We start from the raw sequence: 42978 nt of genomic DNA, 5'->3' as shown, positions 1-42978 counted from the left end.
CCAAAACGACCTCGACACCGTCGCGATCCAACTCAACGGCCGCCCCCGACAGACCCTCGGATGGGACACTCCCGCCGAAGCCCTTGATCGACTACTACTTGCACCGACCCCATGAAACCGCCCCGTGGCAGATGACGCAAACCTCTTGATCGCGCGACCCGGACGGGGCGGTCTGCGGTGATCAAGAGGTTTGCGTCAATTCCAGGCGGCGGGGTGACGCAAACCTCTTGATCAACCCGAGCAGGTGCGGGACGTGGGCGCGGGGTGCGGGGATGGGGCGGGGGTGGGGGCGGGTCAGGTGTGGAGGGTCCAGGTGCCGGCGCGGGGGACGGTGACCAGGGTCCAGAGGCCGTCGGGGGTGACGGTGGCACCGGGTGAGACGGTCAGCCAGCGGGAGTGACGGACCCGGACCGGCACCTGGCCGGCGGCGGTGGTCCGGAACGTCAGCGTGGCAGCGTCCTGCCCGACCAGCACCCCGGGCGCGGCGACCAGGGGCGTCGGGTCGGTCACCGCGTACAACCGCCAGTGCCGGTCCGACCAGACCTCGGTCAGGTACGGCAACCCCGCCCCGACCAGTTCCGCCTCGGCCCGGCCCACCCAGGACAGCGGCGCGTCGGCGACGGCGACGTACTGCACGGCGTACTCGTCCAGCCAGGCCCGGTAGCTGTCGGCGGTCAACGGCACACCGGTGCCACCGGCCCCCGGCACGGTGGTGAAGAACAGCGGGTTACGCCCGATGTCGACCTGGCGCAGCCAGCCCCGGGCCAGCGGCACCTCGCCGAGCTGCGCGGCCTCCCAGTAGTTACGGGTCGGCGGCACCTCCACCCGCCCGGTGAGCCCGCGCCGGCCCAGCTCGGCGGCGAGCGGGGCGAAGTAGCTCCGGTCGGCGGTCGGATCGTCGGCGCTGCGGACGTCGGCGGCGACCACCGGCGGCAACCACCAGCACACCACCGCCAGCAGCACGGCCAACGCCGCACCGCCGATCCGGGTGACGGTACGGGGTGCCGCCGAAAGCCGCGCGGTGAGCCGGGCGGGTGGCCGGGCGGCGGCGGCCAGCACCGGCAGCGCGAACATCGTCACCAGGCGGGTCGCGTTCAGCCCGACCGGGGTGTGCACCAACGCCGCCGCCAGCACCCCGCCCGCCGACAGCAACGCCCCCACCCGCACCGGCCGGTACGCCACCACCGCCGCCACCAGCAGGCTGACCGTGACCGACCGCAGGGTGTCGGAGCCGCTGATGTTCATCCAGCCGCCCTCGCCGAACAGCAGCCCGGTGACCCCCAGCGGCACCGCCGCCGCGACCCCGAGCAGCAGGCCGTCGGCCCATCGGCGGGTGACCAGCAGCGCCACCCCGGCCAGGCCGACGAACAGACCCGCCACCGGGCTGCTCGCCGACGCCAGCGCCGCGCCGGCCACCGCCAGGACCGGCCGGCCCCAGCGCCCGCCCCGTGCCCAGCGCCCATCCCGGCCGCCCGCCCCGCCCCGGCTGGCTGGCGCGGAACTCGGCCCGTCCGGGCCGCGCCGGTCGGCCGGCAGGGTCAGGGCGAGCAGGGCGGCCAGCCCGAACGCCACCCCGAGGGCGTAGGTGACCCGGCCGGAGACCAGGTTGCCGGTGATCGTCAGCACCCCGACCAGGCTGCCGAGCAGCGGCCGGGGCACCCGGGTACGCACCAGCAGGGCGGCGAACGCGGCGGCCGAGCCGACCAGCGCCAACGCCCCGGTCAGGCGCACCCCGAGGATCGCCATCAGCGGCGGCGAGACCAGGCTGTAGCCGAGCGGCGTGATGCCGGCGTACCAGCGCAGGTCGACCAGGGCCCAGCCGTGCCCGGCGAAGAAGTCGGCGCGGGCCACCTGGGCCGACAGGTCCGACCCGAGCGGGGGCAACGCCAGCCACACCCCGGCGAGCACCGCGGCGACCACGGTGGCCGACCCCACCACCCTGCTGCCCCGCATGCCCACCTCCGGTCCGCGCCCACGCTACTGGCAGCATGACGGACGTGCCTCACCACCTGTCCCGCTGGCTCGGTCTGTCCGGTTCGGTGCTGCTCGCCATCGCCGCGTACCTCGGGGGCGCGCTGCCGGGGTCGGAGCTGCGACCCACCCCGGTCAGCATCTGGCAGAGCCGGCACGGGCCACTGATCATCGTCCTCTGGCTGGTCGGCACCGGGCTGCTGGCCTGGGCGTGGTGGACCCTGCGCGACCGGGTGCCGTCGACCCGGTGGGCGCTTGTCACCGCCGGGCTGTGGGTGCTGCCGCTGCTGGTCGCGCCACCGCTGGCCAGCCGCGACGTGTACGCGTACTCCTGCCAGGGCGCGAGTTACGCGGCCGGGATCAACCCGTACGAGCAGGGGGTGTCGGCGCTGCCCTGCCCGTGGATCGACACCATCTCCTACATCTGGCGGGACACCCCCGCCCCGTACGGGCCGCTGTTCGTGATGATCGCCGGGGCGGTGGTACGGCTCACCGGCAGCCTCGACCCGGACACCGCGCTGACCGTCAACATCGCCCTGTTCCGGCTGCTCGCCGTGGCCGGGGTGGCGCTGACCGCCGCCTGCCTGCCGACGCTGGCCCGGCGCTGCGGCGTACCGGTGCCCCGGGCGCTGTGGCTGGCGCTGGCCTCGCCGCTGGTCGGCGTACACCTGGTCTCGGGGGCGCACAACGACGCGCTGATGATCGGCATGCTGGTCGCCGGCCTGGCCGTGGTGGCGGCCAACCCGGGCCGGCGCTGGCCGCTGCTGGCCGGCGGGGTGCTGCTCGGGCTGGCCGGCGCGGTGAAGGTGACCGCGCTGGTGGTGGTGCCGTTCGCGGTGCTGGCCGCGCTGGTCGGGCCGTACCGGATCAGGGCGCTGCTGCGCGACGGCCTGCCGGTCGCCGGCGGCGCGCTGGTCGCGGTGGCCGGCGCGACCCTGGCGGCGGGCCTGGACTTCGGGTGGATCGCCGGCCTGGAACAGGGCGGCCTGGTGATCGCCTGGACCTCGCCGCCGACCGCCGTCGGGCAGACCGCCGGCTACGTGGCGGCACTGTTCGGCGCGGACGTCGACGCGCTGCCGGTGACCCGGACGATCGGCATGCTGGTGCTGGCGGTGCTGCTGGTCTGGCTGTGGTGGCGGGCCCGCACCCGTGACCCGCTGTGGCACGCCGGCCTGGCGCTGGCCGCGACGGTGGCCCTCGCGCCGCTGTTCCACCCCTGGTACTGGCTGTGGCCGATGGCCGTGCTCGCCGCGACGACCCACCTGTCGACCCGGTGGTTCGCGCTGGTGGCGTTGGTCTCGTCGTTCCTGGTGCTGCCGGACGGCACCGGGCTGCCCCGGTTCACCAAGATGCCCGGCGCCCCGCTGATGACGCTGTTGGTGATCGTGGTGGCCGTGCGGTTGGTACGGTCGGCTCGGGCGGGACGGCGACCCGCCACCGTGGATTCGCCCGCCGACTGAGGAGAGGTGGCCGGTGACCGAGGCCGGCGCACCAACCGGGCGGGCCCGCGCGGCGCGCCACCTCGGGCTGACCGGGGCGGTGCTGCTCGCCGTGGCCGGCTGGCTGGGCGGGGTGCTGCCCGAGGTACCGCCGACCGGCCCGTGGCGCGGGCCGCACGGCCCGGCCGCCGTGAGCTGCTGGCTGGTCGGCACGGCGCTGATGGTGGGCGCCTGGTGGGCGTTGCGTGCCGGTGCCCCGTCGACCGAGTGGGCGTACCGCACCGCCGGGCTGTGGTCGCTGCCGCTGCTGCTCACCCCGCCCCTGGCCAGCCGGGACGTCTACTCGTACGCCTGCCAGGGCTGGTCGTACGCGGCCGGGCACGACCCGTACCGGGTGGGGGTGGCGGCGGCCGGCTGCCCGTGGGTGGACGCGGTCGCGCCGATCTGGCGGGACACCCCGGCCCCGTACGGCCCGGTCTTCGTGCTGCTGGCCGCCCTGGCTGCCGCCGCCGGCGGTTCCCTGCTCGGCACCCTGGTGGTGCTGCGCCTGTACGCGGTGGCCGGGGTGCTGCTGGCGGCGCTCTGCCTGCCCGGCCTGGCCCGTGCCGCCGGGGTGCCCACCCGCCGGGCGGTGTGGCTGGGGCTGGCCTCGCCGCTGGTCGGGGTGCATCTGGTGGCCGGCGCGCACAACGACGCGGTGCTGCTCGGCCTGCTCGCGCTGGGTCTGCTGGTGCTGGTGCGCGCGCCCGGCCGGACCCGGGGGCTGCTCGTCGCCGGGGTGCTGCTCGGGCTGGCGGTGGCGGTGAAGGCGACCGCGCTGGTGGTGCTGCCGTTCGCGGCGTTGACGGCGGTGCACGGCCGCTACACCCTGCGGGCCCTGCTGCGCGACGGCGGCCGGCTCGCCGGGGCGGTCCTGGTCACCCTGGCGGCGGTCTCGGCGCTGTCCGGGTTGGGGCTGGGCTGGGTGGCCGGGCTGGCCCGCAGCGGGGACTCGCAGCAGTGGACGTCACCGCCGACGGCGGTCGGCTTCGTCGTCGACTACGTCGGTGAGCTGGCCGGTCGGCGGCCGGACGCGGTGCCGGTGACGAGGGCGGTGGGCCTGCTGGCGCTGGTGGTGCTGCTCGCGGTGCTGTGGTGGCGGGCGTGGACGGCGCTGCGCCGGCTCAACGACGTCCGGCAGCGGGTGCACCGGCTGGCGGCGGCCCGACCCCGGGTCACCCTGGGCGCGGCGGGTGTGGCGCTGGCCGCGACGGTGCTGCTCGCCCCGGTCCTGCACCCGTGGTACGTGACCTGGCCGCTGCTACTGCTCGCGGTGTCGGCGACCCGGACCACCTGGTTCGTGGTGCCCGCGGCGGTGGCGGCCTTCCTCACCCTGCCCGACGGCACCACTGTCGCCCGCTACACCAAGGCGCCCGGCGCGATCGTGATGACCGCGCTGCTGGTGGTGCTGCTGGTCGGTGTGGTGCGGAGCCGGCGCAACGGAACGGGCCGGCCCCGCGGAAGCGGAGCCGGCCCGGCCGGTGGAACGTGACCGTCGAGGGCGGACCTCAGCAGTCGAAGTACATCGCGAACTCGTGCGGGGTCGGGCGCAGGCGCACCGGGTCGACCTCGTTGGCCCGCTTCCACCCGATCCAGGTGGAGATCAGGTCGGGGGTGAACACGCCACCGTCGAGCAGGTAGTCGTGGTCGGCCTCCAGGGCGTCGAGCACCTCCGGCAGCGAGCCCGGCACCTGCTTGACGTCGCCCCACTCCTCCGGCGGGAGGTCGTAGAGGTCCTTGTCGATCGGGGCCGGCGGCTCCATCTTGCTCTTGATGCCGTCCAGGCCGGCCATCATCATGGCCGAGAACGCGAGGTACGGGTTGCTGGACGGGTCCGGCACCCGGAACTCGACCCGCTTGGCCTTGGCGTTGCTGCCGGTGACCGGGATGCGGGTGCAGGCGGAGCGGTTGCGCTGCGAGTAGACCAGGTTGACCGGGGCCTCGTAGCCGGGCACCAGCCGGCGGTACGAGTTGACCGTCGGGTTGGTGAACGCCAGCAGCGACGGGGCGTGGTGCAGCAGGCCACCGATGTACCAGCGGGCGGTGTCCGACAGGCCGGCGTAGCCGGTCTCGTCGTAGAACAGCGGCTCGCCGTTGAGCCAGAGGCTCTGGTGGGTGTGCATGCCGGAGCCGTTGTCGCCGAAGAGCGGCTTGGGCATGAAGGTGGCCGTCTTGCCGTTGGCCCAGGCCTCGTTCTTCACGATGTACTTGAAGAGCTGGAGCTGGTCGCCGGCGTGCAGCAGGGTGGAGAACTTGTAGTTGATCTCCGACTGACCGGCGGTGCCGACCTCGTGGTGCGAACGCTCCACGGTGAAGCCGCCGTCGACCAGCCGACGCACGATCGAGTCGCGCAGGTCGGCGTAGTGGTCCACCGGCGGCACCGGGAAGTAGCCGCCCTTGTACGCGGTCTTGTAGCCGCGGTTGCCGCCGGCCTCCTCACGCCCCGTGTTCCACGCGCCCTCGACCGAGTCGATGTAGTAGAACGACTGGTGTGCCGAGGTCTCGTGGCGGATCGAGTCGAAGATGTAGAACTCCGCCTCGGCACCGAAGTACGCGGTGTCGGCGATGCCGCTGGCGGCGAGGTAGGCCTCGGCCTTCTTGGCCACGTTGCGCGGGTCCCGGGAGTAGGCCTCACGGGTGAACGGGTCGTGGATGAAGAAGTTGAGCGCGAGGGTCTTCTGCGCGCGGAACGGGTCGATGAAGGCGGTCGCGACGTCCGGGAGCAGGAGCATGTCCGACTCGTGGATCGCCTGGAAACCGCGGATCGACGAACCGTCGAACGCGAGACCGTCGGTGAAGACGCTGTCGTCGAAGGACTCCACCGGCAGGTTGAAGTGCTGCATCACGCCGGGCAGGTCACAAAAACGTACGTCGACGAACTTTACGTCCTCGTTCTTGAGGTATCGCAGGAGTTCCTCGGGATTGGCAAACACACGTCCTCCTGGCACGTCCACTCCGGTGGCTGGGCTCTGGCGACGCTATGACCGCGGGGTTGCTCGCCCGTGTCTCCAATGTTTCTGCCGTGTTACGCCGCTCGCGGAGCGTCATCTGCGCCGCTCAGTACCCGCCGGGTTGTCCGTTCGGACGATACCGGCTGAAGCACTGTATCGCTTTTCGGGGTGATAAGACCGAATTTGCACAGACTGCGGGAACGCCCCCGGAGTCCACCTGCTGGTCCGCCCCGAGCCGCCCCAGGGGCCCGCGGTGGGCTGAGGGGCGGCCCCGGGACGGTGCTGACTACCCTGGACCACCGTGACGAGTCCGCCCGCCGCGGCACCGGTGCCGCCCGCCACCGACCCCACCTTCGACCCGCCGGGCCTCGGCCGACGGTTCGGCGCCCTGGTGATCGACTGGGTGCTCTGCCTGCTGGTGTCGAACTTCTTCGCCGACCCGGTCCGCGACGGCTGGGCCCCGGTGGTGGTGCTCATCGTCGAGTACGGCTTCTTCCTCGGCCTCTTCGCCCAGACCCCCGGCATGTGGATCACCCGGCTGCGCTGCCTCGACTGGTCCGACGGCGGGCGGCTCGGGATACCCCGGGCGCTCCTGCGTGGCCTGCTCCTGGCTCTGGTGGTACCGCCCCTGATCATGGACGCCCAGCGTCGCGGCCTGCACGACCGGCTCACCGGGGCGGTCGTCGCCGACGCCCCCCGCCCCGCCCGCTGACTCCGGCTCACCCGCCGGCCCCGGCCTGCCCGCCGACCCCGGACACGCCGCGAGCCGGGCCCGACGGACGGGCCCGGCTCGCGGAGGCGTACCAGAGGGGGTCAGCGGCCCCGGGTCTGGCGGAACGCGCGGCCCGGCGGCCGCATGTTCTTGGGAATCGCGCCCTTGGGCATCTGCGGGCGGGCGGTGAGCGCCTTGAGCCGCTTGTCGAGGGAGTTGACGTCCTTGCCGTTGAGGGTGCGCGGCAGCCGCATCAGGGTCATCCGCAGCTTGCGGATCGGCAGCTCACCTTCGCCCTGGCCGATCACGTAGTCGTGCAGCGGTGCCGAGCCGATCACCTTGGCCAGCCGGCGCTTCTCCTGGCCCAGCAGGCCCCGGACCCGCTGCGGGTGCCCCTCGGCCAGCAGGATCACGCCGGGCCGGCCGATCACCAGGTGCACCATGTCCATCTGGGTGGTGGAGCTGACCGCCGGGGTGACCCGCCAGTCACCACGCATGCTCTCCATGATCTGCGCCGCCGCGCCGGGCTGCCCCTCGGCCGCGTTCATCATCGCCTTGTTGGACCGCAGGTTGAGCACGATCAGCAGGGCGAGCAGGGCGAACAGGATGCCGATCGGCAACCAGAGCCAGCCCCAGAGGATCACCGCGACCACGGTCAGCGCGAGCGGGATCAGCACCGCCCCGGCGGCCAGTGGCGCGAACCACCTGTCCTGCTTGGCGGTGAACTTGAACACCATCCCGATCTGCTTCAGCCGTTGGCCGAACGAGACCTTCTCCTGGGGCTTTGCCATGCCGCCGAGTCTAGTGGTCGCCGCCAGGACGGAGGATCCCCGGCCGGTGGTCGGCCGGGGTCCGTCCATGACGGTGGTCAGCCGGTGGGTGAACGGTCCCCGACCGGCGCGGTACGGGGGCGGGGCACCACCGGGGCGGCGCGGCCGGTGCCGGCCTCGCCGCGACCGGCGTGGGCGCCGCTGTCGGTGCCGCCCTCCTCGTGGTAGTCCTCCTCGACGTTGACCGCCCAGACGTCGTGGTCGGTGCCGTCGAGGATGTTCTCCGCGGCGAGCATCGCGGTGAGCATCGAGTGGTCCTGGTTGTTGTACCGGTGCATGCCGTTGCGACCCACCGGGTGCACGTTCGGCACCGCCTCGGCCAGCCAGCGGCGGATCACCTCGACGGCCTCGGCGTACCCCTCGTCGTAGACCGGGTACGCCTTCGGCATCCGCACCACGTACCCGGTGGTGACCGAGCCGGGGCGGACCAGGCCGAGCCGCTCCAGCTCGGCGGTGCCGAAGGCGACCAGCTCCGGGTCGGGGGTCGACCACAGCTCGTCGCCCTCGTTGACGAAGTACTCAAGGCCCAGGCAGGTGCCGCCGGCCCGGACCATCTCCGGTGACCAGGCGCCGTAGTTCTGGATCCGCCCGACCTGCACCCCGGGGGTGTGCACGTAGATCCAGTTGTCGGGGAAACCGGCCTCGGCCGGCACCACCAGCGCCACGGTCAGGAAGTCCCGGTGCCGCAGCGCGTCGGCGGCCTCGCGTACCTCGGCCGGGGCGGGCGGGTCCATCGCCCGGACCAGGGCCGAGATCGGCATGCTGGAGACCACGTGGTCGGCTGCGATCCGCCGCTCACCGGAGGGGCCGTCGACGGTCACGGCGACCGCCCGACCCTCCTCGCGGTGCACGGTGCGTACCGCCGTCTCCAGCTCCACCGTCCCGCCGCCCTTGACCACCAGTTCGGCGCAGCGTTCCCACATCATCCCCGGGCCGAGCCGGGGGTAGCGGAACTCCTCGATCAGGCTGGTCACCTCGGTGCCGCCGCGCTGGGGCAGCAGCGCGCCCCGGATCGCCGCGCCGAGGGAGAGGTTGCGGATGCGCTGGGCCGCCCAGTCCGCCTGCAGCTCCGTCGCGGGGATGCCCCAGACCTTCTCGGTGTACGTCTTGAAGAACATCCGGTACAGCCGGGCCCCGAACCGGGCCGACACCCAGCCCTCGAAGTGGCTCTGGTCGGCCGGCGGACGCACCCGCGCCCACAGGTACGAACCGACGCACCGGCACGCCTCCCACACGCCGAGGTTGCGCAGCGCGTTGCCGGCCCGCAGCGGGTAGTCGAAGAGCCGGCCCTGGTAGTGGATGCGGCTCATCCGGGGGCGCAGCAGGAAGTCGTCGTCGGAGAGCAGCTCGTGCCAGAACGCCTCGACCCGGGACACCTTGGTGAAGAACCGGTGCCCGCCGATGTCGAAGCGCCAGCCTTCCCGCTCCACGGTGCGGCTGATCCCGCCCACCACGTCGTCGGCCTCCACCACGTCGACCGGGGCGTGTCGCCGGGTCAACTCGTACGCGGCTGTGAGGCCGGCAGGGCCGGCGCCGATGACAACCGTGTGCGGCTGCGCCATCAAAGACACCACCATCGATGAGTTGCGGGTCAGGGCTGGCGGAATCTAACACGATCCCGCCGTGCCCGGACAGCGTCGCCGAATCGACGCCGAGCTGCGGCCGGACACCTCTTGCGGGTGCGGCCGAGGTCTGGGAAGATCGACACACTCGAATGCCCGGCGGTCGTCGCCGTGGCCGGTGGGTTTCCGCAGGCGTGCCCGGTGGCGTCCCGGGGTCAGCCGACGGTGACCGAGGCGTCCCGGCGGGCCGTCAACGCCTGCTGGTAGAGCCGCCCCGCCCGGTACGACGACCGCACCAGCGGCCCGCTCATCACCCCGGCGAAGCCGATCTCCTCGGCCTCCTCGCGCAGCTCGACGAACTCCTCCGGCTTGACCCAGCGGGTCACCGGGTGGTGCCGGGGGGTGGGGCGCAGGTACTGGGTGATGGTGATCAGCTCGCAGCCGGCCTCATGCAGGTCGCGCAGCGCCTGGGAGACCTCGGCCCGCTCCTCGCCCATGCCCAGGATCAGGTTGCTCTTGGTGACCAGCCCGGCGGCGCGGGCCTGCCGGATCACGTCGAGCGAACGCTCGTAGCGGAACGCCGGACGGATCCGCTTGAAGATCCGGGGCACCGTCTCGACGTTGTGCGCGAGCACCTCGGGCCGGGCGCCGAACACCTCGGCGAGCTGCTCGGGGACGGCGTTGAAGTCGGGGATCAGCAGCTCGACGCCGCAGCCGGAGCGCAGCGCGTGGATCTGCCGGACCGTCTCGGCGTAGAGCCAGGCGCCGCCGTCGGGCAGGTCGTCACGGGCCACGCCGGTGATGGTGGCGTAGCGCAGGCCCATCGTGGCCACCGACTCGGCCACCCGACGCGGCTCGTCGGCGTCGAACTCGGCCGGCTTGCCGGTGTCGATCTGGCAGAAGTCGCAGCGCCTGGTGCACTGGTCGCCACCGATGAGGAAGGTGGCCTCCCGGTCCTCCCAGCACTCGTAGATGTTGGGACAGCCGGCCTCCTGGCAGACGGTGTGCAACCCCTCGCGGGAGACCAGCCCGCGCAGCTCGGTGTACTCCGGCCCCATCTTGGCCTTGACCTTGATCCACGGCGGTTTGCGCTCGATCGGCGTCTCGGCGTTGCGCGCCTCGATCCGCAGCATCCGTCGCCCCTCGGGGGCGACCGTCGCGGAGCGCGCTGCCTGCTGGGTCGTCGGCGCGGAGTGCTCGATCGTCACAAAACCGAGCCTACGCCCGACGGCGGCGATCGATGCACGTCGGGCGACCGGCGTCACGTCACGGGTCTTGTGACACCGGCCACCCGGCGGCCGGAAAAGCCCGTTACAGCCCGGTGGGACGGGTGCTAGCGTGCCGGCAGAGCTGTGACGGAGCCGAGTAACGCCCCGATCCGCCAGTGCAGAGAGCCGCCGGTCGCTGGAAGGCGGTCTGACGCCGGGGCGCGAAGACCCTCCCGAGCCGCGGGAAGAACAGCGCGTCCGCGCGCCCAGTAGAGCCCGCCCGGCTGGCCCCGGTGAAAAGGCGACGAATGAGGCTCCCGCCACGGCGGGGGCGAAGGTGTGGTGGCACCGCGAGGTTCCCGCTCGCCCACACCTCCCGGGGATCGCGTTGCGATTGATCGAGGAGGTAACCGCCGTGCAACGCATCCTTTCCGCCCACCTGTCCACCCGCACCGGCACGACCGTGCGGATCGCCGGCTGGGTGCACCGCCGCCGACTGCTCAAGTCGGTGGCCTTCCTGATCGTCCGGGACGCCACCGGCCTGACCCAGGTGGTGGTCACCGACCCGGACGTGCGGGCCGCCGTGACGGCGCTGCCCGAGGAGACGGTGGTCGAGGTGGTCGGCACGGTCACCGCCAACGGCACCGCGCCCGCCGGGGTCGAGCTGACCCACCCGACCATACGACCGCTCGGCCCGCCCGCCGTGCCGCCCCCGTTCGACCTCTACCGGCCGACGCTCACCGCGACCCTGCCCACCCAGCTCGACCACGCGCCGGTGGCGCTGCGGCACCCGACCCGCGCGGCGGCCCTGCGGATCGCGGCGGCGGCGGTGGCCGGCTTCCGGGTCACCCTGGACGCCCGCGACTTCGTGGAGGTCCACACCCCGAAGGTGGTCGCCACGTCCACCGAGAGCGGGGCGAACGTCTTCGCCCTCGACTGGTTCGGCCGGCCCGCCTACCTGGCCCAGTCGCCGCAGTTCTACAAGCAGCTGATGGTGGGCGTCTTCGAACGGGTCTACGAGGTGGGGCCGGTGTTCCGGGCCGAACCGCACGACACCGTCCGGCACCTGGCCCAGTACACCTCGCTCGACGTCGAGTTGGGCTTCGTCGACGACCACCGGGACGTGATGGCGGTGCTGCGGGACACCCTCGCCGGGATGCTCGCCGAGGTGGCCCGGCGGGCCGGCGGCGCGGTGGCGGCCCTGGGGCTGACCCTGCCCGACGTGCCGGTCGAGATCCCGGCCGTGCACTTCACCGAGGCGCTGCGGATCGCCGGCGCACCCGCCGACGAACCCGACCTGGCCCCCGCCCACGAACGGGCGCTGGGGGAGTGGGCCCGCGCCACCCACGGGTCGGACTTCCTCTTCGTCACCGGGTACCCGATGGCGAAGCGGCCCTTCTACACCCACCCCGACCCGGCCCGGCCCGCGTACTCGAACGGTTTCGACCTGCTCTTCCGGGGTCTGGAGCTGGTCACCGGCGGGCAGCGGCTGCACCGCCACGCCGACTACCTGGCGGCCCTCGCGGCGCGCGGCGAGCCGGTCGAGCCGTACGCCGGGTACGTGGACGCGTTCCGGCACGGGATGCCGCCGCACGGCGGCTTCGCGATCGGCCTGGAGCGGTTCGTGGCCCGACTGGTCGGCGCGGCAAACGTCCGGGAGGTGACCGCCTTCCCGCGCGACCTGCACCGGCTGACCCCCTGAGCTGCGGTGCGCTACCCGGTGGCCCATCGGTGCCGGCCTTGCGGTGCCGGCCTTGCGGTGCCGGCCTTGCGGTGCCGGCCTTGCGGTGGCGGCCCTTGCCGGGGTCGCCCGCATGTCGGTCGACGCTGCCGCCTCGGGTGGGTCGAGCACCCTGGGTGACGAATCGGGCTGAGGCCGCCCGCGATCACCCTGGGTGATCGATTTTCGGGGGTACCGGCGCTGCCCTGCGTCCGAAATTCGCACTCATCCCGCTGAGCAGGATTTTTGCCCTCATCTCCAGCTGCCCCACCTACCTGCCCCTCCACGCTTTGCTCTGCTGCCACCGACGCGACGGTTACCTTCCGCGCTCGGTGCGCCCAGGGCAGCAGAGCAAAGCGTGTGGAGAAGGGTGGGCGGCAGAGGGAGGTTGGTGACGCTGCGTAGTGAAGGTGGGTTGTGGGTGCGGTCGCGCACTGTTGCGCTGGCCGGTTCAGACCCAAGCTGATGCTTGCCCGGGATGCGGTTGGACCGGCCACCGCCAGTCGCGCCGGGGGTGCCGGGTGGTGGCGGCCGCGCGGGGCGGCTGCTGCTGCGCCGGGCCGGGAGGGGAACGGGCGTGGGGACGGGCAGCCGCGTGGCGGATGCCGCCCCCGGTTGCTGTGACGGCTCGACGTGGCAGCGGGGTCAGGCCGCGCCGAGCAGATCCCAGCGGTTGCCGGCGATGTCCCGGAACACCGCCACCCGGCCGTACGGTTCGGTGCGCGGTGGCCTCACGAACTCCACGCCGGCGTCGACCAGCCGCCGGTGGACGGCGTCGAAGTCGTCCACCTGGAGGAAGAACCCGACCCGGCCGGCCACCTGGTCACCGACCACCGCCTCCTGCCGCTCACCGTCGGCGCGGGCCAGCAGGATGCCGGTCTGCCCGCCGGGCGGGCGGACCACCACCCACCGCTTCGGGCGGCCGTCGTTGGTCAGCGACGGCGCGTCCTCGACCAGCTCGAAGCCGAGAATCCCGGTGAAGAACGCGATGGCCGGGTCGTAGTCGGCGACGACGAGGGTGACGAGGTCGATCCGCACCGGCTCAGCCGAGCAGGGTGGGCAGGTGCCGTTCCACCACGGGCAGCACCTCGGCCACCGTCACGGGGCGGCCCAGCTCGGCGGTGAGCGAGGTGGTGCCGGCGTCGGCGATGCCGCACGGCACGATCCGGTCGTAGTACGACAGGTCGCAGTCGCAGTTGATGGCGAAGCCGTGCTGGGTGACGCCCCGGGCGACCCGGATGCCGATGGCGGCCACCTTGCGGGCCGGACCCCGGTCGTCGTCGGGCACCCAGACGCCGCTGCGTCCCTCGACCCGGCCGGCGGTCAGCCCGAACTCGGCGCAGACGTCGATCAGTAGCTGCTCGGTGCGGCGGACGTAGGCGACCACGTCGACCGGGTCGGGCAGCCGGACGATCGGGTAGCCGACGAGCTGCCCCGGACCGTGCCAGGTGATCTTGCCGCCCCGGTCCACGTCGACGACGGGGGTGCCGTCCATCGGCCGGTCCCAGGGCTCGGTGCGCTTGCCGGCGGTGTAGACGCTCGGGTGTTCCAGCAGCAGCACGGTGTCGCCGCGCTGGCCGGCCACCACCGCCTCGTGCAGCCGCCGTTGCTCGTCCCATGCGGCCGAGTAGTCGACCACACCCGCCCGGACGGCGGTCACCCCGGAAGTCGTCACGCTCACCCTGCCACCCTAGCCCCGCCGGTCTCCGCCGTGCCCCGTGAGCCTCGTCGCGCCACCCTGCGTGACCCGCGCAGGCGGCGGACCCCTCAGGTGGTGGACCCGTCAGGTGGTGGGGACCGTCCAGAGCCACACGTCGTCCACCCGGCGGGGCTCGCCGAGCAGGGCGGTGGCGGTGCGGCGCAGGGCGTCCTCGTCGAGGTCGTACTTGGCGCCGTGCACCTCGTCGGGCAGGACGACCGCCTCGACCCCCCAGTACCGCAGGTCCGCCCGGGACAGGCGGATGCTGCCCTCGGTGACGATCGGCACCAGCCCGGTCCGCCCGGCCTGGTCCATCAGCGTGTCGAAGGTGCGCGGCGGCGGCCCGATCCGACCCCGCCCGTCCGGGCCGCCGGGGCCGAGGAAGAAGCCGGCGGGCAACCGGAACTCGCCCTGCCGGTGGGACAGGGCGTACGCCTGCCAGCGCTGCCCGTCGGGGGTCACGTCCAGGGTCAGCGGGATCGGGGTGAGCACGCCGCCCGGTGAGACGTACTCCCGCCAGGTGCCGGCGGTGACGAACTCCGGCACCGGCGGGCGGACGCTGGTCAGCAGCGGGGTGGGCAGCAGCGGCAGCAGCGCCGCCGCGAAACCCACCCCCCACACCCAGGCGGCCGTGCGGCCCGGCGGTGTCGCCCGCAACCGGTCGATCGTGTACGCCAGCAGCACCCCGATCACCGGGGCCACCACCAGGGCCAGCCGGGACGGCAGGGCGGCGTTGACCACCGGCAGGTTGTCCAGCACCCCGAAGGGCAGCAGTTGGCCGGTGCGCTGACCGTTCCACTTCGCCAGCGGCCCCCAGGACAGCACCGCGAACACCACGGCGGTCACCCCGAGCGCGGTCAGCGTGGCCTGCCGGCCCGGACCGGCCCGACGCCACAGCCACCCGAAGCAGACCACGGTGAGCAGCAGCAGCGGCACCCCGAAGAAGCTGTTCTCCTCGGTCGGGTTGGGCGCCAGCGTGGTGTCCCAGCCCAGCGCCCCGGCCAGCGACCGGCTCGGGTACGCCCCGAACGCGGCGATGTCCTCGGCGTGAATGACCGGGTCGAAGCCGGTGCCGTGGAACCGTTGCGGCCCGGCGAAGTGCAACCACAGCGGGTACGCCAGCAGCACCCCGGCGACCAGCGCGGTCACCCCCAGCCCGCGTAGGAAGTCCGGCAGCGCGGCGCGGGCCTGCGCCCGGCGGGCCGGGTGCACCGCCCAGACGGCGAGGAAGACGGCGACCGCCAGGGCGGTGAAGAACAACCCCTCGGCGGCGATCGAGAAGGCCACCGCGACCAGCACCCCGAGCACCAGCCCGCCCCGCAGCCAGCGCCCCGGCCGGCGCAGCGCGAACACCCCGGCCACCAGCAGCGGCACCAGCCAGCCGGCGGTCCAGTTCAGGTGGGCGTTGGCGTGCGCGACCATGCCGGGGGAGAAGGCCACGAACAGCGCCCCGACGCCCGCCGCGAGCCGACTGGCGACCAGGTGCCGGGAGAGCAGCCAGTACCAGGCCAGCGCGGTGGCGGCGAGGTTGAGGGTGAGGATCACCAGGAACGTCGCCGGCGGCCCGATCAGGTACGTCAACGGCGCGAAGACCACCGCGTACACGGTGATCGAGGTGTTGACGGCGAGATTCACCCCGTCCGGCACGTTGAGCAGGTGGGTGAAGAGCGGGTTCTCCCCGTGCGTGACGGCGTGCCCGCCGAAGGCGAGCAGCCACTCGAAGAGCGCCTGGTCGCTGGAGTTCACGGTGATCGCCCGCTGGTTCGGGTCGCGCCACAGCCCGCTGGTCACCCAGACCGCCAGCGCCACCGCGACGACCAGCACGGTCAGGTCGGCCCGCCGACCCCGGGCGGCGTCCGGGGCGGCGGTGGGCGGCGGGTCGGCGGCCAGGGTCGGGGAAGTCGGCACGGAGCGGACGTTACCAACCGGAACTGGACCGACCGGTCGGACCCGCGACCCCGGCCACTCCCGGTTCGACCGGGCCGCCGCGCCGGCCCACCCGCAGCGCCGCCCGGGTCGGTCGTCGGCCGGCGGGCCGCCCGGGTCAGTCGTGCAGGGCGGCGTGCAGCGCGGCGGGCAGCTCGGGGTGGGTCCAGGGGAAACCGGCCCGGGTGAGCACGGCGGGCAGGACCCTCGCGCTGGTCAGCGCCTCCTGGGCGAAGCCGCCCAGGGCGACCTTCAGGGCGACCGCGGGGATCGGGACGATCGCCGGCCGGTGTAGTTGGCGGGCGAACTCCCGGGTGAACTCGGCGTTGGTGACCGGGTTCGGGCCGACCACGTTGACCGCGCCGGCGACCTCCCCGGCGGTCAGCAGGAACACCGTCGCGTCTAGCCAGTCCCGCAGCGAGATCCACGGCAGCCACTGCCGCCCGCTGCCGAGCCGGCCGGCGATGCCCAGCTTGAACGGCAGCAGCTGCGGCTTGAGCAGCCCTCCGTCGCGGTGCAGCGGCAGGCCCGTCCGCAGCCGTACCACCCGGACCCCGGCGTCCTCGGCGGGTCGGGTCGCCGCCTCCCAGACCCGGCACACGTCGGCGAGGAACCCCTCACCCGCCGGGGCGTCCTCCTCGACCACCCGGTCGCCGGTGTTGCCGTACCAGCCGACCGCGGAGGAGTTGAGCAGCACCGGGGGCCGGTCCGCCGCCGGCATCCCGGCGATCGTGACGGCCAGCGTGGTGGTGGTGTCCACCCGGCTGGACCGGATCACCCGGCGGTAGTCGTCGGTCCACCGCTTGTCGCCCACCCCGGCCCCGGCCAGGTTGACCACCGCGTCGACCCCGGCCACCACGGCCGGGTCGAGCTGCCCGGCGGTCGGGTCCCACCGCTGCTCGTCGGGGGTACGCGGCGACCGCCGGACCAGCCGGGTGATCTGGTGCCCGTCGTCGGTGAGGCGGTCGACCAGCCGGGTGCCGAGGAAGCCGGACACGCCGGCCATCAGGATCCGCATACCCCTATCTTCGGGCACGCGCTCCCGATCGGATGCGCCGACCACCAACCCCCACCCAACCCCACCCAACCCAACCCAACCCCCCCGACGTCCACCCCCGGCCGGCTCGTTCCGGTGATCAAGAGGTTCGCGTCAAGTTGAAGATCAATCTTGACGCGAACCTCTTGATCAACTGACTCGAACCTCTTGATCACCGGGGACGGGGCGGCGACCCGCCGAGGTGGGGCGGGGGAGTCGGGGGCGAGTGGTCGGGCGGGAGGATCGGGGCTCGCGGTGGCGGGGACCTACCGGGTGGTCGCGTTGCCGGCCGGGGTCGGGCGCAGGTCGGTCAGGAGGCGCTCCACCTCGGCGAACGCGTCCGCCGGGAGCGGGCCGAGGGTGAGGGCGGCGAAGTTCTCCCGGGCCTGCGCGACCGTCCGGCACCCGGGGATCGGCAGCGTCCGGGGGCTGCGGGCCAGCAGCCAGCCCAGCGCCCCCTGGGTGAGGGTGCGGCCGTCCGCGGTCAACGCCGCCCGGATCGCCGCCACCCGGGCCGACCACTCGGGGGTGGGCCGGCCGTCGCGGAACCAGACCAGCCACTCCGGCGCCCGGCCCCGCACGTCGTCCCCGCCCAGCGTGCGGGTGGCCCCGGTGAGCAGGCCCATCGCCAGTGGCCCCCGGTTGAGGCTGGCCAGGTCGAAGGCGTCGCAGACGGCGAGCACTTCCGGGTTGTCGTTCAGCACCGACTCGTCGTGTTCGACGGCGACGCAGTGCGGCCCCGCCCCGGCGAGCGCCCGCGCCGAGTCCGGGTTGTCGGTGCTCCAGCCGTACCCCCGGATCTTGCCCTGGGTGACCAGACCCTCCAGGGTGTCGACCAGGTCGAGCGCGGCGGACGCCGGCAGGTCGTTGAGGTGCAGCAGGTAGAGGTCGACGTGGTCGGTGCCGAGCCGGCGCAGCGATCCCTCCAGGCTGGCCACCGCGTACGCCGGGCTGGCGTCCACGCCCAGCGCCCGCCGGGTCGCCTCGTCGCTGCGGTTGCCGAACTTGGTGACGATCACCGCCCGGTCCCGCCGGCCGGCGAGCGCCCGGCCGAGCACCCGCTCGCTGTGCCCTGCCCCGTAGTTGCTGGCCGTGTCGAAGAGGGTGACGCCCAGGTCGAGGGCCTGGTGGATGGTGGCGACCGACTCGTCGTCGTCCACCTCACCCCAGCCGTACGGCTGACCGTCGTCGCCCCACAGCGGGCCGCCGATCGCCCAGCACCCCATGCCGATCGCGCCGACCTCGATTCCACTGCGGCCCAGAGTCCGTGTCGTCGTCATGCCGACCAGTTTTCAACCTGGAGTGCGCTCCAGGTCAAGCGGTAACATCCGGCCCATGTACCCGCCCTCGGAGGCCGCCCGGCGCAGCGGGTTCAGCCTCGACACCCTGCGCTACTACGAGAAGATCGGCCTGCTCAGCGGCGTCGGCCGCACCTCGGGTGGCCGTCGGGTGTTCACCGACGACGACCTGAGCTGGCTGGTGATCTTCCGCTGCCTGCGCGACACCGGCATGCCGATCGCCGAGATGTGCCGCTACGCCGAGCTGTCCCGCGAGGGGGAACACACCGTCGCCGCCCGGCAGGAGCTGCTGGAGCAGCACGCCGCCCGGGTCGAGGAACAGTTGACCCTGCTGCAGCGCCAGTACGCCCACCTGCGCGAGAAGATCCGCTTCTACCAGGGCCTCACCGGGGCGACCCCCACCCCCTGAGCGCCCGGCCGGCCGGTCACGGTCGGGTGGACCCCGACCCGTCCGGAGCGGGTGGGGCACCGGGCAGCCGGGCCAGCACCGGGACGAGCGGTTCGAGGGCGTCCCGGCGTACCACGAAGCGGGTGACACCCCAGCGACGCCGGTGGGCCGCGACCGCCGCGACGATCTCGTCCACCGTGCCGATCAGCACGAACGGGGTGGCCAGCAGTTCGGTGACGGTCAGACCGATCCGTTCGGCCTGCTCGGCGGCGGCGGCCCCGGCGTCGTCGGTGACCACGACCGTCTGCACCAGCGCCTCCAGCGCGGGCGGGGTGTCCCGGCCGGCCGCCCCGGCGGCCACGTGCGCGAGCTGCGCCTCGATCTGGTCGATCCGCCAACGCGCCTCGTGCCGGTGGCCGTCGGCGAGGGTACGCCCGAAACCGGTCAACCCGACCACGTCGGCGTGCGCGCCGGCCCAACGCAGCAGCGTCGAGTTGGCGGTGCCCATGGTCAACGGGATGCGGTCCTGCACCGGCCGGGGCGAGGTCAGCCGGGCCTCCCGCGCCACCAGGTCGGGGGAGTCGACCGTCACCGGGGAGCCGTCGAGCAGGGCGCGGACCGCCTCGGCGACGGCCACGCAGCGGCGTACCCGACCGGCGACGTCGGGGCGTACCCGGCCGACGGCGGCCCACTCGGCGGGGGTGTGGCCGGCGCCGACACCGAGCCGGGCCCGTCCACCGGAGACCAGGTCGAGGGTGGCCACGTCGGCGGCGAGCAGGATCGGTTCCCGCACCCCCAGATTCGACACGTACGAGCCGAGCCCGATCGTGCCGGTCACCGACGCGGCGGCGGCGAGCGCGACGAACGGGGACGTCACGTCGCCCGGGTGGTCGGCGGCGAGCAGGGCGTCGAAGCCGACCGACTCCGCCCGGCGGGCGAGGTCGACCCAGCCCGCCGCGTCGGTCGGGGTGGCCTGGAGCGAGAAGACGGTCACCGGCCCAGCTTCGCCGTCGCGGGTCGTCCCGGCCATCCCGCAGGCCCGGATTCTGCCAACCGGAGAATCGCCCGCCGCCCTCGCCTCGGGGTCCGCCGGGGCCGGCGCGCAACCGTCGGCGCGGGGGCGTGGAATCCGGCGGCCCGGCTCACCAGTCCGGTGGTGGGGTCACCCCGAGCAGTGCCGTGGTGTCGCCGGCCCGCTGGCCGAGCGCGTCGAGGGCGGCGGTGAGGGTGCGTTCCTCGTAGCGGAAGTGCGAGGCGAGGATCGCGGACAGGCCCTCCAGCTCGACGCGTACCCGGTCGACGGCCGCGGGGTCGTCCGTCGGTGGAGCGGTGACCAGCGCCTCGATCCGGCGGACGATCCAGTCGACCATGCGGTGGTCCCGGCTGAGCTTGTCGAGCACCGGCCGCAGCTCGGGCGCCTCGTCGGCGAGCACCCGGAACGCACCGGCGTCCTCGCCGGTGTGGTGCCGGGTGAGCGCCGAGCAGAAGCTGAGGCAGTGGGTACGCAGACCGCGTAAACGTTCCGCGCCGGGTGACCCGTCGGGACCGGCGGCGAGGCCGGCCCGGAGCTGGTCGAGCTCGTCGAGCAGCCAGAGATGGATCTCTACCAGTTGGTGGCCGAGCGCGGTCAGGCGGTCGGCGGAGGTGGAATCGGGGTGCACAGGTGTCCCTGCTGTCCGGCGCCGCCGTGCCCTCGGCGGTCTGTGTGCCGGGTACACCGCGACGCTGACGACGATTCTACGGCCCCCCCGGCGTCGGCGCGGCCCACACCTGACGGGCCGGGTGCGGCCCGTCGTCAGGGTCGGCGCAGCCCTGCCATGAGCAGGTCGAGCAGGCGGCCGGCGAGGTCCCGTTGCTCCGGCCCCTGCGCCGCAAGCGACATCCCGCCCAGCCCGGCCAGCACGTCCCCCGGGTCGACGTCCGGGCGGATCGTGCCGGCGGCGACACCGGCCGCGAGCAGCCGGGTCAGCGCGGCGACCAGCAGGTCCCGGCTCTGCGCGTACGGGTTGGTGCCGGCGGCGATCACCAGGCGCAGGGCGTCGGCCATGCCCTGCTTGGTGGCGAGGTAGTCGACGAAGCGGTCCATCCAGGCCCGGGTCGCCTCGGCGGGCGGTAGGCGGGTCAGCAGCTCGTCGGCGGCGTCGCAGAGTTTGGCCAGCTCGTTGCGGTAGGCGGCCTCCACCAGCGCCTCCCGGGTGGGGAAGTGCCGGTAGAGGGTGCCGATGCCGACCCCGGCCTCCCGGGCGATCGACTCCAGGGTCACCTCCGGCCCCTGCCGGGAGAACGCCCGGACGGCGGTGTCGAGCAGTCGCTGACGGTTGCGCAGCGCGTCGGCGCGCAGCGGCCGGGCACCGGGCTGCGGCGCGCCGCCGCTCGGGCCGGTCTGCCCCGTGTGATGGCTCGGTCGGGTCTGCGGCGTGTCACGGCTCGGCCGGGTCTGCGGCGCGTCGCCGCCGGGGCTGGTGGGCGGCACGTCGCCTCCTGACATCGGGTGCGGTGGGATCACCGCACGGGTGCGTGCCGGCGGCCGTCGGCCGCCCCGTTGCGGGGTGACGACGGCGACCCGGACCGGACCGGCCCGGCGACCGGTTGGCAACCGGAGGAACCTCCGGTTAGTCTCGGAGACCGTAACGGAGGGCCCTCCACTTCTCATCGTACCGGCCGGGCCGCCCGGCCCGCGCCGCACCGACAAGGACGGATCATGACCACCGACACACCGGTCCACACCCCCTTCGACGCCCGCACCACCGCCCTGGAGGTGGTCCGCGACGTCGACCTCACCGGTCGACGCGCCGTGGTCACCGGCGGCGCCTCGGGCATCGGCGTGGAGACCGCCCGCGCCCTCGCCGCCGCCGGAGCCGACGTCACCCTGGCCGTACGCGACCTCGACGCCGGTCGGCGCGCCGCGACGGACATCACCGACAGCACCGGCAACGACCGGCTGCTGGTCGCCCCGCTCGACCTCGCCGACCGGGCGTCGGTGGCCGCCTTCGTGGCCACCTGGGACGGGCCGCTGCACCTGCTGGTGAACAACGCCGGCATCATGGCCTCGCCCGAACGGCGTACCCCCGAGGGCTGGGAGTTGCAGTTCGCCACCAACCACCTCGGGCACTTCGCCCTCGCCACCGGGCTGCACCGCGCCCTCGCCGCCGCCGAGGGGGCCCGCGTCGTCGCGGTCAGCTCCGCGGCGCACCTGCGCTCCCCGGTGGTCTTCGACGACATCCACTTCCGGCAGCGCCCGTACGACCCGTGGGAAGCGTACGGGCAGTCGAAGACCGCGAACGTGCTGTTCGCCGTCGAGGCGACCCGGCGCTGGGCCGACGACGGCATCGTCAGCAACGCGCTGATGCCCGGCGCGATCCACACCAACCTCCAGCGGTACGTCAGCGCCGAGGAACTGGAGCGGATGCGGGCCGCCAGCGGGGGCGGCGCGGCCACCTGGAAGACCGTCGAGCAGGGTGCCGCCACCTCGGTGCTGGTCGCCACCTCGCCGCTGCTCGACGGGATCGGCGGCCGGTACTTCGAGGACTGCCAGCAGGCCGCCCCGAACCAGCCCGGCACCCGCACCGGCGTCGCCGCGTACGCCCTCGACCCGGCCGCCGCCGAGCGGCTCTGGACGGTCTCCGAGCAGACCCTGCGCGGCTGAGCCGCCGGGAGGTGCCGTGCCGGCGTGCCCGGCGATCCCGTGACGACGAAGGGCGCCCCGGTCGACCGACCGGGGCGCCCTCGCGCAGGCGGGTGTTACAGGCCCAGCTCGGCCTCGAAGTTGCCGCCCTCCAGCCGCTCCTTGACCGCGACCAGGAACCGGGCCGCGTCGGCGCCGTCGATCAGCCGGTGGTCGTAGGACAGGGCCAGGTAGACCATCGACCGGACCGCGATGACCTCGCCCAGGTCCGGGTCGTTGACGACGACGGGACGCTTCACCACGGCACCCGTGCCGAGCATCGCCGACTGGGGCGACGGCACGATCGGGGTGTCGAACAGCGCGCCCCGGCTGCCGGTGTTGGTCAGCGTGAAGGTCGCCCCGGCGATCTCGTCCGGGCTGATCTTGTTGGTCCGGGTGCGCTCGGCCAGGTCGGCGACGCGCTTGGCGATGCCGCCCAGGTTGAGGTCACCGGCGTTGTGGATGACCGGCGTCAGCAGGCCCCGCTCGGTGTCCACCGCGATGCCGAGGTTCTCGGCGTCCGGGTAGGTGATGGTGCCCGCGTCGAGGTCCATCCGGGCGTTCACGATCGGGTACGTCTGCAGGGCCTCGATGGCGGCCAGCGCGAAGAACGGCAGGAACGACAGCTTCACGCCGTGCCGCTGCTGGAACGAGTCCTTCGCCTGCGCCCGCAGCTTGGCGATCCGGGTGACGTCCACCTCGATCACCGTGGTGAGCTGCGCCATCTCGTGCAGCGACTCCTGCAGGCGGTTGGCGATGGCCTTGCGGATGCGGGTCAGCTTCTCGGTGGTGCCCCGCTTGCCGCTCGGCTGCGGCTTCGCCGCCGATGCGGCCGGGGTCGCCGCGGCGGCCGGCTGCGCGGCGGGGGCCGGAGCCGCCTTGGCCGCCTTCGCCTTCTCCGCCGCCTCCAGCACGTCCTGCTTGCGGATCCGGCCACCCACGCCGGTGCCGTTGACCGACGCCAGGTCGACACCGTGCTCGCCGGCCAGCTTGCGGACCAGCGGGGTCACGTAACCGGGGGCGTCGCCGCCACCCTGGGCGGGCGCGGCCGGTGCCGCCGGGGCGGCCGGCTGGGCGGCCCGCTCGGCCTGCACCGGCTGGGCCGCCGACTCGGCCTCGGCGGCCGGCTCGCTGTAGCCCGCGCCCGGCGTCGGCTCGGTGACCTGCGGCTCCGGCTTCGCCTCGGCCTTGGGCTGCTCCGCCTTCGGGGCCTGCGCCTTCGGGGCCGGCTCCGGCTCCGGCTTCGACTCGGCCGGGGCCGCGCCCGCCGCGCCGATGATCGCCAGGTCTGCGCCGACGGCGGCGGTCTCGTCCTCGGGGACCTTGATCTCCAGGACGGTGCCGGCGACGGGCGACGGGATCTCGGTGTCGACCTTGTCGGTGGAGACCTCCAGCAGCGGCTCGTCGACCTCGACGGTCTCGCCGACCTGCTTGAGCCAGCGGGTGACCGTACCCTCGGTGACGCTCTCGCCCAGGGCCGGCATCTTCACCGGGGTGCCCTCGCCCGACGACGCCGGGGCGGCCTGCGCCGCCGGCTGCTCCCGGGCCGGCTCGTCCTGCTCCGGCTCCGGGCCGGTGCCCTCGGCGGCGGCCGTCGGCTCGGGGGCCGGCGCGGCCTGCTCCTGCCCGTCGGCCTCACCGTCGGCCTGCGGGGCGTCCCCGCCGGCCGACTCGCCCTCACCCGAGATGACGGCCAGCTCGCTGCCCACCTCGGCGGTCTCGTCCTCGCCGACCACGATCCGGCTCAGCACCCCCGCGGCGGGGGAGGGGATCTCGGTGTCGACCTTGTCGGTGGAGACCTCCAGCAGCGGCTCGTCGACCTCGACGGTCTCGCCCTCCTGCTTGAGCCAGCGGGTGACGGTGCCCTCGGTGACGCTCTCGCCGAGCCGAGGCATGGTGACCGATACCGGCATGTTCTGAAACTCCTTCGTGGCCTGGTGCGATCCTCGCCCGCTTGCCGCCGGCGTCGCGGAATGAGTGTGGGTCAGGCGTGCGCGTGCAGCGGCTTGCCGGCCAGGGCCAGGTGCGCCTCGCCCAGCGCCTCGTTCTGGGTCGGGTGGGCGTGCACGAGCTGCGCCACCTCCGCCGGGTAGGCCTCCCAGTTGTAGATGAGCTGCGCCTCGCCGATCAGCTCACCGACCCGGGCACCGACCATGTGGACGCCGACCACCGGGCCGTCCTCGACCCGGACCAGCTTCACGAAACCGGCGGTCTTGAGGATCTGGCTCTTGCCGTTGCCGCCGAGGTTGTAGTTGTAGACCTTGACCTTGTCGCCGTACTGCTCCTTGGCCTTCGCCTCGGTCAGGCCCACCGACGCGAGCTCCGGGTCGGAGTAGGTGACGCGCGGGATGCCGGCCTCGTCGATCACGGCCGGGTTCAGGCCGGCGATCTCCTCGGCGACGAAGATGCCCTGGGCGAAACCCCGGTGGGCGAGCTGGAGGCCGGGCACGATGTCGCCGACCGCGTAGACGTTGGGTACGCCGGTGCGCAGCCGCTCGTCGGTCAGCACGTACCCCCGGTCGAGCTTGACGCCCTGCTCGGCGTAGCCGAGGTCGGCGGTGTTCGGGCCCCGGCCGACGGCGACCAGCAGCAGCTCGGCTTCGACGGTCTCGCCGCCGGCGATGGTCAGCTTGACGCCCTTCTCGGTCTTCTCGACCTTCTCGAACGGCTTGCCGACCTTGAAGTTGATCTTCCGCTTGCGGAACGCCCGCTCCAGCGCCTTCGACGACTCCTCGTCCTCGGCGGCCACCAGCCGGGGCAGCGCCTCGACGATGGTGACGTCCACCCCGAAGGACTTCCACACGCTGGCGAACTCGACGCCGATCACGCCGCCACCCAGCACGATCACCGACGCCGGCACCCGGTCCAGGGTCAGCGCGTGGTCGCTGGTGATGATCCGCTCGCCGTCGACCTCCAGGCCAGGCAGGCTCTTCGCGTACGAGCCGGAGGCCAGGATCACGTTGCGGCCGGTGTACCGCTTGCCGTCGACCTCGACGACGTTCGGGCCGACCAGCCGGCCGTGGCCCTCGACGACGGTGATCGCCTTGTTGCCCTTGATCATCCCCTGGAGGCCCTTGTAGAGGCGGGCGATCACCCCGTCCTTGTACGAGTTGACCCCGGCCATGTCGATGCCGACCAGCTCGGCCTTGACGCCGAACTGCGCCGACTCGCGGGTCTGGTCGGCGATCTCCGCCGCGTGCAGCAGCGCCTTGGTCGGGATGCAGCCGTTGTGCAGGCAGGTGCCGCCGAGCTTGCCCTTCTCGATCAGCGCGACGGAGAGGTCAAGCTGGGCGGCACGCAGCGCCGCCGCGTAGCCGCCGCTGCCACCTCCGAGAATGACGATGTCGAAGGTTGCGTCGTTCGGCTCGCTCACGTCCAACTCCCTGGTCGCTTCGCTGCATCGGGGGGTCACGGTGGGGCGCCACGGGCAGACCCCACCTCGGTCATCTTGTCACTAGCGCGTCCGCAGCGCGTACCGAGGTGCCCAACGACACGTCCCCGACACGTACTCTTGGCACCGGTTCCCGACGACGGACGGGGGAGAGGAGTGCCCGGTGGCGCTGTTCCGGCGACGCAAACCGCCGACCCCGGCCAACCGTGACCGGCCGGCCGACCGGGCCGACCTGGATCACCTGGCCAACTTCGCCCGCACCCGCCGGGGGGTCGAGGCGTTCGTCGAACCCCGGACCACGATGACCGACACCACCGTCATCATGATCGCCGACGACGGCGAGTGGACCCGGCGACGCATCGACGGCCCGGACGCCGCCCGTCGTTTCGCCCATGCCCTGGGCATCCCGATCTACGACGTCCGGTTGATGGGCTACCCGCAGCGGATGCGCGACTACAACGAACGCCGCAAGCGCCGCCCCGAGCGGTACTGACGGCGACCCCGGGCCCGACGACCCGGGAAACACGGACGGGACGCCCGCAGGCGTCCCGTCGTCGTGTCGCGAATCCGTCAGCCGTTGGCGGCGACGTCCTCGACCAGCTGCACCAGGGTACGCACCGGCACGCCCGTGCCGCCCTTGGTCCAGTAGCCGGTCGGCTCCCCCGAGTGGTAGCCGGGACCGGCGATGTCGATGTGCGCCCAGGCCACGTCGTCGGTGACGAACTCGCGCAGGAACACCCCGCCCTGCAACATGTGGCCGGCCCGGTCCATGCCCGCGTTGACCTGCGAGATGTCCGCGACGTCGGAATCCATGCCCTTGCGGACGTCGTCCGGCAGCGGCATCGGCCAGGCCGGCTCGCCGACCGTGTCACCGGCCACCTTCACCCGCTCGCACAGCTCGGGGGTGCCCATCACCCCGGAGATCCGCTTGCCCAGCGCGATCACCTGCCCGCCGGTGAGGGTGGACGTCTCGAACAGGTAGTCGGTGCCGTCGGCGCAGGCGCGGGCCATCGCGTCGCCGAGGATCATCCGGCCCTCGGCGTCGGTGTTGAGCACCTCGACCCGCTTGCCGTTGAACATGGTGACCACGTCACCCGGCCGGTAGCTGGTGCCCGACGGCATGTTCTCCGCCATCGGCAGGTAACCGGTCACCGCCACGGCCGGCTTGAGCGCCGCGATCGCCAGCATCGCCGCGCCGACCGCCGCCGCGCCGGCCATGTCGGACTTCATCTCCCACATGCCCTGTGCCGGCTTGATCGAGATGCCGCCGGTGTCGAAGGTGATGCCCTTGCCGACCAGCGCCACCCGCTTGCCGTTCGTCTGGCCCTGGGGGGTCCAGGTCAGCTTGACCAGCCGCGGCGGGGCCTCCGAGCCCTGCCCGACGGCGGTGATCCCGCCGTACCCGCCGGCCCGCAGCTGCTCCTCGTCGAGCACCTCGACGTCGAGCCCGGCGGCCCGGGCGGCGGTGGCGACGGCCTCGGCGAAGGCCGGCGGACGCAGCTCGTTCGGCGCGGTGTTGACCCAGTCGCGGCTGGTACGCACCGCGCCGGCCACGGCGGTGGCCCGGTCGACCTCGGCCCGCGCGGTCGCGTCGGCGGCGTCCGGCACGGCGATCAGCACCTCGGCCACCGGCTCCCGCCGGGACGGCTGCGGCTTGGTCTTGTAACCGGCGAACCGGTAGCCGCCGAGCAGCGCCCCCTCGGCCACCGCGCGCAGCGCGGCCGGGGCGTCGGCGTCGTCGGGCAGCGGCAGGCTCAGCGCCACCCGGGGTGCCCCGGCCAGCGCCCGGACCGCCGCGCCGGCGGCCCGGCGCAGGGTCTCCGGGGCGGGGGCGGCACCGGTCGGCTCCGGACCCAACCCGACCGCCACGACCAGCGGGGCGGTGACCGTGCCCAGCGTGGCCACCTTGATCACCTCACCGGGGCCACCGGTCGCGCCGAGCAGGGTCAGCGTCGCGGTCAGCTTGCCGTCGAAGGCGGCGGCGATGCTCTCCGCGCCGTCGGCGAGCAGCAGGGTGCCGGCGGGACCGCTCGTGGCGTCCGGGCCGGTGGTCTGGCTGTGCACGCCGATCACGATCGCGTCGACCGCGAGCTCGGCGGGGTCGGTGTCGACCAGGCTGAGGGTGGTGCTGGACGATGTCACTGAAGCTACTCCGGGCGGGCCGGGCCGGCCGCGGCGTCGCGTACCGGCGGTGATGGTCTCCGGCGGCAACCTACCCGCCGGAGCGCGGGTGCGTCCCGCCGAAGTGCCGACGGGTCCCGCCGATGCTAACCAGCGGGACACCCGGCGGTAAGTTGCCACCCATGACGGACGTGACCTCCGACGCCGCCGCGACCCGGCTGCGCCGTTCCCCGCTGCACGCGCGACACACCGCGCTCGGTGCCAAGTTCGCCCCCTTCGGGGGCTGGGAGATGCCCCTGGAGTACGCGGGCGGCGGCGTGCTCAGGGAACACGCGGCGGTCCGCACGGCGGTCGGGGTCTTCGACGTCTCGCACCTGGGCAAGGCGCGGGTCACCGGCCCCGGCGCCGCCCGGTTCGTCAACTCCTGCCTGACCAACGACCTGGACCGGATCGGGGCGGGCCGGGCGCAGTACACGCTGTGCTGCGACGACGCCACCGGCGGGGTGGTCGACGACATCATCGCCTACCGGTACGCCGACGACCACGTCTTCCTCATCCCCAACGCGGCGAACACCGCCGAGGTGGTCCGCCGGCTGCGCGCCGCCGCCCCGGCCGACGTCGAGGTCAGCGACGAGCACGACCGGTACGCCGTGCTGGCCGTGCAGGGCCCCCGCTCGGCCGAACTGCTCGACGCGTTGGACCTGCCCACCGGGCACGAGTACATGAGCTTCTCCCCGGCGACGCTGGCCGGGGCCGAACTGACCGTCTGCCGTACCGGCTACACCGGTGAGCTGGGCTACGAGCTGGTGGTGCCGGCCGACCACGCCGTCGCCGTCTGGGACGCGTTGTTCGCCGCCGGGGAGCGGGTCGAGCTGCGGGCCTGCGGGCTGGGCGCCCGGGACACCCTGCGCACCGAGATGGGCTACCCGCTGCACGGGCAGGACCTCTCCCTGGACATCACCCCCGTGCAGGGGCGCTCCGGCTGGGCCGTGGGCTGGGACAAGCCGGCCTTCTGGGGCCGCGACGCCCTGCGCGCCGAGAAGGCCGCCGGCCCCCGCCGGACGCTGCGCGGCCTGGAGGCCGTCGACCGGGCCATCCCACGTGCCGGAATGACCGTGTACGCCGGTGACGCCCCGGTCGGCACGGTCACCAGCGGCACCTTCAGCCCCACCCGCAAGCAGGGCATCGCCCTCGCCCTGCTGGACACCACCCCGAAACTCGCCGACGGCGACCTCGTCGAGGTCGACATCCGGGGCCGCCGCGCCCAGATGCGGGTCACCCGTCCCCCCTTCGTCACCCCCTCCGTCCGCTGACCCCACCCCCGTCGCCCCGGCCCGGCCCTCCGGTTCGCCCCGGCTTGGTTCGCCCGGGTGATCAAGAAGTTTGCGTCATCCCGCCCCTGGATTTCTGACGCAAACCTCTTGATCACCGGGGTGGGTGAGTGCCCCGGGGTGGGTGAGTGCCCGGGGGTGGGGGAGTGCCCGGGAGTGCCCGAGGGCGGGGTCAGTGGGTGGGGTGGGGGCGTTCGCCGGCGTCGAGGACGGCCTGGGTCCAGCCGCCCTCGATGACACCGGTGCCGTCCAGGACCGCCCAGTCGACGACCTCGGTGACCGCCACCACGACCGGGGAACCGATCCGCACGCTGGGGTCGGTGTTGGCGTCGCTGGCGCTGGCCCCGACGATCCGCTCCGGGGCGTCCCACGAGCTGACCCCGGCCCACACGTACTCGGGGCCGTCGTCGCCGGGCAGGCCGTACTTGACCACCAGTTGCGCCTCCGGCGGCAGCCCGTCGGCGAGGAACCGGGCCCGGATGTCGTCCAGCCCGGCGCGGGCGGTGGCGACGGCCCGGCTCATCGCGTCGCCGGACCGGGCGTACCGGACGTCCGGCTCGATGCCGGAGAACAGGGTCGCGCAGGCCGCCGCGAAGTAGCGGCCGTCCGGGCCGGGATGACCGGGCGGCGGGCGCAGGCTCAGGAACGAGTCGGCGTCCGGGTCGGTCGCCGGGTCCAGCTCCAACCGCAACAGCACCGGGGCCGTCGCGCCGTGCTGCTCCGGATTGCCGTACGCCACCGCGATGTCGTGCCCGGTCACCGTGGCCAGCACCGGTAGCTGCACGAACGCCGGCACCTCCTCGCCGGCCAGCCCGTCGGTCCAGTCCCGCAGCAGCCGGCGGGCGGCACCGGTCAGCACCGCGCCCCAGGCCCGGGTGAGATGGTCGGGCACCCCCTGGGTCTGCAACTCCAGCAGCCCGAAGCGGCGCAGCCCCTTGGTGGTGAACCACAGCCCCTCGGTGTCCGAGGAGTACGGCACGAGCACCCAGTCGACCAGCCGGATGCGGCCCTGCGCGTCCGGCAGCGACTTCAACGCCGTCGCCGGGTCGAGGAACTGCAACCCGAACACGTCCACCACGTCACCGCCGACGGACTCGGCCACCGCGGCGGCCACCGCGCGGGCCGCCCACTCGTGCGCCGGTGGCCAACCCGGCCGGTACTCGGCCTGCACCACCACCAGGTGACTGGCGGCGGCGAGCCGGCTCAGCTGGGCCTCGGTCGCGCCGAACGCGGTGAGCAGGTCCGGCGGCAGTTGCGGGAACTCGTCGATCGACCGGGTGTCCACCGACATCAGCGGACTGTCCAGCATCTGCGTGGCCAGGCCGTACACCGGGTCGGCGAGGCGGCCGGCGAGACCCCGTACCGCCGTTTTCGGGCTCACCGGTGGCAACCCCGCCACCGGTACCAGGTAGGTCGCGCTGAGCGACTCCGGGACCGGTACGGGCAGGAAGTCGTCCGTGATGAGCAAGTCGTCCCCCGGAAGGCCGTGCCGGTGCTGTCGGGGCAAACGCTACCCGGCGCGCCGCGTCGTCCTCAGCCGGACAGCACCAAGCCCAGGTAGACCAGCGTGGTCACCACCTCCACGACGGCCCCCAGCACGTCGCCGGTGATGCCGCCGAGCCGGCGTACCAGATGGCGCAGCAGGCCGGTGGCGACGGCGAGCGCGGCGAGCACGGCCAGCGGCCCCTGCCACGGCCGGCCCGGCACGGCCGGCACCGCCACCAGCGCGACGGCGACCGCGCCGACGACCGGCGCGACCGGCGCGACCGTCCCGGCGACCAGCGCGCCCAGCCCGTCGGGGCGGGCGGCCGGCACCCCCCGGCGGCAGGCCAGGGTCACCCCGAGCCGGCCGGCGGCGGTACCGGCCAGCACCGCCGCGAGCACCGCCGGCCAGGACCGTCCGGCCAGCTCGGCCAGCGTCGCGGTCTGCAGCAGCAGGACGACCACCAGCGCGACCACGCCGAACGGGCCGACGTCCGGCTTCTTCATGATCTCCAGTGCGGCCGTGCCCCGCCGGTAGGAACCCAGCGCGTCCACGGTGTCGGCCAGCCCGTCCAGGTGCAGCCCCCGGGTGAGCAGGGCCGCCGCCGCGACGGTCACCCCGGCGGCCACCAGGGGCGGGGCGAGCGCGGCCAGACCGAGCAGCAGCGCGCCCAGCACCACCCCGAGCAGCAGCCCGACCAGGGGAGCGAGCGCCATCGCGGTACCCGCCGTCGCCCGGTCGATCCGGCCGGCCCGGACCGGGACGGTGGTGAGGGTGGTCAGCGCCAGCCGGAGCCCGTCGCCGCGCCCCGACTCAGCCGGCACGCCGGCCGGACGGGTCGGGCTCCGGCCCGGTGTCGGTGGGTGCGGTGGTGGTCGGCCCCGGACCGGCCGGCGTCGGCTCGGCGAACTCCGGGATGACGTCGGGCTGCGCCGCCTCGTCCCCGGCGGCCCCCGGCGCTGAGGGTTCCGGCGCGGCGGGCTCCGGCTCGGCGTCGGGGGTGGTCGCGGCGGCACCGGTGGCCTCGTCGTCGGGGCCGCCGTGGTGCGGGTGCACCGGCAGCGACCCGGCCAGCGCCAGCACCGAGCGCAGCAGCGGCAGGGCGGCCAGCGCGTTCGCCCCCTCGCCCAGGTCGAGCCGCAGGTCCAGCAGCGGGGTGAGGCCGAGCACGTCGGCGGCGAGCCGCACCGCCGGGTGACCGCCGTGGTCGACCAGCAGGCACCAGTGCCGGGCCTGACCGGCCAGATCCCGGGCGACCATGCCGGCGGCCAGCCCGACCGGCCCGTCGAGCAGCACCGGCACCCGGCGGGCGGTCGCCCCGAGCAGCACGCCGCAGGCCACCGCCACGTCACCGCCGCCCAGCTCGGCCAGGATGTCCTTGGCGTCGCGGGGGGAGCGGCGGGTGCGGTGCAGCGCGTCGCGGACCGTCGCGCACCGCACCATCCAGGCCGCGTCGTCGATCTCGCCGTCGGCGGTGTGCACCCGGCCGAGCACCGTCGGGGCCTCCGCGCCGGCCGTCGCGACCAGCACCGCCGCGGCGGCGGCCTCCGCGCCCGCGCCGCACGCCCCCAGCACCAGCAGCCGTACGCCCGCCTCGGCGGCCTCCTCGGCCAACCGCCAGCCGTAGCGCAGCGCCGACTCGACGGTGTCGGCGTCCAGCGCCGGCCCGTGCTCGATCGGCGCGGCCGGCGGGGCGTCCACCACCTGCAGGCCGGCCCCGTTCTCGGCGGCCAGCCGGGCCAGCGCCCCCCGGCCGGCGCGGGCCTGCCGGGCCAGCCGGGTCGACTCCCCGACCGGTGCCCCGGCCGCCACGCCACCGGCGTGGTCGCCGTGCAGCAGCAGCACCCGGACGTCCGTCCACGGCGTCGGGGTGGAGGTGCCCTGGGTGGCGGCGGCGAACTCGACCACCCGTTCCAGCACACCCAGCCCGGCCCCCGGCAGGTCCAGGGTGCCGAGGCGCTGCACCGCCTGCGGGCCGGCGTACTCGTCGGGCATCGGCAGTTCCATGCCGGGCTGGATGACCAGCCCGGTGGCGACCACCGGCAGCGCCATGGTCGGCGTGGTCCAGGTCGTGCCGGCCGGGGTCTGCGGGGCCGGCGGCACGGTGGGGGTGAGCACCTCCGGCAGCGGCCCGTCGGCCGGGACCGTGGCGACGGCGGCCGGGGCGCTGCCGTCCAGCCCGTCTGCCGGGGCGGCGGCCCGGGTGGGTACGCCGGCCGGCGGGACCGGTGCCGACGGCTTCAGCCAGGCCGGCTGGCCGGCGACCACCAGCGCGACCGCGTCGCAGGCGTCCGCGACGGCCCGGTTGGCGGCGCCCAGCGCGTCGGCGAACGCCCGCCCCAGCGGGGTGGTCGGCACCAACGACAGCCCCACCTCCGGGCTGACCAGCACGATCCGTGCCTCGCTGGCGCGTACGGCGTCGGCCAGTTCGGTGATGGTGGCGACGTCGTCGGCCGGTTGGTGGGCCGGGTCGAGCAGCACGGTCACCCAACCGCCCAGGTCGTCCACGAGCAGCGTCTCGTTCGGCCCGGCCGAGGCGAGCACGTCGGCCAGCCGGCGCGGGTCCTCGGCGGTCTCCTCGGTGGTCCAGCTACCCGGCCGGCGGGCCCGGTGGGCGGCCAGCCGGGCGGCCCACTCGGTGTCGTCCGGGTCGGCGGCGGCCGAGGTCGCCACATAGCGCACCGTGGGCGCGTCGGCCACCAGGGACTCGGCGAACTCCGACTTGCCCGAACGGATACCGCCGAGCACCAGGACCGTGTTCCACCCCTCAACCGACATGCCCGTACCTTAAAGCCGCCCGACCCGGCCCCGCCCGCCGGCCCGGACCCGTCACGCTGGGCGGAACCCGGGTGCGGGGACGTGCGTGCGGTGCGTGGCGGTGCCGGCCGACTACGCTTGCGGGGGTCCGTCCCCCGGGGACGGTTGAGCGGCGAGGGGAGACGCGGCATGGCGTGGAGCTGGCGGTACGAGGGCACGGACGGCGCAGCGGTCGACGGGCCGGCGGAGACGTTCAGCAGCCAGGCGGACGCCGAGTCCTGGATCGGGCAGACCTGGCGGGAGCTCGCGTCGTCCGGCGTCACCGCGGTCACGCTCGTCGAGGACGACCGGGTCGACTACCGGATGAGCCTGCTGCCGACGGCGGAGTGATGGCGGGCGACCGCCCGGGGGGCGAGCCGCTGGTGCTCGGTGTGCCCCGGGCGGCGTTCCGGCCCAGCCCGGTCTTCCTCGCCCTGGTCGCGCTCTTCGTCACCAGTGGCGTGCTCACCTGGAACGGGGTGGGCAACGTCCGGTTCGACGTGTTCCTCTTCGTCGTCTCCGGCTGGCTGGTCTCGCTGTGCCTGCACGAGTACGCGCACGCCGTGGTCGCCTACCGGGCCGGCGACCGGGACATCGCCCACCGGGGCTACCTGACGTTGAACCCGCTGAAGTACACCCACCCGCTGCTGTCGATCGTGCTGCCGGTGGTGGTGGTGCTGCTCGGCGGCATCGGCCTGCCCGGCGGGGCGGTCTGGGTGGACCGGCACGCCATCCCCGGCCGGCTGCGGCACACCCTGGTCAGCCTCGCCGGCCCGGCCACCAACGTGCTGTTCACCCTGCTGCTGGTGGTGGTGCTGCGGGTGGGCCTCGACGCGGGCGGCCCGGTCGAGTTCTGGGCCGGGGTGGCGCTGCTGGGGTTCCTCCAGCTCACCGCGAGCGTGCTGAACCTGCTGCCGGTGCCCGGCCTGGACGGCGGCAACATGATCCAGCCGTGGCTGAGCCCGCAGTACCGCCGGATGTACGACATCTTCGCGCCGTTCGGGTTCATCCTGCTGTTCGCGCTGCTGTGGAACCCGCGCATCGGCGGCTGGTTCTTCAGCGCCGTGTTCTGGCTCAGCGACCTGCTGGGGCTGCCGCCGTGGCTCTACGGCACCGCGTTGTCCCTGATCCGCTTCTGGCAGAGCTGACCGCACCCCACCCCGAACCGACCGGGGGTGGGGTGCGGCCGGTGCCGGTCAGGGCCGCTTGGCCGGGCTCTCCGTCTTGCCCGGGTCGCGCTCGGTGACCGGGGCGACGATGTCGTCGATGGCCTTGAGCAGGTCGGCCTCCAGGGTCACCCCGGCGGCCTTGACGTTGTCGTGCACCTGGTCCGGGCGGGACGCGCCGATGATCGCCGAGGCGACGTTGGGGTTCTGCAACACCCAGGCGACGGCGAGCTGCGGCATGGTCAGCCCCGCCTGCTCGGCGAGCGGCTTGAGCTGCTGCACCCGGGTCAGCACCTCGTCATTGAGCCACTGGGCGATGAAGTTCGCCCCGGACTTCTCGTCGGTGGCGCGGGAACCGGCGGGCGGCGGCTGGCCCGGCAGGTACTTGCCGGACAGCACGCCCTGCGCCATCGGCGACCAGACGATCTGCGAGATGCCCAGCTCCTCGCTGGCGGGCACCACCTCGGCCTCGATGACCCGCCACAGCATCGAGTACTGCGGCTGGTTGGACACCAGCGGGATGCGCAGCTCCCGGGCGAGGGCGTGCGCCTCACGCAGCTGTGACGCCTTCCACTCCGAGACGCCGATGTAGTGCGCCTTGCCGGCGTGCACGACGTCGGCGAACGCCTCCATCGTCTCCTCCAGCGGCGTGCTGTAGTCGTACCGGTGGGCCTGGTAGAGGTCCACGTAGTCGGTCTGCAGGCGACGCAGCGAGCCGTTGATCGACTCCATGATGTGCTTGCGGGACAGGCCCCGGTCGTTGCGGCCGGGACCGGTCGGCCAGAAGACCTTCGTGAAGATCTCCAGCCCCTCCCGGCGCTCCCCGGCCAGCGCCTTGCCGAGCACCGTCTCGGCCCGCGTGCCGGCATAGACGTCGGCGGTGTCGAAGGTGGTGATGCCGGTGTCCAGGGCGGCCCGGACACACGCCAGCGCCGCCTCCTCCTCGACCTGCGAACCGTGGGTGATCCAGTTGCCGTACGAGATCTCACTGACCATGAGGCCCGAGCGGCCAAGGTGTCGGAATTCCATGCTCCGACCCTAGCCTCGTCCGGTGCCGGGCACCCGCCGGCGCAACCGGCGTCAGAGCACGGGGTGGGCGTCGGCGAGCAGCCGGTCGATCTCCGCCACCACCGTGTCCCAGTCGGGGTGCACCGGGGGGATCAGCGGTTCGCCCCGCCGGTCCAGCGCTCCCCAGTGGTTCATCCCGTCGCCGACGAGGAACGCCACCGGGTGCACCACCAGCGCCGGGTGCACCGGCCGGACCAGCACGGCACCGGTGCGGTCGAGCACCCCACGCCGGCCGGCCAGCTCCACCACGGCCAGCCCCTCGTCGGTGAACCCGTCGAGCCGACGACCGTCGGACAGCGTCGTGTCGATCCCGTGGTAACGCGGCGGGACGACCAGTCGACCGTGCCGGTCCACCGCCCCCCAGCCGCCCCGGCGCACCGCCGCCACCCCGGCCCGGAACGGCCTGACCTCCTCGAACCCCGCCGGCACCACCACCGTCCCGTCCGGCTCGATCGCCGACCAGTCCGCGTCGCCACCCTGCGACACCCAGGCCAGGCCGTCGGAGAAGGCCAGCACCCGGGCGTACGCGGGACCGAGCAGGGTGCCGCCCGTCTCGTCGATCAGCTCCCACCCGGCCTGGTCGGGGCGGCGTACCCAGGCCATCCGCTCGTGGAACGGCTGCGCCTCGACGTACCGGTAGTCGACGACCAGCTCACCGTCGGTGTCGGCGTACCCCCAGCGACCCCGGCCGTCGTGGGTGGGGCGCGGGGACCGGCGGCCGTGCCGCACCTCGTCCCGACTACGCGGGTACGGCCCGAAGCCGCCCCGGGCCGCCGCGCGGGCGTGCACCGCGTCCAGGCACACCGCGATCCGGTCGGTCAGCTCCGCGTCCTCGGCCCGGTACAGGTCCAGGGCCCGTTCGAAGTGTCCACATGCCTCGATCAACCGGCCCTGGTCGTAGCAGGACCGGCCGGCGTGCTCGTGCAGCGCCGAGCGCAGCCGGTCCGGCAGTTCCGTCGAGTTGGCCTCGGTGAACAGCCGGTCGGCCTCGGTGAACTCGCCCTTCCACCGCAGCGCCTCGGCCAGCCGCGCCCGGGCCAGCGCGGTACGCCGCAGCTCACCGGTCGCCTCCGCGTAGGTCAGCGCGAGCCGGCCGTCGGCCACCGCGTCGTCCAGGTCGTCGACCAGCCGGGACAGCACCGCCCGCAGACTGAGCAGCCGGGCGCGGGCCCGGTTGTCCAGGGCCGAGGCGAGCTTCTCGGTCAACCGGCGGCGGATGCCGCGTAGCTCCGCCGGGTCGTCGACCACCTCGCGCAGGGTCTCCGGGTCCAACCGCCACCGGTAGCCGGCGAGCACCTGCTCCGGGTCGGCCTGCCGGACGGTCGTCGCGGCGGCGTCCCCGGCCGCCGGGGTGCCCGCGTTCGGGCCCGCAGCGGTGGCCAGGTCCCCGTGCTGCGTGGTGCTGACGTGGTCCCCGTTGGCCCCCTGTTCCGTGGTGCCGGCCCGGTCCGCGCCTGCCGGCCGGTCCGCGAGGGTGGCCTGGTCGTCGGGTGCGGTCCGGTCCGGGGCGGTGGTCCGGTCGGTGCCTGTTGGGCGGTCCGTGGTGCCGGCCCGGTCCCCGGTCGCCAGCGGGTCGGTGGCGGTGGGTCGGTCCGGGGTCGCCGGCCGTTGCGCGGTCACGGCCGGGCTCACCGGGACGGCCCGGTCCGGCGACGCGGGTCCGTGCGGGTCGCCGACCGGCACCGGGGCCGCCGGATCGCCACCGCCCGTCCCGGCGCCGTCCGGCCCGGTGGCGACGGGCACGGTGCTGTCCGGTCCGGTGTCGACCGGATCGGTGACGGTGTTGCCGGTGGCGGGTGCGGGGGACACCGGGGCGGCGCGGTCGGGGACGACCGCCGGGACGGCGTGGTCGCCGGCCGGGTCGCGGCCGGTGGTGGCGACCGGAGTGGACTCCGGCGTCGCGGAAGGACCACTCCCGGCGGTTCGGCGGGTGTCGTCGACCGGATCGGGGGCGTCGGGCAGGGCGTCGGGGGTCGTCGGGACGGGATGCCCGGTACCGGGCTGCCGGGTGGCGGCTCCGACGTCTGCCGAGCCGCCGTGCACGGGGTGCGCCTCGGTTGCGGCGGAGGCCCGGACAGCGGGGTCGGCGGGGCCGTCGACCGGGGTGGTCGACCGGCCCGGGTCGCCGGTGGTGGGTGGGGGCGGGCCCGGGTCGGTGGGGTGCGACGGGGGTGCCGGCGAGCGGGGCACGGGAACGTCCGTGCCACCGGTCGGTGCCCCGTCGGGCGTGGCCGGGCGGCCGGGCGTGGCCGGGTCCGGCGCGGCACCGCCCGTCGGCCGGCCGGCCGCCGTCGTGCCGTCGGGCGGGGTGGCCGGCGTGGGGGTCGACCGGCCGGGCCGGAACCAGGCCGTCGAGCCTCCCGACGTGGTCGGGGCGGTGCTGACGGGACGGCCGATGCCGCCGGACTCCGGTGCCGGCGGAACGTACCGACGGGGCCGGTCGGGGGTGATCTCCAGGGCGGGCCGGTCGGTGGCGGCTGCCGCCGGTGGGCGTCCGGCGGTGCCCGGGTCGGTCGGCCGTTCGGTCCCGGTGGTGGGTGCGGCGGAGGAGCGCCGGAAGCCATCCGGGTCGGTCGGCCGGTCGGTCCCGGGTGCGGTCGGGGAGTGTCCGGCGGGCCGGTCGACCGGTGGCGCGTTCTCCGACGGCCGGCGGAACTCGACGTGCAACCTGGCGGCCGGCGGCGCGGAGACCGGGGCGGCCTGGTCCGGGGCGGGGATGGGCGGCCGGCCGACGGCGTGACGCCTGCGGGTGGGCAGCTCGGTGGGGGACGCGGGGGCGTCCGGTGGTAGGGCGGTCGGCCGGCTGGCCGTCGGTGCCGGTGCATCGGCGTCACCCGGCCGGGCGTCGGCCGGCGGTGGGGGAGGACCGGGCCGGGGACCCCAGGGACCGGTCGCGGGCCGGCCCGCCGTGGTCGTGCCGGGTGGCGACGACACCGGAGCCGACGACACCGGAGCCGGTGACACCGGGAGGCCGGAGACCGGTGCCCCGGACACCGGACGGCCGGGCGGTGGGCCGAGGGGCGGCACGACGCCGCCGGGACGGGTGTCGCCGGGCTGCCCCGGCGCGGTCCAGGCCGCCGGACGGTCCTCGTGGCGGGTGGGTGGCTCGTGCCGGGTGGGGTACGCCGGCCGCCCGTCGCGGCCGTGGTCCGGTTCCCGTGTCGGGCGGGGCCCGGTGCCGGTACGACCCCACGGCTCGCGGTACGGCTCGTCCTGCGGACGCAGGTCGGGGTACGCCACCTGGCGGGCCGCCGGCTCGTACGGCTGAGCCGGCCGACGCTCGTCGTGGCCACGCGGATGCCGCCACCGCTCCTCGGGGATGGCCGGCGTCGTGCCCGGGGCGTCGTGGCGCGGCGGGCGGCCGGGCGGGGTGTCGTCGCGCGGGCGGACCGGCGGGGTGTCGTGGAGCGGGCGCTGCCACCGGTCCACGTGCCCGTGCGCGGCGGGCCGCCGGTCGGCGTCCCGACGGGGCGGGTCGTCCTCCCGGAACCGGGCCGGCAGGTCCCCGCCCGGTGCAGGTCCGCCCGGGTACGGGTCGTACCGGTCGGGGGCGCGGTGGAGCGGCTCGTCGTCGCCCCGGCGACCGGGCCCGGCGGTGGGGCGTTCGCTGGTGGTGCGCCGCCGGGGCGGGCCCTCGTCGGGTTCGCGCCGCCGGTCCGGCCCGGTGAACCGGTCGGGATGGTCGCGGGGCGGCTCGTGGCGGGGCGCGGGGGACACGGGTGGGCCGCCGGGGGAGACCGGCGTGATCCCGGGGGCGCTGCGCTCCTGCCGGGGCGGACTGTCGTACCGGTCGGTGTCGGCCCGGTCGCGGTGCCAACCGGTCGGTGCCGGTTCGGCGCCGCCCCGCCGACGGTCCGACCAGCTGACCCGGTCGGCCGGCCGGTCGTCGTGCCGTTCGGCTGCGGGCTGCCGGCGTTCCCGCTGCCAGACCGGCTCGTCCGACGGCCGCCGGTACGCCTCGTCGGTGGGCCCCCGGTACGTCTCGTCGGCCAGCCGGCGGTACGGGTCGTGGGCGTGCCGCTCGTCGCCGGGGCCGTCCCGGCGGGGCGGCCCGTCGTCCAGGTCGGACCAGGACCGGCCGAGGTACGTGCCGTCGGAGCGGGTCGGGGCGAGCGGGGGCACCTCGGCGCGGCCGGTGGCGGTGACCCGCCCCCGGGGGTCGGCGTACTGGGAGCCGAGGTCGCCGGGATAGCGCTGCCCGGGGAACTGCGGGTGCCACTCGCTGGTCGGCTCGATCACCCAGGACGGTTCCGCGGGGGCGTCCCAACGGTCGGACCAGCCCGTCACCGGGGGGCTCCGGGTCCACGCGTGCGGCGCGGCCCGATGCCCGGCTCGCGTCGCTCGCTCACGGCGGTGTCACCTCGTTGCAAATTGTCGTGCAGGGCGCCCCGGGATGCCGGTAGAGTCCCCCGTCCGGCACGGCGGGGCTGCGGAAGGAGGGTAACGGCGTGGGCTCGGTCACCGCCACTGCGGCTCCGTCCACGAGCGCAAACGTTACCCGATGGTTCCGGACATTCGGGGCTTTATCCCGGGCCGGCTTCCGTCGCTACTCCACCTACCGGCAGGCGGCCGTGGCCGGTGCCGTGACCAACACCGTGTTCGGCTTCCTGCACTGCGCGGTGCTGCTGGCCGCGGCCGGTTCCGGGACGGTCGGCGGGTACGACCGGACCCAGCTCGCGACCTTCGTCTGGATGGGTCAGGGGCTGCTCGCCGTGGTGCTGCTCTGGGGCTGGAGCGACCTGGCCGACCGGATCCGCACCGGCGACGTGGCCGCCGACCTGCTCCGCCCGGTGCACCCGGTGACCAGCTACCTCGCCACCGACCTGGGTCGGGCCGGGTACGCGGCACTGGCCCGGCTGCTGCCGCCGGTCCTGGTCGGGCCGCTCTTCTTCGACGTCTACCTGCCGTCGCGGTGGCCCACCGGCGGGCTCTTCGTGGTCTCCGTGGTGACCGCCGTGGTGCTCTGCTTCGGTTGCCGGTTCCTGGTCAACGCCGCCGCCTACTGGTGGCAGGACGCGCGGGGTCCGCTGCTGCTGTGGACCCTCGGCTCGGGGGTGCTGGCCGGGCTCTACTTCCCGCTGCGGTTCCTGCCCGGCTGGCTGCAACTGGTGCTGTGGTGCGGCACCCCGTTCCCGAGCCTGATGCAGACCCCGCTCGACGTGCTGGTGGAGCGGGATCCGCCGGCGGTCCAGGTCGGCCTGGTCGCGCTCCAGCTCGGCTGGGCGGTGCTGGTGCTGGCCGCCTGTCGGCTGGTGCAGCGGCGGGCCGAACGCCGCCTGGTGGTGCAGGGTGGTTGAGCACCGGGCGGCGGTGACCGCAGCGGACCGTCCGCTCCGGCCGGGTGGGACGTTCGGGGCGTACCGGGCGCTGCTCGGGGCGCAGGCCCGCGCGCAGACCACCTACCGGGCGTCGTTCCTGCTGGACCTGGTGGGCAACGTGGGGGCCACCGTGTTCGACGTGGTCACCGTCCTGGTGATCTACGGGGTGACCCGGGAGCTGGGCGGGTTCACGCTGCGCGAGACGCTGGTGATGGTGGGGTTGTCGTCAAGCGCCTTCGCGGTGGCGGACCTGCTGGTCGGCAACATCGAGCGGCTGCCCACCCACGTGCGGACCGGCCTGTTCGACGCGGTGCTGCTGCGCCCGCTCGGCGCGCTGCCCCAACTGCTGCTGATGAACCTGCCGCTGCGCAAGGTGTCCCGGGGCGTGTTCGGGGTGGGGGTGCTGGTGGTGGCGCTGACCTCGGCCGGGATCGACTGGACGCCGGCCCGGGTGGCGTTGGCGGTGGTCGCCCCGCTGGCCGGGGTGGTGTTCTTCGGGTCGCTCTTCGTGGCCACCGCCACCGTGTCGTTCTGGTGGGTGGACTCCGGTGAGCTGGCCAACTCGGTCACCTACGGCGGGCGGGACTTCACCACGTACCCGGTGACCATCTTCGACGGGTGGTTCCGGGCCGCCTTCGCGTACGGCCTGGGGTTCGCCTTCGTCAGTTACCAGCCGGCGCTGGCGCTGCTGGGCCGCGCCGACCCGCTCGGCCTGCCGTCGTGGGCCGGCTGGGCCGCGCCGGCGGTGGCGCTGGTCGCCGCCGCGGTCGCGGCGACGGCCTGGCGCACCGGCATCCGCCACTACCGGAGTACGGGGTCATGAGCGTCATCGAGCTGGACGGGCTGCGCAAGGAGTTCACGGTACGGGTGAAGGCGGGCCGGCTGCGTCGACAGAAGCGGACCGTCACCGCCGTGGACGGCATCGACCTGCGGGTGGAGCAGGGCGAGATGCTCGGCTACATCGGCCCGAACGGGGCGGGCAAGTCGACCACCCTGAAGATGCTCACCGGGGTGCTGAGCCCGTCGGCGGGTCAGGCCCGGGTGTGCGGGCTGCGTCCGGTCGCCGACCGGACCCGGCTGGCGCTACGGATCGGGGTGGTCTTCGGCCAGCGTTCCCAGCTCTGGTGGGACCTGCCGCTGGCCGACTCGTTCGACCTGCTGCGCCACCTCTACCGGGTGCCGGCCGCCGCGCACGCCGCCCGGCTGCGCCGCTGTCGTGACCTGCTCGACCTGGACGACTTCCTGGCCACCCCGGTCCGTCAGCTCTCGCTGGGGCAGCGGATGCGCGGCGAGCTGACCGCCGCGCTGCTGCACGACCCGCAGGTGCTCTTCCTCGACGAGCCGACCATCGGGCTGGACGTGGTGAGCAAGCAGGCCGTCCGGGGCTTCCTCGCCGAGCTGGGCCGTACCGGCGACACCACCCTGGTGCTCACCACGCACGACCTGGCCGACATCGAGCGGCTCTGTGCCCGGCTGGTGGTGGTCGACCACGGTCGGGTGGTGCACGACGGGACGATCGCCGCCCTGCACGCCCGGTACGGCTCCCGCCGGCTCGTCGTCGCCGACCTGGACGCCCCGCTGGCGGTCCCGCCGCGACCGGCGGGGGCGGCGCTGCACCGGGTCGAGGCGGACGGCCACCGGCTGGTCTACGCGTTGGAGTCGGCGGGGGCGGCGGAGGTGGTCGCCGCGCTGGCCGGGTTGGCCGCGCTGCGTGACCTCTCGATCGTCGAACCGGACATCGAGGACGTGGTGGCCCGGCTCTACCGCAGCCCGGCCCCCGACCCACGCCGCCCGTCCTGACCGCCTGTCAGATCGGGTCGCCGATGTTCACCCGGGGGGCCGGGGCGCGCATCCGACGGAA

General features: G+C 74.5%; 35 protein-coding genes and 1 pseudogene (1 of these 36 running past the window's edge). 14 read left to right on the top strand and 22 right to left on the bottom strand.

The features are described 5' to 3' along the window. Nucleotides 1-115 (top strand): annotated as a pseudogene (locus JQX11_RS33725) (IS30 family transposase); the annotation flags it as partial. Nucleotides 116-294: 179 nt separating this feature from the next. Here JQX11_RS33725 and JQX11_RS27770 read toward each other — a convergent pair. Beyond that, nucleotides 295-1953 carry a hypothetical protein gene (locus JQX11_RS27770; RefSeq protein WP_204927880.1) on the bottom strand — a complete coding sequence of 553 codons (1659 nt, stop codon included), beginning with the start codon at nt 1951-1953 and terminating at the stop codon, nt 295-297. A 35-nt stretch (nt 1954-1988) separates the two neighbouring features. Here JQX11_RS27770 and mptB (JQX11_RS27765) point away from each other — a divergent pair, with 35 nt between their 5' ends. Beyond that, nucleotides 1989-3431: a polyprenol phosphomannose-dependent alpha 1,6 mannosyltransferase MptB gene (gene mptB / locus JQX11_RS27765; RefSeq protein WP_232378679.1), complete on the top strand. Its 1443-nt coding sequence runs from the start codon at nt 1989-1991 to the stop codon at nt 3429-3431. A 13-nt stretch (nt 3432-3444) separates the two neighbouring features. Continuing rightward, nucleotides 3445-4941: a polyprenol phosphomannose-dependent alpha 1,6 mannosyltransferase MptB gene (mptB, locus tag JQX11_RS27760; protein WP_204927879.1), complete on the top strand. Its 1497-nt coding sequence runs from the start codon at nt 3445-3447 to the stop codon at nt 4939-4941. A 16-nt stretch (nt 4942-4957) separates the two neighbouring features. On the opposite strand, the gene glnA is transcribed toward mptB (JQX11_RS27760), so the two are convergent. Beyond that, nucleotides 4958-6382 carry a type I glutamate--ammonia ligase gene (gene glnA / locus JQX11_RS27755; protein ID WP_088644628.1) on the bottom strand — a complete coding sequence of 475 codons (1425 nt, stop codon included), beginning with the start codon at nt 6380-6382 and terminating at the stop codon, nt 4958-4960. Nucleotides 6383-6701: 319 nt separating this feature from the next. Here glnA and JQX11_RS27750 point away from each other — a divergent pair, with 319 nt between their 5' ends. Continuing rightward, the gene (locus JQX11_RS27750; protein ID WP_204927878.1) at nt 6702-7112 is read left to right on the top strand and encodes an RDD family protein; all 411 of its coding nucleotides are present in this window, start codon (nt 6702-6704) and stop codon (nt 7110-7112) included. Between the two features lie 101 nt (nt 7113-7213). Here JQX11_RS27750 and JQX11_RS27745 read toward each other — a convergent pair whose 3' ends face one another. From JQX11_RS27745 to lipA, 3 genes are all read right to left on the bottom strand, one after another. Continuing rightward, complete coding sequence (locus JQX11_RS27745) at nt 7214-7903, bottom strand: DUF4191 domain-containing protein (RefSeq protein ID WP_204927877.1); 690 nt, start codon at nt 7901-7903, stop codon at nt 7214-7216. 77 nt (nt 7904-7980) lie between these two features. Beyond that, nucleotides 7981-9504: an NAD(P)/FAD-dependent oxidoreductase gene (locus tag JQX11_RS27740; protein ID WP_204927876.1), complete on the bottom strand. Its 1524-nt coding sequence runs from the start codon at nt 9502-9504 to the stop codon at nt 7981-7983. A 215-nt stretch (nt 9505-9719) separates the two neighbouring features. Continuing rightward, a complete protein-coding gene (gene lipA / locus JQX11_RS27735; RefSeq protein ID WP_204927875.1) occupies nt 9720-10769 on the bottom strand; it encodes a lipoyl synthase in 1050 nt (349 codons plus the stop codon). Nucleotides 10770-11127: 358 nt separating this feature from the next. Between lipA and aspS the strand changes: the two genes are divergently transcribed. Then, nucleotides 11128-12414, top strand: a complete 1287-nt coding sequence (gene aspS / locus JQX11_RS27730; RefSeq protein ID WP_204927874.1) for an aspartate--tRNA(Asn) ligase — start codon at nt 11128-11130, stop codon at nt 12412-12414. A gap of 663 nt (nt 12415-13077) precedes the next feature. Here the strand turns inward: aspS and JQX11_RS27725 are convergent. The 5 genes from JQX11_RS27725 to JQX11_RS27705 all read right to left on the bottom strand — a co-directional run bounded on the left by JQX11_RS27725 (nt 13078) and on the right by JQX11_RS27705 (nt 18373). Continuing rightward, entirely contained in the window at nt 13078-13470 is a 393-nt protein-coding gene (locus JQX11_RS27725) for a VOC family protein (RefSeq protein ID WP_204927873.1), read from the bottom strand. Between the two features lie 4 nt (nt 13471-13474). Beyond that, on the bottom strand, nt 13475-14113 hold the full coding sequence (lipB, locus tag JQX11_RS27720; RefSeq protein ID WP_204927872.1) for a lipoyl(octanoyl) transferase LipB: 639 nt from the start codon (nt 14111-14113) through the stop codon (nt 13475-13477). 102 nt (nt 14114-14215) lie between these two features. After that, nucleotides 14216-16039: a DUF6311 domain-containing protein gene (locus JQX11_RS27715; protein ID WP_204927871.1), complete on the bottom strand. Its 1824-nt coding sequence runs from the start codon at nt 16037-16039 to the stop codon at nt 14216-14218. 136 nt (nt 16040-16175) lie between these two features. Then, nucleotides 16176-17075 carry a TIGR01777 family oxidoreductase gene (locus JQX11_RS27710; protein ID WP_204927870.1) on the bottom strand — a complete coding sequence of 300 codons (900 nt, stop codon included), beginning with the start codon at nt 17073-17075 and terminating at the stop codon, nt 16176-16178. A 284-nt stretch (nt 17076-17359) separates the two neighbouring features. Beyond that, complete coding sequence (locus tag JQX11_RS27705) at nt 17360-18373, bottom strand: aldo/keto reductase (protein ID WP_204927869.1); 1014 nt, start codon at nt 18371-18373, stop codon at nt 17360-17362. 55 nt (nt 18374-18428) lie between these two features. On the opposite strand from JQX11_RS27705, the gene JQX11_RS27700 reads away from it, so the two are divergent. Continuing rightward, nucleotides 18429-18800: a MerR family transcriptional regulator gene (locus JQX11_RS27700; protein ID WP_204927868.1), complete on the top strand. Its 372-nt coding sequence runs from the start codon at nt 18429-18431 to the stop codon at nt 18798-18800. 16 nt (nt 18801-18816) lie between these two features. Here JQX11_RS27700 and JQX11_RS27695 read toward each other — a convergent pair whose 3' ends face one another. The 3 genes from JQX11_RS27695 to JQX11_RS27685 form a co-directional block, all read right to left on the bottom strand. Then, complete coding sequence (locus tag JQX11_RS27695; RefSeq protein WP_204927867.1) at nt 18817-19773, bottom strand: LLM class flavin-dependent oxidoreductase; 957 nt, start codon at nt 19771-19773, stop codon at nt 18817-18819. Nucleotides 19774-19921: 148 nt separating this feature from the next. Further along, complete coding sequence (locus JQX11_RS27690) at nt 19922-20440, bottom strand: hemerythrin domain-containing protein (RefSeq protein WP_204927866.1); 519 nt, start codon at nt 20438-20440, stop codon at nt 19922-19924. A gap of 134 nt (nt 20441-20574) precedes the next feature. Next, nucleotides 20575-21252 carry a TetR/AcrR family transcriptional regulator gene (locus JQX11_RS27685; protein ID WP_307826375.1) on the bottom strand — a complete coding sequence of 226 codons (678 nt, stop codon included), beginning with the start codon at nt 21250-21252 and terminating at the stop codon, nt 20575-20577. Nucleotides 21253-21480: 228 nt separating this feature from the next. On the opposite strand from JQX11_RS27685, the gene JQX11_RS27680 reads away from it, so the two are divergent. Next, nucleotides 21481-22425, top strand: a complete 945-nt coding sequence (locus JQX11_RS27680; protein ID WP_204927864.1) for an SDR family NAD(P)-dependent oxidoreductase — start codon at nt 21481-21483, stop codon at nt 22423-22425. 95 nt (nt 22426-22520) lie between these two features. Here JQX11_RS27680 and sucB read toward each other — a convergent pair whose 3' ends face one another. After that, on the bottom strand, nt 22521-24356 hold the full coding sequence (sucB, locus tag JQX11_RS27675; protein WP_204927863.1) for a 2-oxoglutarate dehydrogenase, E2 component, dihydrolipoamide succinyltransferase: 1836 nt from the start codon (nt 24354-24356) through the stop codon (nt 22521-22523). A gap of 71 nt (nt 24357-24427) precedes the next feature. Continuing rightward, nucleotides 24428-25855, bottom strand: a complete 1428-nt coding sequence (gene lpdA, locus JQX11_RS27670) for a dihydrolipoyl dehydrogenase (RefSeq protein ID WP_204927862.1) — start codon at nt 25853-25855, stop codon at nt 24428-24430. A 142-nt stretch (nt 25856-25997) separates the two neighbouring features. Between lpdA and JQX11_RS27665 the strand changes: the two genes are divergently transcribed. After that, nucleotides 25998-26327, top strand: coding sequence for a hypothetical protein (locus tag JQX11_RS27665; protein WP_204927861.1), 330 nt, complete (start codon nt 25998-26000; stop codon nt 26325-26327). Nucleotides 26328-26404: 77 nt separating this feature from the next. Here the strand turns inward: JQX11_RS27665 and JQX11_RS27660 are convergent, their stop codons facing one another. Further along, complete coding sequence (locus tag JQX11_RS27660; protein WP_204927860.1) at nt 26405-27976, bottom strand: leucyl aminopeptidase; 1572 nt, start codon at nt 27974-27976, stop codon at nt 26405-26407. Nucleotides 27977-28137: 161 nt separating this feature from the next. Here JQX11_RS27660 and gcvT point away from each other — a divergent pair, with 161 nt between their 5' ends. Next, nucleotides 28138-29268, top strand: coding sequence for a glycine cleavage system aminomethyltransferase GcvT (gcvT, locus tag JQX11_RS27655; protein WP_204927859.1), 1131 nt, complete (start codon nt 28138-28140; stop codon nt 29266-29268). A gap of 190 nt (nt 29269-29458) precedes the next feature. On the opposite strand, the gene JQX11_RS27650 is transcribed toward gcvT, so the two are convergent. The 3 genes from JQX11_RS27650 to JQX11_RS27640 form a co-directional block, all read right to left on the bottom strand. Continuing rightward, nucleotides 29459-30754, bottom strand: a complete 1296-nt coding sequence (locus tag JQX11_RS27650) for a DUF2314 domain-containing protein (protein ID WP_204927858.1) — start codon at nt 30752-30754, stop codon at nt 29459-29461. Nucleotides 30755-30819: 65 nt separating this feature from the next. Then, on the bottom strand, nt 30820-31593 hold the full coding sequence (cobS, locus tag JQX11_RS27645; RefSeq protein WP_204927857.1) for an adenosylcobinamide-GDP ribazoletransferase: 774 nt from the start codon (nt 31591-31593) through the stop codon (nt 30820-30822). Further along, a complete protein-coding gene (locus tag JQX11_RS27640) occupies nt 31583-33547 on the bottom strand; it encodes a bifunctional adenosylcobinamide kinase/adenosylcobinamide-phosphate guanylyltransferase (protein ID WP_204927856.1) in 1965 nt (654 codons plus the stop codon). Before JQX11_RS27640 ends, cobS begins: the two co-directional genes overlap by 11 nt. 168 nt (nt 33548-33715) lie before the next feature. On the opposite strand from JQX11_RS27640, the gene JQX11_RS27635 reads away from it, so the two are divergent. Further along, nucleotides 33716-33916, top strand: coding sequence for a hypothetical protein (locus tag JQX11_RS27635; RefSeq protein ID WP_088644650.1), 201 nt, complete (start codon nt 33716-33718; stop codon nt 33914-33916). After that, nucleotides 33916-34713, top strand: a complete 798-nt coding sequence (locus JQX11_RS27630) for a site-2 protease family protein (protein WP_204927855.1) — start codon at nt 33916-33918, stop codon at nt 34711-34713. The genes JQX11_RS27635 and JQX11_RS27630 overlap by 1 nt, the downstream gene beginning before the upstream one ends. 48 nt (nt 34714-34761) lie before the next feature. On the opposite strand, the gene JQX11_RS27625 is transcribed toward JQX11_RS27630, so the two are convergent. Next, nucleotides 34762-35760, bottom strand: coding sequence for an aldo/keto reductase family protein (locus JQX11_RS27625; protein ID WP_204927854.1), 999 nt, complete (start codon nt 35758-35760; stop codon nt 34762-34764). Between the two features lie 51 nt (nt 35761-35811). After that, a complete protein-coding gene (locus JQX11_RS32785) occupies nt 35812-40086 on the bottom strand; it encodes a WG repeat-containing protein (RefSeq protein ID WP_307826374.1) in 4275 nt (1424 codons plus the stop codon). Between the two features lie 161 nt (nt 40087-40247). Between JQX11_RS32785 and JQX11_RS27615 the strand changes: the two genes are divergently transcribed. From JQX11_RS27615 to JQX11_RS27605, 3 genes are read left to right on the top strand one after another with little or no spacing between them, the layout of a single operon-like run. Further along, the gene (locus JQX11_RS27615) at nt 40248-41096 is read left to right on the top strand and encodes an ABC transporter permease (protein ID WP_204927853.1); all 849 of its coding nucleotides are present in this window, start codon (nt 40248-40250) and stop codon (nt 41094-41096) included. Continuing rightward, nucleotides 41089-41940, top strand: coding sequence for an ABC transporter permease (locus tag JQX11_RS27610; RefSeq protein WP_372444641.1), 852 nt, complete (start codon nt 41089-41091; stop codon nt 41938-41940). The genes JQX11_RS27615 and JQX11_RS27610 overlap by 8 nt, the downstream gene beginning before the upstream one ends. Further along, nucleotides 41937-42917 (top strand): ABC transporter ATP-binding protein, encoded by a 981-nt coding sequence (locus tag JQX11_RS27605; protein WP_204927852.1) that lies wholly within the window; start codon nt 41937-41939, stop codon nt 42915-42917. The genes JQX11_RS27610 and JQX11_RS27605 overlap by 4 nt, the downstream gene beginning before the upstream one ends. Before the next feature lie 7 nt (nt 42918-42924). Here the strand turns inward: JQX11_RS27605 and JQX11_RS27600 are convergent, their stop codons facing one another. Then, nucleotides 42925-42978 carry the 3' portion of a DUF3043 domain-containing protein gene (locus JQX11_RS27600; RefSeq protein ID WP_204927851.1) on the bottom strand. 570 nt of this gene lie beyond the right edge of the window, so the window shows 54 of its 624 coding nt (coding positions 571-624); its start codon lies off the right edge, out of view — the gene reads right to left on this strand; it ends in the stop codon at nt 42925-42927.

Origin of the sequence: Micromonospora humida (genome assembly GCF_016901255.1) — a bacterium.
GTDB lineage: Bacteria > Actinomycetota > Actinomycetes > Mycobacteriales > Micromonosporaceae > Micromonospora > Micromonospora wenchangensis.
The sequence above is the reverse complement of the archived record's forward strand: the minus strand, read 5'-3'. Positions and strand labels throughout refer to the sequence as shown.

What these genes read in the sequence shown, in the direction of transcription:
- JQX11_RS27740 (WP_204927876.1), bottom strand. Translation starts at nt 9,504, where the DNA reads ATGGCGCAGCCGCACACGGTTGTCATCGGCGCCGGCCCTGCCGGCCTC.
- mptB (WP_232378679.1), top strand. Translation starts at nt 1,989, where the DNA reads ATGACGGACGTGCCTCACCACCTGTCCCGCTGGCTCGGTCTGTCCGGT.
- JQX11_RS27635 (WP_088644650.1), top strand. Translation starts at nt 33,716, where the DNA reads ATGGCGTGGAGCTGGCGGTACGAGGGCACGGACGGCGCAGCGGTCGAC.
- JQX11_RS27705 (WP_204927869.1), bottom strand. Translation starts at nt 18,373, where the DNA reads ATGACGACGACACGGACTCTGGGCCGCAGTGGAATCGAGGTCGGCGCG.
- JQX11_RS27625 (WP_204927854.1), bottom strand. Translation starts at nt 35,760, where the DNA reads ATGGAATTCCGACACCTTGGCCGCTCGGGCCTCATGGTCAGTGAGATC.
- JQX11_RS27710 (WP_204927870.1), bottom strand. Translation starts at nt 17,075, where the DNA reads ATGCGGATCCTGATGGCCGGCGTGTCCGGCTTCCTCGGCACCCGGCTG.
- JQX11_RS27605 (WP_204927852.1), top strand. Translation starts at nt 41,937, where the DNA reads ATGAGCGTCATCGAGCTGGACGGGCTGCGCAAGGAGTTCACGGTACGG.
- JQX11_RS27680 (WP_204927864.1), top strand. Translation starts at nt 21,481, where the DNA reads ATGACCACCGACACACCGGTCCACACCCCCTTCGACGCCCGCACCACC.
- JQX11_RS27770 (WP_204927880.1), bottom strand. Translation starts at nt 1,953, where the DNA reads ATGCGGGGCAGCAGGGTGGTGGGGTCGGCCACCGTGGTCGCCGCGGTG.
- JQX11_RS27640 (WP_204927856.1), bottom strand. Translation starts at nt 33,547, where the DNA reads ATGTCGGTTGAGGGGTGGAACACGGTCCTGGTGCTCGGCGGTATCCGT.
- JQX11_RS27700 (WP_204927868.1), top strand. Translation starts at nt 18,429, where the DNA reads ATGTACCCGCCCTCGGAGGCCGCCCGGCGCAGCGGGTTCAGCCTCGAC.
- JQX11_RS27745 (WP_204927877.1), bottom strand. Translation starts at nt 7,903, where the DNA reads ATGGCAAAGCCCCAGGAGAAGGTCTCGTTCGGCCAACGGCTGAAGCAG.
- sucB (WP_204927863.1), bottom strand. Translation starts at nt 24,356, where the DNA reads ATGCCGGTATCGGTCACCATGCCTCGGCTCGGCGAGAGCGTCACCGAG.
- JQX11_RS27630 (WP_204927855.1), top strand. Translation starts at nt 33,916, where the DNA reads ATGGCGGGCGACCGCCCGGGGGGCGAGCCGCTGGTGCTCGGTGTGCCC.
- gcvT (WP_204927859.1), top strand. Translation starts at nt 28,138, where the DNA reads ATGACGGACGTGACCTCCGACGCCGCCGCGACCCGGCTGCGCCGTTCC.